Genomic DNA, 57,671 nt, shown 5'->3' with positions numbered 1-57,671 from the left:
AGCGAGGCGGTGGAGCGGGTGTGCCAGCGGCGGCGCCAGGAGTCGGTGTAGTAGGTGTCGGAGAAGAGCAGTTCGCGCAGATCGTGGAGATAGCCGCCGTGGCCGTTGGTGATCTCGCCGAACGCCCCGTCGTGGGCCAGTTTCAGCATGGCCAGCTCATTGCGGCCATAGCTGCAGTTCTCGGCGAGCAGCAGATGGCGGCGGGTGCGTTCGGAGGTGTCGACCAGGTCCCACAGTTCGCGCAGTTCGGTGGCGATGGGCAGTTCGACGATCGCGTGCCTGCCACTGAGCAGGGCGGCCCGGCCCTGTTCGTGGTGGAACTCCCAGGGGGTGGCGATATAGACGAGGTCGATGTCGTCGCGGCGCAGCATCTTCGCGTAGGCGTCGGCGGAGCCGCCGTACTCCGCGGGGCGCGGGGCACCCTTGGCGACCAGCCGGTCGGCGGCGCGGGTGGCACGGTCGGCGCGGATGTCGCAGACGGCGGTGACGGTACAGCCGGGTACCGCGGCCCAGCCCAGGACCATGCCGGAGCCCCGGTTGCCGAGGCCGATCACGGCGACCCGGACGGTGCGGTGGACATCGAAGGGGACGCCGGTCATCGACCTCTGGCCGGGTCTGCGGCCGGGGGCTTGTCCGGTCGCCGCGACGGCGTGGGCGGCGCCGCCCACTCCGGCCGCGAGGGCGCCGCCCGCGACGGCACCGCCCAGCAGCAACCGGCGGGAGACAGGGGGGAGTTGGGACATGACGGCACGCTCCTCGGTGAGGGGGCTGCATCGGTGAGTGGCCTGCATCACTGTCGATGCTCGACTGTGCCGCTCTTGCCAGTTACATGTCAATACGTGTTCGAAACAATGCGGTTCCGAGCACTAGCGAGCATGGGGAGGTCTCCGTATCGGTGTCGGTGGCGCCTGTGGGCGGGTTTCTGCCACGCGGGGAGGTGGCGGCTTGCGGTCAACCGGGGGGCCGTGGGGGGCCGCTCGCCGTTGCTCGGGGGCGCTTCGGGGGCTGCTCGCCGTTGCTCGGGGGCGCCACGGGGGGGCCGCTCCCCGTCACCCGGGGACGTCACGCGGGGCCGGGTCCCGGGCACGCGGGCAGGTGGTCGCCCGGTTGTCCGGGGGCGCGGCTCGGGGCCGGGTACGGCGCGTGCGGCCAGGCGGTCGTCCGGCTGCCCGGGGGCGCGGTTCGGCACCGGCTACCGCGTACGGGCCCAGGCGGTCGCCCCGGTCGTCCGAGGGACACCGCCCGGAGCCGGGTCCCGCACACGCGACCAAGCGCCCCCCCCCCGGCTGCCCGGGGGCGCCACACAGGGCCAGGTCCCACACACGGGCCCAAACCAGTCACCCCAGCCGTCCAAGGGGCACCGTCCGCGCGCTCACCCGGCCGTGCCGTCCCGGCCGCGTCGTCCCCCGGGCGGGACGCCGGGCGTGCTGAGGTGGGGGCCATGACCACCATCGCCATCATCGGGGCCGGGCCCGGACTCGGCGCGGCCGTCGCCCGGCGCTTCGGCCGCGAGGGTTTCGCCACGGCCCTCGTCGCCCGCGACCGCAGACGCACCGACGCCCTCGCCACCGCCCTGGGCCACGAGGGCGTCACCGCGCGCGGCTTCGCCGCCGACGTCCGTGATCCACTGGCCCTGGCCACCGCGCTGGAGTCCGCCGCCGACGCGCTGGGCCCGATCGAGATCCTCCAGTACAGCCCGGTCCCGCAGCGGGAGTTCATGCTCCCGGTCCTGGAGACCGGCGCCGACGATCTCACCGGCCCGATCGAGTTCTCCGTGTACGGCCCGGTCACCGCCGTCCGCGCGGTGGTCCCCGGCATGCGCGAACTGGGGCGCGGCACCATCGTCTTCGTCAACGGCGGCACGGCCGTGGTCCCGCACCCCGAACGGGCCGGCACCTCCATCGCCTTCGCCGCGCAGAGCGCCTACGGTCATCTGCTGCACGACACGCTGGCACCCGAAGGCATCCATGTCACCCAGCTGGTCATCCCCGGCGCGATCGTCCCCGGCCATCCCCGCAGGGACCCGGCGGTGCTGGCCGACACCCTGTGGTCCCTGCACCGGGAGCGGCACGGGTTCCGGCACTTCGCGGACGACCTGGAGGCATGACCCGATAGGCGAGCCGCAGCCGCGCTGGTGACCGACCGGCACCCGCCGGGGAGCACGCCGCGCCTCAGTCGAGCATCGCCGTGGCCTCCACCTCCACCAGATGCTCGGGCACATCCAGCGCGGCGACGCCGATGAGCGTCCCCGGCGGGACCGGTGCCCCGCCCAGCCGCTCCGCCGCCCGCCCGACACCGGCCAGGAACCCCGGCATCTTGTCCGGCGTCCAGTCGACGACGTACACCGTCAGCTTCGCCACGTCCGCGAACGTACCGCCGACGGCGGCCAGCGCGGTGGCGACATTGAGGTAGCACCGCTCGACCTGCGCGGCGAGATCGCCCTCCCCGACCGTCTTCCCGTCCGCGTCCCAGGCGACCTGGCCGGCGACATGCACCAGCCGTGATCCGGTGGCGACGGACACCTGCCGGTAGGCGTCGATCTCGGGCAGTCCCGCCGGGTTCACCAAGGTGATGGCCATACCGCGCTCCTCGCTCCAGTGCTCTCTTGTGGATACTCGGAAACCATAGGAGAGTGACCCCCGACGTGGAAGAACGCACTTTTCGGTGACTGAGGAACCAGATGGTGAGCAAGCAGTTCGAGGGCTCGGCGGCCGACGCCGATCTCACCCGCGCGGACTCGCTGGCGCGGGAGGTCTTCTCCGATGTCGCCGGCGCGTGGGCGCTGCTCATCGTCGAGACCCTCGGTGGACGGACCCTGCGCTTCGGTGAACTGCGCAAGGAGATCGAGGGCATCAGCCAGGGGACGCTCACCCAGCATCTGCGGATGCTGGAGCGCAACGGGCTGGTCCAGCGGGCGGTGTACCCGACGGTGCCGCCACGCGTCGAGTACACCCTGACCGCGCCGGGGCTGGCGCTGCGGCACACGGTGAGCGGGATGTGCGACTGGACGCAGGAGTTCCTCGGGCATGTCGAGGAGTCCCGGCGCCGGTTCGGGGACCACGCGGAGACCTGACCGGGCGACAGGAGGGCGAACGGCGGGCGAACGGGGGGCGCCCGGGGCCGACCGGGGGGGGGCGGACCAACCTCGGCCGCGCCCAGCGCCCCCTGCTTCGCCCGCGCCCCCCTGCTTCACCCGCGCCGCGCTACGCCCGACCCCCCTGCTGCCACCGCCGTGCCGTGAGCGGCACCGGGCCACCGCCTCCGGCGAACCGGTCGGCGACCGGCCGGAGGACGGCCCACGCGGTGTCCGGCGGCGCGCTCACCGCCGCGAGCACGCCCGTCGTCCGGGCCGCCTCGTCGTCGACGAGCAGGGCGAAGAAGTCGATGCGGTCATCGCCGAGTTCATCGACGACATCCCCGGGGTCGCGAGGCTGGTCCGGCCAGACGCCGGTGACCAGCGCGACCGAGGTCTTGGTCGGACGGGCCCGCACCACAACGACCCTGGAAACGGTGATGTTCTCGTAAAGCCCGGCCCGCCAGTACGGCTCCTCGTGCCCGAACCGCTCCGCCTCGGCCCGCCCGGCGAGATCGACCACATGGACGCTGCCGGTGTGCTCCTCCCCGTCGGCGGTGAGGGTCGGGCCGCGCAGCACGAGCCGGTCGGCGTAGCGATCCATGTACGACCAGTGACTTTCGGCCAGTTCGAGCAGTCGCTCCTCGACCCCGGGCCGGTCCTGTGTGTGCACGTAGTAGGGCATGTGGCGACCGTATCCAACCCCGCCCGGACCGGGGGTGTTCGGGTCGCCGAGCGCGTCTCGCGGACCCCGCCCCACCGCTCCCCGCCAAGAACTGATCTTGCCCGGACCAAGGGCGATTCAAGACTCGGTCACGGAAAGATCTTCGTTGGCCATGATTCAGCAACGTGAACTTTGGCGCGTGTCAACGGGCCTACGTTCTTCAGCGTGAACAGTGATGGCACTCCCCACATAGCCGACCCTTCCCACGCACGGCCCGCCGGTCCGGTCTCCGGCGGTCCCGCCCGGCGCACCCTGCTCCGTACGGCGCTCACCGGCGCCGCCGCCCTCGGGGCGGGACTCGCGGTCGCCGCCCCCGCCTCCGCCGGCTCCTCCCGCTCCTCCGGCGGCGGCACCCGTCCGCGCCCCAGCACCCCCGGTCAGGCGCTCGATGCGCTGGCCTCGGGCAATCGGCGCTGGCGCACCTTCCGGGAGCAGCACCCGGACGAATCACTCACCGTCCGCCAGGAACTGGTGTCCGGTCAGCATCCTTTCGCCCTGGTCCTGGGCTGTATCGACTCCCGGGTTCCGCCGGAGCTGGTCTTCGACCAGGGCCTCGGCGATCTGATGACCGTCCGCAGCGGCGGCGAGGTGCTCGACGAGGCCGTGCTCGGCAGCGTCGCCTACGGTGTGCTCGAACTCGGCATCCCACTGGTGATGGTGCTCGGTCACCAGTCGTGCGGGGCGGTCCGCGCGGCGGTCGAGGTCGACGAGAGCGGCGAGCGGCTCCCGGCGCACATCCAGTATCTGGCCGACCAGATCAAGCCCGCGATCGACCGCACCGAGGAGGGGGACGCCCGGGTCGACGCGACGATAGACGCCAACATCCGCCTCGTCACCTCGCGCCTGGCCACGGAGCCCGACCTCGCGGCCAAGGTGACCAGCGGAAAGCTGGCCATCGTGGGCGCCCGCTACGAACTCGACACCTACCGCGTCCACCGGCTCGTCTAGCCGACGCGCACTCACCCCCAGGACGGCCACCGAGGACTCAGGGCCCGGCCCCCGGAGCGGTCCAGGGACATGGACGCCACGCGTCACGCGTCCGAAGTACGACACCGGCCCGGTGCGCGACCCTTCGTCGCCCACCGGGCCGGTGGTCTGTACGGGGCCGGACGACGACCCCGGCACCCCCGCTCAGCCCACCCCCCGCTCAGCCCACCCCCCGATGCCGCCCCACCGCCTCCCGTACCGCCGGGACCACCTCCTCCGCCCACCTCCGGTGCTGGGCCGGGTCGTCGTCCTGGGCGCCGAAGACAAAGGTGTCCATGCCGTGGTCCACGGCCAGCGAGGTCAGGTCCTCCACCCACATCGCGGGCGGCCCGGCGAACGGACCCGTGCGGGGGCCGTCGGTGATGGACCCGAAGACGTTGTAGAGACGGCGGATGTCCCGGGGATCGCGGCCCGCCTCGGCCGCGCCCTCGTCGATCCGGCGCTGCATGTCCGGGATCGTGTCGGGGGTGGCGTAGGGCGCGGAGGGGCACCAGCCGTCGGCCTTGCGCCCGAGGACCCCGAGCAGCCGGGGCCCTCGGACGCCGAGCCAGATGCCCATGGGGTGGACCGGCGCGGGGCCCGGGTGCACACCCGCCAGTCGGTAGTGGCGGCCCTCGTAGCGCAGGGAGCGTTCGCCGGACCACATCAGGCGGATGATGTCGACCGCCTCGTCCAGGGCGCCGGCGGCCTCGCCGGGGGTGCGGGCGGGCCCGCCCATCGCGGTGACGGCGTCGCGGAACCCGCCCGCGCCCAGGCCGAGTTCGAACCGTCCCTCGGAGAGCACATCGAGGCTCGCGGCGGCCTTGGCGAGCACGGCGGGCGGGCGCAGCGGCAGATTGGCCACGTCCGGGAAGACCCGGATCCGCTCGGTCCGTCCCAGGATCACCGCCATCAGGGCGAAGGTGTCCAGGAAACGGCGCTGGTAGGGGTGGTCCTGGATGCCGATGAAGTCGAGCCCGGCCGCCCCGTCGGCGTACCGGGCCAGCGCGATGATGTCCGCCACCCGCTCGGCCTCGGGGGTGGGAAAGATCCCGAACTCCACGGGACGCCCGTAATCAGTCATACCGGCGAGGGTAGTTCCGGCCGGAACGGAGCGGCGAGCGGCGGGGGGCCGTTCGGTGGGACGACCGGGGCAGCCGCCCGCCGGCCATCGACGGCGACCACGCACACGGGTCCGGCGCACGGCCGACGCACGACCCACGGCAATGCCCGCCACAGCCGCACCCCAACCATCAGCGGCAACCACGCACACGGACCGGCGACCGACCGACACACCACCCACGCGATCACCACCACGGCCCCACCCCAACCACCACCGGCAACCACCCACACAAACCCGGCAACCGACCAGCGCACGGCACCCGCGCAGCTCCCCGCGCACCACGCCGACCGCCCGCCGATACCCCCGCGGCGCGGCCACCGCGCACCCCCTCCCCCGGCCCCGCCCCACTCCCCCGCCGCCCTCTTCCGCCCAGCACTGCCGGAGGCGATGTCACCGACGGTCACACCTAGGCCATTTGGTCGAAGCCTCGTCGTTACGTGATGTCTACGCTGAGGTGTCATAGCCAACCGCGCAGCCAGTCACGGGGACTGGCCGTACCGTCCGCACCGGGCCACCGGGCGGTGCCGCGGCCGGGATCAGCCGACCGAGGTGAGTGACGTGCACAGGATGATGACGTGGAGGGACGTCGAGTGGCTCTCTGAAGCCGCCGACGATCCGGCGGAATGCCGGGCGGCCTGGGCGAACGACCCCAGGCTGCCGTACCCGCTGGCCACCGGCCGCTGCTTCGACGTGGTGACGGTGGATCAGCGGCTGGGTATCGAGGCGTTCGACCTGTTGCGCCGCCGCGGGCTGCCGCTGGGGCCGACGGTGCTGGACCGGTCCGCGCGCCGGGTGGGCTTTCTGCTGCGTCCGCGGGGGGCGCGGGACTTCACCCACTGTGCCGCCCAGGAGCCGGGGCAGACGCCGCCGCACCGCACCCTGGGCCTCGGCTCGGTGGTCGTGGTGCCCGGCCCGATGCCGCTGCCCGGCGACCGCTACGCCTGGCTGAACGCGCCGGAACCGCGCCCCTGGGCGCATCCGCTCGGCCCGGCGGCCCTGGCCACCACGCTGATCTCCGCCGCGGAGACCCTGGCCCGGCTGGACCGGTACGGCGAGGCGCACGGCCCCGCCGACCCGGTGCGGCACGACCGGGCGACGAGTCAGGTGGCCTGAGGGTGACCTGACACCACCCGCACCGCGAGGTGCGCCCCTGGACTCCGGTCGGTCGTGTTTGCCGCCTGATTCCCCCGACCTGACCGGACCCGGCCCCGCACTCCGTCGCTTCCCCCAGCGGCGGCGTGCGGGGCCTTCGGCCGTGGTGGGGGTGTCAGTGGACGGGGGCCGCCGCCGGGGTGGCGGCGCGGTGGGCGAGGAGGGAGGCACGTATCTCCCCGGCCCGTACCGCGGTGGTGGACAGCAGGGTCGAGGTCAGCCCGTGGGTGTGCTCGGTGCCGCCCTGGAGGTAGAGCGCGGCGGTGACGCCCGGGAGGGTCTCCACCCGGTGGTCGCGGCCGACCCGCAGGGCGTCCTCGTCGTCGCGCAGGCACAGCTTGCCGATCTCGCCGAGCCGGTCGGCGACGCCCTGCGGCTGGTAGCCGGTGGCGTAGACGAGGAGATCGGCGTCCAGCACCTCGTGCTCACCGGTCGGCAGGAACTCCACAGTGAGCTTGACGTCGGTGTCGCCTGCGGTGACCTCGCGCAGCCGGGAGACATTCATCATCCGCAGCCGCCGGCGGCCCTGGACCTGCTCCTGGTACATGGTGCGGGAGAGCGCCTCGATCAGTTCCATGTCGACGACGGAGTAGTTGGTGCTGCGGTGGTAGTCGTGCAGGGAGCGCTTGACCTCGCGGGACGCCTCGTAGAACAGGTCGACGGCCTCCGGGTCGAAGATCCGGTTGGCGAACGGGCTGTCGTCGGCGGGGGTGTAGCCGTACTTGGCGAAGACGGAGCAGACCTCGGCGTCGGGGAAGCTGCGGTGCAGATAGTCGACGGCCTCGGCGGCGCTCTGTCCGGCGCCGAGCACCACGGCCCGGCGCACGGGGCTGCCGGAGCGCTGGAGTTCGCCGACCCGGGTGAGCAGTTCGCTGGTGTGCCAGACGCGGTCGGAGCGCTCGGCGTCGGGCGGCAGATGCGGTTCCAGGCCGGTGGCGACGCACAGGGCGCGGGTGCGGCGGACGACGGGCGCGGCGCCGGGGTCGCGGGGGTCGCGGCTGGTGACGTCGAACCAGCGGATCTCGCCGTCCTCGGTGACCGGCCGCACCGAGGTCACCTCGGCGGAGTACTGGACGAGGCCGGTGAGGCGGGCGGCGGCCCACTCGAAGTAGTCGTGGAACTCGATGCGCAGGGGGAACAGGGTCTTCAGGTTGAGGAAGTCGACCAGCCGCCCCCGGTCGCGCAGGTAGCACAGAAAGCTGAAGTCGCTGGTCGGGTCGCGCATGGTGACCAGGTCCTTCAGGAACGACACCTGCATGGTGGCGTCGTCGATCAGCATGCCCCGGTGCCAGCCGAACGCGGGCTGCTTCTCCAGGAAGCCCACGCGCAGGGGCTCGTGGTCGAGGCTCGCGGCCGGCTCCTGGAGCGCTATCGCCAGCGCCAGATTGGACGGGCCGAAGCCGATGCCCAGCACGTCGTAGATGGAATCCGTACCGCTCCGCAGCACCGCCACAGGGTTTTCGCCTCCCGTATAGGGGGTCACCGCGCCCACGGCATGCGAGCGCGGATCCCAAACAGGCACATGCTAGATAAGGTTAGCCTTACCTAGCAATGCCTTCCGGGGTGGAGGAGTCCGCCCCTTCGTGGTGCCGGCCCATCGGGATCACCATCGGCGTCCGGCTCACCGGGTCCTCGCCGACCACGCTGCGCAGGCCGAAGACCTCCTCGACCATGGCCGCGGTGACCACGTCAGCGGGGTCGCCCTGCCCGGCGATCCGGCCCTGCTTCATGGCCACGATGTGATCCGCGTAACGGCACGCCTGGTTGAGGTCGTGCAGCACCATGACGACCGTGCGCCCCTGATGCCGGTTCAGATCGGTGATCAGATCCAGGACATCGATCTGATGCGCGAGATCGAGATACGTCGTCGGCTCGTCCAGCAGCATCACGGGGGTGCCCTGGGCGACCGCCATGGCGATCCAGGCGCGTTGGCGCTGGCCGCCGGAGAGTTCGTCCACGGCACGGTGGGCGAGGTCGGTGAGGGCGGTGGCGCGCAGCGCCTCGTGCACGGCCTCCTCGTCGGCCGCGGACCACTGCCGCCACCAGGTCTGGTGCGGTGAACGGCCGCGCCCCACCAGGTCGATGACGGTGAGCCCCTCGGGCGCCACCGGCGTCTGCGGCAGGATCCCGAGCCGCTGGGCGAGTTCCCGGGTGGGGATCGAGCGCACGGACCGCCCGTCCAGGTGCACGGCCCCGGAGCGGGGCGTCAGCAGCCGGGCCAGGGCGCGCAGCAGGGTCGACTTGCCGCAGGCGTTGGCGCCGACGATCGCGGTGATCCTCCCGCTGGGTATGACGAGGTCGAGGCCGTCCACGACGATCCGGTCGTCGTAGGCCAGCCGCAGCGCCTCGGCCCGCAGTTCGGGTCCGGGGCGCTGCCCGTCGCCGGTGGGCGCGGGGTCCGCCGTCTTGCGCAGATCCTGGCCGCCGGTCGGGCCCTGGGTGGTCGATGACACGTCTTCAGCCTCCTGAACCCGCGCGGTTGGCGCGGACGAGCAGCCACAGCAGTACGGGGGCGCCGAGCACGCCCGTGACGATCCCGACCGGCAGTTCCGTGTCCGGGACGATCTCGCGGGCGATCAGGTCGGACACCAGCACCATCAGCGCGCCGGTCAGCCCGGCCGCCACCGGCGGGGGTACGGCGGTGCCGGAGAGCCGCTGGGCGACCTGCGGGGCGGCGAGCGCCACGAACGCGACCGGCCCCGCGGCCGCCGTACCGAAGGCGACCAGACCGACGGCGATGAGCAGCACCGCGACCCGGACGGTCTGCACCCGGGTGCCCAGGCCCCGGGCCACGTCGTCGCCGAGTTGCAGGGTGCGGAGCTGGTGGCCGAGCAGCAGGGCGGCCGGGACCAGCACGGCCAGGGTGAGCGCGAGCGGGGTGATCTGCTCCCAGGTGCGGCCGTTGAGGTTGCCGACCAGCCAGCCGAGCGACGCCTGCGCCTGGAAGCGCTGGCCGCGGGCCATCAGATAGTCGGTGCAACTGGTGCAGATCCAGGCGATCCCGACCCCGACCAGCACGATCCGGTAGCCGGTGGTGCCGCGTTTCCAGGCGAGGACGTAGACCAGCGCGGCGGCGGTGAACGCGCCGAGCAGGCCGAGGCCCTGGGTGCCGAGGCCGCCGTCCCAGCCGAGGACGATCCCGGCCACCACGGCGGTACCGGCGCCCTGGGTGATGCCCATCATGTCGGGGCTGGCCAGCGGGTTGAGGGTCATGGTCTGGAGCAGCGCGCCGGAGACCCCGAACGCGATCCCGACCAGCAGCCCGGCGAGGGCGCGGGGCAGCCGCAGTTCACGGACGATCAGCGCGGTGCCGGGGTCGCCCCCGCCGAACAGGGCGGTCACGACATCACCGAGCGGGAGCGCGATGTCCCCGATGGACACGACCAGGCAGAACGCGAGGAAGGTGAGCGCGGCCAGCGCCAGGCACACGGCGGCCATCCGGGGCCGCAGCACACCGGAGACGGGCGGGAAGGGCAGCCGGAAGGCGACCCGCGCGGCGCTGCGGCGGGGCCGGAGCGGGGCGGTGGCCGCGGTGTCCTGGGGGCCCGGCGCGGGCCCGAGGTCGGTCTTCATGGGGTCACCGCTTCGCGGGGTCGGGCCGGCAGGGGCGACGGACGCGCGCCACGTGCCGGGATGGGTCGCGGCTCCGTGGTCCGGTCCGGCATCACTGTCGGGTCCGGCATCGCGGTCCGGTCCGGCATCGCGGTCCGGTCCGGCATCACGGTCCGGTCCGGCATCACGGTCGGGTCCGGCATCGTGGTCCTTCTCACAGCTCCGCCAATCGCCGCCGCCGGACCATCGCGATGAAGAACGGGCCGCCGATGAAGGCGACCAGAACGCCGGCCTGGATCTCGGTCGGCCGGGCCAGCAGCCGGCCCACGATGTCGGCGGCGAGCAGCAGACAGGGCGCGAGGACCGCCGACAGCGGCAGCAGCCAGCGGTGGTCGGGGCCGATCCCGGCGTACTGGCACAGCACCCGGGCGATGTGCGGGACGACCAGGCCGACGAAGACCACCGGGCCGATGACGGCCACCGCCCCGCCGGTCAGCAGGGTGACGGCGACCACCCCCCGGATCCGTACCCGCCCGATGTCCAGGCCGAGCGACTTGGCCACGTCGTCGCCGAGGGCGAGCCGGTTGAGGGCGGGGGCGCAGCTCAGGGCGAGCAGCGCGCCCGCGCACAGGAACGGCAGGACGCGGATCAGCACTTCCTCGTTCTGGTTGGCCAGCGAGCCCGCCGACCAGAACCGGTAGCGGTTCAGGGCGTCGGGGTCGGTGAGGGCGATGGCGCTGGTCAGCGAGAACAGCAGGGAGGTCATCGCGACGCCCGCGAGGGCCAGTTTGACCGGCGTCGACCCCGAGCGACCGAGGCCGCCCAGCAGATAGACCAGCACGCTCGCGACCATCGCCCCGGCGAACGCGAACCAGATGTAGCCGTACAGGGAGCTGATGCCGAGGACCCCGACCGAGAGCACCACGGCGAAGGCGGCGCCCGCGCTGACGCCGAGGATGCCCGGGTCGGCCAGCGGATTGCGGGTGAGGGCCTGCATCAGTGCCCCGGAGAGGCCGAGGGCGGCGCCGGTGGCGAGGCCGAGCAGGGTGCGCGGCAGCCGGACGTTCCAGATGACGGTGTCGACGCGGGCACTGGGCGCGTCACCGAGGAGGGTGTGCCAGACCTGCCCGAGGGGCACGCTGAGCGCGCCGAACGCCATGGACACCGCGCACAGCGCGAGCAGCGCCACGCCGGTGGAGGCGAGCAGGAGTACTGCGCGGGGGCCTTTCGCCGCCCGGACCGCTGAGGTCCCCACGTGAACTTCCTTTGATGAGGCTTACCTTAACTGTAGGGGGAGAACTGCTGGACGAGAACTCTAGGACCTGCCGGTCCGTACCCCTACCCGTCCCCCATCCGTCCCCCGCCGTGCCCCCGCCCGGGGCCGCCCCGGCTCGGGGCACCCTGGGCATTAGGTAACCCTTACCTTAGTATGTCGCCGACCCCCGGCCCAGGGCCGGGAACGATCTGCTGGGGAGGCACGCGCCCGTGTGCGGTTCCGAGGATGTACTGACCTACTGGCGGCGGTTGCTCACCCCGCCCCCGCCGGAGCTGTCGCTCCCGGCGGACCGGCCCCATCCGCCGGAGCCCGCGCCGGAACGGGAGTTGCGTACCCTCACCGGACTGCCCCCGGCGACCGACGCGCAGCTGCTCACCGCCTTCCTGGCGCTGCTGCACCACTACAGCGGCGCCACCGACCTCACCGTCGGCCATGACGGGCTGCCGCTGCGGGTCTCGCTGGACCATGAACCCACCTTCGCCGAACTGGCGCTGCGGGCGACCGGTGCGTGGGAGGACGCGTGCGGCCACCGGGTGCCGGTGGAGCTGCTGGTGGACGAGTTGCGCCCGGCGCCCACCCGGGGCGGCGGTCTCTTCTTCCACACCGCCCTCTCCACCCCCGGCCGACCGCTGGGCGAGCTGCCCGGCCCGGTGGATCTGCATCTGGACGTGGCGGACGGCACCGCCCGGCTCGGCTACGCCCCCGCCGTGCTGGACGCGGCGAGCGCGGACCGCCTCCTCGCCCACTACCGCACCCTGCTGGCCGACGCGGTGGCCCGCCCCGACACACCCGTCGCCCGGCTGACCCTGATGTCGGAGGACGAGTACCGGCGGGTCGTCGTCGACTGGAACGACACCGGCCATGGCGTTCCCGCCCGCACCTGGCCCGCGTTCTTCGCCGACCAGGTCCGCGCCCGCCCGGACGAGATCGCCCTGGTCTTCGAGGACGAGGAGCTGACCTACGCCCAACTGGACGAGCGGGCCAGCCGGCTGGCGCACGCCCTGCTCGCGCGCGGCGCCGGTCCCGAGCGGATCGTGGCGCTGGCGCTGCCCCGGTCCGTCGATCTGATCGTCGCCGAGGTCGCGGTCCTGAAGTCGGGCGCGGCCTATCTCCCGGTCGACCACGACTACCCGGCGGACCGGATCGCCTACATGCTGGGCGACGCCCGCCCGGTCTGCCTGGTCACCACCGCCGTCACCGCCCGTGAACTGCCGGACCAGGACGGTCCCCCGGTGCTGGAGCTGGACTCCCCCGCCGTGGCCGCCGAACTGGCCGCCCGCCCGGCGCACGATCCGACCGACGCCGACCGGGGCACCCCGCTCGATGTCCTCAACGCCGCCTATGTGATCTACACCTCGGGGTCCACCGGCCGCCCCAAGGGCGTCGTCCTCGCCCACACCGGGGTGGCGAAGCTGCTGGCCACCCAGAGCGAGCGGTTCGGGATCGGCCCGCACAGCCGGGTGCTGCAATTCGCCTCGCCCAGCTTCGACGTGGCGTTCTGGGACCTGTGCCTCGGGCTGCTCTCCGGCGGGCGGCTGGTCGTCGTCCCGTCCGAGCGCCGGGTGCCCGGGGCGCCGCTGGCCGACTACGCCCACGCGCACGGCATCACCTTCATGATCCTGCCGCCCGCCCTGCTCGCCGCGCTCCCGGAGGACGTGGTCCTGCCCCCGGCGGCCACCCTGCTGGCCGGAACCGAGCGGGTGTCGCCGGAACTGGTGGGGCGGTACGCGCGCGGGCGGATGATGTTCAACGCCTACGGGCCCACCGAGGCCACCACCAACTCCACGCTCGGCCTGTGCGACCCGGACACCCCGCCCGGCACGATCGTCCCGATCGGCGTCGCCGACCCCGGCACCCGCGCCTATGTCCTGGACGCCCGGCTGCGGCCGGTTCCCACCGGGGTCACCGGCGAGCTGTATCTCGGCGGCGCCGGGCTGGCCCGGGGCTACCTCGGGCGCCCCGGTCTGACCGCCGAGCGGTTCGTCGCCGATCCGTTCGGCGCCCCCGGCGAACGCCTGTACCGCACCGGCGACCTGGTGCGCCGCCGCTCCGACGGGCGGATGGAGTTCCTGGGCCGCGCGGACACCCAGCTCAAGATCCGCGGCTTCCGTATCGAGCCCGGCGAGATCGAGTCGGTGCTGCGCGGCCACCCGGCCGTCGACCAGGTCACCGTCGTGGCCCGCGAGGACCGCCCCGGCGACCGCCGTCTCGCCGCCTATGTCGTCCCCGCCCTGGACGCGGCCCCCGAGGACACCGAGACCGACACCGCGACCGGCGTCGACGGCTGGAAGGAGCTCCACGAACTCCTCTACAGCGCCGCCGGTTCCGACAGTTTCCGGGAGAACTTCGCGGGCTGGAACAGCATGTACGACGGGACGCCCATCCCCGTCGAGGAGATGCGGGAGTGGCGGGCGGCGACCGTCGAGCGGATCCGGGAGAGCGGCCCGGTGCGCCGGGTGCTGGAGATCGGCGTCGGCAGCGGGCTGATCCTGTCCCGGCTGGCCCCGGACTGCGAGACCTACTGGGGCACCGATCTCTCCGAGCGGGCCGTCGCCGCGCTGCGCGCCCAGGTCGACGCCGATCCGGCCCTCGCGGGCCGGGTGGAGCTGAGCGCCCGGCCCGCCGACGACACCGAGGGCCTGCCCAGCGGGTTCTTCGACACGGTCGTCATCAACTCCGTCGCCCAGTACTTCCCGAGCGCCGACTATCTGCGGGACGTCCTCGGCAAGGCGGCCGGGCTGCTCGCCCCCGGCGGGCGGATCTTCCTCGGCGATCTGCGCAATCTCCGGCTGCTGCGCACCCTGCGCGCCGCCGTCGAGACCCGCCGCGCGGGGGACACCGGCACCGGGGACGACGAGAAGAACGCGCTGCGGGCGGCCGTGGAGCGCACGGTCCGCTGGGAGGGCGAACTCCTCCTCGACCCCGACTTCTTCGCCTCCCTCGACGGCTTCGCCACCGACATCCGGCTCAAGCGGGCCGTCCACCACAACGAACTCAGCCGCTACCGCTACGACGTGGTGCTCCGGCCGGGCACACCGGGCACCGCCGAGGAGGCCCGCGAGGTCCACTGGTCCGGCCGCGACGACCTCGCCGCCCTGCTCGCCGAACGCCCCCGGCGGCTGCGCGTCACCGGCGTCCCCAACGCCCGGCTCACCGACGACCTCGCCGATCTGTGGCGGCTGGAGGGCAGCGGCCATGAGGCGGCGGCCCCCGGCGCCGACCCCGAGGACCTCCACGCCCTCGCCGCCGATCACGGCTATGCGGCGGCCCTGACCTGGACCGGCGGCGCCGACGACGGCTCCTTCGACGCCCTGCTCGCCCTGGACGGGGAGCCGGTGGGCGCGTACCGCCCCTCGGGGGGCTTCCCCGGGGCCAACCGTCCGGCGCCGTTCCGGGACCCGGCGGCCCTGATGCGGACCCTGCGCGGCTACGCGTCCGAGTGGCTGCCCGAGTACATGGTCCCGTCGGCGTTCGTGCCGCTGCACACCCTGCCGGTCACCCCCAGCGGCAAGATCGACGCCCGTGCGCTGCCGCTGCCCGACTACGCGGCGCTCAGCTCCGGCCGCCCGCCGCGCACCGGCCGGGAGCGGCTGCTGTGCGCGCTGTACGCCGAGGTGCTGCGGCTGGAGTCGGTGACCGCCGAGGACGACTTCCTGGCGCTGGGCGGCGACAGCATCAGCGCCATCCAGCTCCTCATCCGGGCCCGGGAGTCGGGGCTGCGGCTGACCGTCCGGGATGTGTTCCGGCACCGCACGGTGGAGGCCCTCGCCCTCGCGGCGGTCGACCGGGCCGAGGTCCCCGAGGACGCCCCGCAGGAACCTTTGCTCACCGTCGGCGCGGACGAACTCGCCGAGATCCAGGGCGACCGCCCGCTCGCCGTCGCCGAACTGCTCCCGCTCACCCCGCTCCAGCAGGGCTTCTACTTCCACGCCCTGACCGGCTCCGACGCCTATGTCGTCCAGCAGGTGCTGGAGCTGGCGGGCCCGGTGGACGGTCCGGCGCTGCGCCGGGCGGCCCAGCGGCTGCTGGACCGGCACGCGCCCCTGCGCGCCGCCTTCCGCGCCCGCCCCGACGGCACCCCCGTCCAGATCATCACCGAGGGCGCCGAACTCCCCTGGCGGGAGATCGATCTCGGCGCCGAGGACGACGCCGTACGGCCCTCGCTCGGCGAGACGGTCGCCGCCGAGGAGCGGGCGGCCGGGTTCGACCTGGGCACTCCCCCGCTGCTGCGCTGCGCCCTGGTCCGGCTGGACGGCGGGCACAGCCGACTGATTCTGACGTTCCATCACATCGTGGCGGACGGCTGGTCGCTGCCGGTGCTGCACCGCGAGCTGATGGCCGCCTACGGCACCGAGGCGCCCCTCCTGCCGGAGGTGGCCCCCTACCGGGAGTTCCTGCGGCGCCTCGCCGGTCAGGACAAGGACGCGGCGCACACGGCCTGGCGCGAGGCGCTCGCGGGGCTCGACGAGCCGACCCGGCTGGTGGACACTCCGGCCGCGGGCACCGCCGTGCGCCCGGCGCAGGTCCGGGTGGAGCTGGACGAGGAGATCACCGCGCGGCTCGCCGAGCGGGCCCGGGAGCACGGCGTCACCCTCGGCACGGTCGTCCAGACCGCCTGGGGGCTGCTGCTCGGCCGGCTGACCGGCCGCGAGGACGTGGTCTTCGGGACGACGGTGTCCGGGCGGGACGGCGAGGTGGACGGCATCGACCGGATGGTGGGGCTGTTCATCAACACCCTGCCGACCCGGTTCCGCTGGTCGCCGCGCGCCCCGCTGGGCGAACTGCTCACCCGGCTCCAGGAGGAGCAGGCCCGGCTGCTGGACCACCAGCACCTCGGGCTCGCCGAGATCCAGCGGCTGGCCGGGCACGCGGGCCGGGGCGAACTCTTCGACACCCTGGTGGTGTTCGAGAACTACCCGTCCGCGGCCGAGCTGCGGGACGCCTCGGGCACGGTCCGGATCACCGGGGACGCCTTCCACGACACCGTGCACTATCCGCTGGCCCTGGTGGTCAAGCCGGGCCGTCGGCTCGATCTGCGGCTGAAGCACCACACGGACCGCGTCGACGGCGACAGCGTCCGCGCGCTCGGCGGGCGGCTGGCCCGGCTGCTGGAGGCCCTGGCCGCCGACCCGTCCCGCACCGCCGCCTCGCTCGATCTGCTCACCCCCGACGAGGCGCTGACCGCCCATCCGTCCGGCGCGGAGCACCCGGTCCCGGCGACCACCCTCGCCGACGCCTTCACCGCTCAGGCCGCCCGCACGCCGGACGCCACGGCCGTGGTGTTCGCCGGTGAGCGGCTGACCTACGCCGAGCTCGACGGCCGGGCCCGCGGGCTGGCCGCCCGGCTGCGGGCCCGGGGCGCCGGTCCCGGCATCTTCGTGGGCGTGGCCGTGCCGCGCTCGGCGGAGCTGATGGTGGCGCTGCTCGGGGTGCTGAAGGCGGGCGCCGCCTATCTGCCGCTCGACCTGGACTACCCGGCCGACCGGGTACGGCACATGCTCACCGACTCCGGCGCCCGGACCGTGATCACCCTCACCGGAACCGCCGGACGCCTGCCCGAGGCCCCCGGCACGCATGTGCTGCTGCTGGACGCCGACGAGGAGAAGCCGAACGGGCTGACAGCGGACACCGGGACCGCCCCCGCACCGGTTCCGGCGTCCGCGCGCCCCGACGACCCCGCCTATCTCATCTACACCTCCGGCTCCACCGGCCTGCCCAAGGGCGTGGTCGTCACCCATCAGGCGATCGTCAACCGGCTGGCCTGGATGCAGGGGGCGTACGGGCTGGGCGCGGACGACCGGGTGCTCCAGAAGACCCCGTCCAGCTTCGACGTCTCGGTCTGGGAGTTCTTCTGGCCGCTGCTGGAGGGCGCCGCCGTGGTGCTCGCCCGGCCGGACGGCCACCGCGACCCGGCGTATCTGGCGGACCTCGTCCGGGCCGAGTCGATCACCACCCTGCACTTCGTGCCGTCGATGCTGGAGGCGTTCCTCCAGTCCGCCGAAGTGATGGCGGACCCCCGCTGGGCGGGCTCGCTGCGTCGGGTGTTCAGCAGCGGCGAGGCGCTGCCGACGGCCGCCGCGCACCGCTGGCGGGAGCTGACCGGCGTATCGCTGCACAATCTGTACGGGCCGACCGAGGCGGCCGTCGATGTCACCTTCCATCCGTACGACGGGGACACCGGGGTGTCGGTGCCGATCGGGCGGCCGGTGTGGAACACCGGGCTGCGGGTGCTGGACTCCTGCCTGCGGCCGGTGCCGGACGGGGTGCCCGGCGAGCTGTATCTGACCGGGGTGCAGCTGGCCCGGGGCTATCACGCCCGGCCCGCGCTGACCGCCGAACGCTTCACCGCCGACCCGTACGGGCCGCCCGGCACCCGGATGTACCGCACCGGGGACCTGGTGCGCCGCCGGGCCGACGGGGTGGTGGAGTATCTGGGCCGCACCGACCGGCAGGTGAAGCTGCGCGGCAACCGGATCGAGCCCGGCGAGATCGAGGCCGCCCTGACCGGCCTGGAGCAGGTCGCCCAGGCGGCGGTGACGGTACGGGACGACACGCTGGTGGCGTATGTGGTGCTCGCCGGGCCCGCCGAGGTGGCGGAGCTGCGGGACGCGCTGGCGGGGCGGCTGCCCGCGCCGATGGTGCCGGGCGCCTGGGTGGTGCTGGACGCGTTCCCGCTCACCCCGAGCGGCAAGCTGGACCGCACCGCGCTGCCCGCACCGCAGGCGGTCCGGGCCGCCGCCCGCGCCCCCGAATCCCCGCGCGAGCGGGTCCTCACCGAGATCTTCGGCGCCGTGCTGAAGCTGCCGGACCTCGGCGCCGACGACGACTTCTTCCTGCTCGGCGGCGACAGCATCAGCTCCATCGCGGTGTCCAGCCGGGCCCGCCGGGCGGGACTCGCGATCGCTCCGCGCGATGTCTTCGAGCACCGCACCCCCGCCGCGCTCGCCCTGGCGGCGGCCGACGCGACCGAGAGCGCCGCCACCGCCCCCGAGTTCACCCTCACCGACGCCGAACGCGCCCAGGTGGAGCGGCTGGCGCCCGGCCGGGTCGAGGACGTGTGGCCGCTGGCCCCGCTCCAGGAGGGCCTGTTCTTCCACGCCGCCTACGACGACAGCGCGCTCGACGTCTACACGGTCCATGAGTCCTTCGACTTCGCCGAGCCGGTCGACACCGCCCGGCTGCTGGCCGCCACCCGGGCCCTGCTGGCGCGGCACCCGAGCCTGCGCGCCGGGTTCACCAGCGACGGACTGCGCCAGCCGGTGCAGTTCATCGTGTCCGGCGCCGAAGTCCCGCTGACCGAGGTCGATCTGTCCGGCCTGGCCCCCGCCGAGCAGGACCGGCGGCTGACGGAGCTGCTGGCCGAGGAGCGCTCGCGCCGCTTCGACCTGTCCCGCCCGCTGCTCTTCCGGATGCTGCTGGTGCGGCTCGGCGCCGGGCGCGGCGACCGCCTCGTCATCGGCCGCCATCTGATCCTGTGGGACGGCTGGTCGGCCTGGCTGTTCCTGGACGAACTGTTCGCGCTGTACGAGAGCGGCGGCGACCCGGCGGGGCTCCCCGCGCCCGGCGCCTACCGGGACTATCTGAGCTGGCTGGGGCGCCAGGACGACGCCGAGGCCACCCGCGCCTGGCGGGCCGCGCTGAACGGGTTCGAGGAGCCCACCCTGCTGGCGCCCGGCCTGTCCGACCGGGGCCTCGAACCGGTGATCCCGGTCCAGCTGGACGCGGTGCTGGAGCCGGAGACGGCCGGGCGGCTGAAGGAGACCGCGCGGCACCACGGGCTCACCCTGAACACCGTGCTGAACGCGGCCTGGGGCCTGGTGCTGGCGGGCGCGACCGGGCGCACCGACATCGCGTTCGGCACCACCGTCGCGGGCCGCCCCAGCGAGGTGCCGGACGTGGAGAGCGTCATCGGCATGTTCCTCAACACCGTCCCGGCGCGGATCGCGTTCGACCCGCGCGAACCGGTCCTCGACCTGCTGAGGCGGGTCCAGGGCGAACGCCTCGCGGTGATGCCGTACGAGTATCTGGGGCTCGGGGTGCTCCAGGCGGAGTCCGGGCACCGGCGGCTGTTCGACACGCTGTTCGTGCTGCGCAACGCCGACAGCGACGAACGCCTCGCCGAGCTGCGGGAGCGGCACGGGGCGAGCGCGGTGGCCAATGTGGACGCCACGCACTATCCGGCGAACCTGGTGGTGACCCCGGGCGAGCGGGTCCGGGTCACCCTGGCCTACCGGCCGGACCTGCTGGACGGGCCGTCGGCGCGGGCGCTGCTGGACCGGTTCGTGCTGCTGGTGGGGCGGCTGGTCGCCGATCCGTCGGCGCCGGTCGGCTCGCTGGACGCGCTGCTGCCCGCCGAGGCCGCCGCGCTGGCCGCCGAGGACGCCGGGCAGCGGCAGCCGGTCCCCCGGGAGACCGTCGCCGATCTGCTGGCCGCCCAGGCGGCGCGCACACCGGAGGCGACGGCGCTGGTGTGCGGGGCGCGGACGGTGACGTACGCCGAACTCGACGCGGCCTGCGACCGGCTGGCGCGGCTGCTGATCGGGCGCGGGGCCGGGCCGGAGCGGGTGGTGGCGCTGGGGCTGCCCCGCTCGATCGACACGGTGGTGGCGCTGTTCGCGGTGCTGCGCACCGGGGCCGCGTATCTGCCGCTGGAGCTGGACCATCCGGCGGAGCGGCTGTCGTCGATGCTGGCCGACGCCCGTCCGCTGCTCCTGCTGTCCACGACCGCCGTCGCCGCGACCCTCACCGGCGACACCCCGGAGGTCCTCCTGGACGACCCGGCGACGGCCGCCGAACTGGCCGCCCTCCCGGCGGACCCGGTGACGGTGGACTTCAGCCTGGACCACCCGGCGTACGTGATCTACACCTCGGGCTCCACGGGCCGTCCCAAGGGCGTCGTCACCCCGTACCGGGGTCTGACGAACATGCAGCTGAACCATCAGAAGGAGATCTTCGCCCCGGCGATCGCGGCGGCGGGCGGACGGCGGCTGCGGATCGCGCACACCGTGTCCTTCGCGTTCGACATGTCGTGGGAGGAACTGCTGTGGCTGGTCGAGGGCCACGAGGTGCACATCTGTGACGAGGAGCTGCGCCGGGACGCGACCGCGCTGGTGGCGTACTGCGAGGAGCACCGCGTCGACGTGGTGAACGTGACCCCGACCTACGCCCATCTCCTCATCGAGGAAGGGCTGCTGGAGGGGCACCGGCCGCCGCTGGTGCTGCTGGGCGGCGAGGCCGTCACCGAGACGGTGTGGAACACCCTGCGGGACACGGAGGGGACGTACGGCTACAACCTGTACGGGCCGACCGAGTACACGATCAACACCCTCGGCGGCGGCACCCACGACAGTGACACCCCGACCGTGGGCCGGCCCATCCGGGCGACCCGGGCCCGGATCCTGGACGCCTGGCTGCGGCCGGTGCCGGACGGGGTGGCGGGTGAGCTGTACATCGCGGGCGTCGGGCTGGCCCGGGGCTATCTGGACCGGCCGGGGCTGACCGCCGAGCGGTTCGTCGCCGACCCCTACGGGCTGCCCGGCGAGCGGGTGTACCGCACCGGCGATCTGGTGCGGCGGCGCCCGGACGGCAATCTGGACTTCCTGGGCCGCACCGACGACCAGGTCAAGATCCGGGGCTACCGGGTCGAGCTGGGCGAGATCGAGACCGCGCTCGCCCAGCACCCGGAGGTGTCCCAGGCGGCGGTGCTGGCCCGCGACGACACCGGCGCGCCCGGCACCCGGCGGCTGGTCGGCTATGTCGTCCCGGCGGAACGGGACGCCGAGACGGTCCGGGCGGCGGAGGAGGAGCAGATCGGCGAGTGGCGGGACATCTACTCCGCCGAGTACGCCGAGATCGGCACCGCCCTGTTCACCGAGGACTTCGCGGGCTGGGACAGCTCCTACGACGGTGAGCCGATCCCGCTGGAGGGCATGCGGGAGTGGCGGGAGGCGACCGTCGCCCGGATCCGGGAGCTGAGTCCGCGCCGGATGCTGGAGATCGGTGTCGGCTCCGGTCTGCTGCTGTCGCGGCTGGCGCCGGACGCCGAGGAGTACTGGGCGACCGACTTCGCCGCCCCGGTGATCGCCAAGCTCAGCGCCGAGATCCAGCGGGACCCGGAGCTGGCGGCCAAGGTGGAGCTGCGCTGCCGCCCCGCCGAGGTGACCGACGGACTGCCCGCCGGGCACTTCGACACCATCGTCATCAACTCCGTGATCCAGTACTTCCCGAGCCTGGACCATCTGCGCACGGTGATCCGGGGCGCCCTCGCGCTGCTCGCGCCCGGCGGTGCCCTCTTCCTCGGCGATGTCCGGGATCTGCGCCAGGCCCGGATCTTCCAGACCGGCATCCAGCGGGCCCGCGCGGGCGACGGCGGCACCGACCGGGCGGCGCTCGGCCGGGCGGTGGAGCGGGGTCTCGCCCTGGAGAAGGAACTCCTGGTCGACCCGGACTGGTTCACCACCCTCGGGGTCGGTGTCGAGCTGCGCACCAAGGCGGCCCGCCACCACAACGAGCTGAGCCGCTACCGCTACGACGTGGTCCTGTACGAGGGCACCGCCGCCGCCGACCTGGCCGGGGCGCCCGAACTGCCCTGGGGCGCCGATCTGTCCGCGGCCCTCGCGGACGGCGGCCCGGTGCGGGTGACCCGGATCCCGGACGCCCGCGTCACCGCCGACCTCGCCGCGACCCGCGCCCTGGACTCCGGCCCGGTGCCGGGGACGGGCGTGGAGCCGGACGACGTACGGGAGCTGGGGGCCGGGCACGGGTGCCGGGTGCTGACGACCTGGTCGCAGGAGCCCGGGTTCTTCGACGCCGTGTTCGTCCCGGCGTCGCTCACCGGCCGGACGTCGGGCCTGTACCGGGCGCGGGCCGGGCGCGGCGACGAGGAGCCGTACGCCAGCACGCCGACGGCGACGCGGGGTGCGGGGGCGCTGATCCGGCGGCTGCGGGAGGACCTCGGGCAGCGGCTGCCGGGCTATATGGTCCCGGCCGCGTTCGTGGTGCTGGACCGGCTGCCGATGAACGACAACGGCAAGCTGGACGCGCGGGCCCTGCCGGACGCGGAGCCCGCGGTGGCCCTGTCCCAGGGGCGCGGGCCGCGCACACCGGTGGAGGAGGTGCTGTGCCGGCTCTTCGCGGAGGTGCTGGGGCTGCCCCGGACCGGCGCGGAGGACAACTTCTTCGATCTGGGCGGTCATTCGCTGCTGGCGACCCGGCTGATCAGCCGGGCCCGCACCGAGCTGGGCGCCGAGCTGGCGATCCGGGATCTGTTCGAGGCGCCGACGCCGGAGGCGCTGGCCTCCCGGGCGGAGGCGGGCCGCCCGGCGCGTCCGGTGCTGGCGACGGCGGACCGGCGGCCCGAGCGGGTGCCGCTGTCGGCGGCGCAACGGCGGCTGTGGCTGGTGGAGCGGATCACCGGCGACGACAGCGCCTACAACTTCCCGCTGGTCGTGCGGTTGCGCGGGCAGCTCGACCTGGCCGCGCTGCGGGCGGCGCTCGCCGATGTGACGGACCGTCATGAGGTGCTGCGGACCCGGTTCCTGGAGGAGGACGGGGAGCCGTACCAGTGGATCGCGGGACCCGGCGAGGTGGCCCCGGTGGTCACGGTCGGTGACTGCGTGGAGGAGGAGCTGGCGGGGCGGATCGCGGAGATCCAGCGCCGTCCGTTCGATCTGCGGGCCGAGATCCCGCTGCGCGCCGAGGTGCTGCGGCTCGGCGCGGAGGACCAGGTGGTGGGGCTGATGCTGCATCACATCACCACCGACGAATGGTCCGACCGGCCCTTCCTCACCGACCTGGGCACCGCCTACGCGGCCCGGACGGCGGGGCGGGCCCCGGCGTGGGAGCCGCTGCCGGTGCAGTACGCCGACTACACGCTGTGGCAGCGGAAGCTGCTGGAGGGGATCGGCGCGGAGCAGCTCGCCCACTGGAGCGAGGCGCTGCGGGGGCTACCGGAGGAGCTGGTGCTCCCGGCGGACCGGCCGCGCCCCGAGCGGCCGACCGGGCGGGGCGGCAAGGTCCGGCTGGAGCTGGACGCGGCGACGGCGGCCGGGCTGCGCGAGCTGTCCTCGGCGACCGGCACCAGCATGTTCATGCTGTTCCAGGCGGCCACGGCGGCACTGCTGCACCGGCTGGGCGCGGGGGACGACATTCCGCTGGGCTCCCCCATCGCGGGGCGTACGGACAGCGCGCTGGACGAGCTGATCGGCTTCTTCGTCAACACGCTGGTGCTGCGCACCGATGTGTCGGGGGCGCCGACCTTCCGGGGGCTGCTGGGCCGGGTGCGGGAGACGGCGCTGGAGGCGTTCGAGCGGCAGGATCTGCCGTTCGACCAGGTGGTGGAGGCGGTCAATCCGCCCCGGGTGGCGGGCCGCAACCCGCTGTTCCAGGTGATGCTGGGCTACCACTGGCGGCCGGACGGCGATCCCGAGGTGCTGGGTCTTGCGACCGAGTGGTTCGAGATGGACACCGGGTCGGCCAAATTCGATCTGCATGTCACCTTCGTGGACGAGCCCGGCCGGGACCGGCTGGCGCTGCTCCTGGAGTACGCGGCCGACCTGTACGACGAGGCGACGGCCGAGCGCCTCGCGGGGCGGCTGGCGCGGCTGCTGCCGCAGGTGGTGGCCGACCCGGACCGTCCGGTGCGGGAGCTGGACGTCCTGGAGGCGGACGAGCGGACGGCGGTGCTGACCGGCTGGAACGACACCGCGCACCCCGTCCCGGCGGCCACCCTGCCCGAGCTGTTCGCCGCGCAGGCGGCCCGGACGCCGGACGCGCTCGCCCTGGTCTTCGAGGACGAACGGCTGACGTACGCCGAGCTGGACGCGCGGGTGGCGCACACCGCGCGCGTACTGGCCGGGCGGGGGGTGCGGGCCGAGCGGACGGTGGCGGTGGCGCTGCCGCGCTCGGTGGACCTCGTCGTCGCGCTGCTGGCCGTGCACCGGGCGGGCGGCGCCTATCTGCCGCTGGACCCGGGTCTGCCCGAGGAGCGGCGGGCGCTGATGGTGGCGGACGCGGACGCGGTGTGCGTGCTGGCGGACGGACTGCCGCAGGGCCCCGAGGGCGCGCTGCCGTCGTCGTACGACCCGCTGAGTGCCGCCTATGTGCTGTACACCTCGGGGTCGACGGGCCGTCCGAAGGGGGTGGCCGTGCCGCACGCGGGGATCGCGAACCGGCTGCTGTGGATGCAGGACGCCTATGGGCTGACGGCGGACGACCGGGTGCTCCAGAAGACTCCGGCCGGGTTCGATGTGTCGGTGTGGGAGTTCTTCTGGCCGCTGATCACCGGGGCGGCCCTGGTGGTGGCCCGGCCGGACGGGCACCGGGACCCGGCCTATCTCGCCGGGCTGATCCGGGAGCAGGGGGTGACGACCGCGCACTTCGTGCCGTCGATGCTCCAGGTGTTCCTGGAGGAGCCGGCGGCGGCCGGGTGCGCGGGGCTGCGCCGGGTGCTGTGCAGCGGTGAGGCGCTGCCGCTGCCGGTGGTCCGCCGCTTCCACGCGGTGCTTCCGGCCGCGCTGCACAATCTGTACGGGCCGACCGAGGCGTCCGTCGATGTGACGGCGGCCGAGGTGGCGCCCGGCGCCGACCGGGTGGTCATCGGGCGCCCGGTGTGGAACACCCGGGTGCTGGTGCTGGACGCGGCGCTGCGGCCGGTGCCGCCGGGCGTCGCCGGGGAGCTGTATCTCGCGGGTGTGCAGCTGGCGCGCGGCTATGTCGGGATGCCGGCGCTGACCGCCGAGCGGTTCGTCGCCGACCCCTACGGGCCGCCCGGCACCCGTATGTACCGCACGGGCGACCTGGCGCGCTGGACGGCCGACGGCTCGCTGGACTTCCTGGGCCGCACCGACGACCAGGTCAAGATCCGGGGCATGCGGGTCGAGCCCGGCGAGAGTGCCGCCGCCCTCGACCGGCATACGTCCGTCGGGCAGGCGGTGGTGATCGCCCGGGAGGAGCGGCTGGTCGGGTATGTCGTCCCGGCCTCAGGCGCGGTCGTCGACCCGGTGGCGCTGCGCCGGTTCGCCGCCGAGCTGCTGCCCGAGCATCTGGTCCCGGCGGCCGTCGTGGTCCTGGACGCGCTGCCGCTGACCCCCAACGGCAAGCTGGACCGCCGCGCGCTGCCCGTCCCCGCGTTCACCGGCACCTCGTCGCAGGGTGCCCGGACCGCGCGCGAGGAGGTGCTGTGCGCCCTGTTCGCCCAGGTGCTGGGCGTCGAACAGGTCGGGGTGGACGACGACTTCTTCGCGTTCGGCGGGCATTCGCTGCTGGCGGTGCGGCTGGTGGCGGGGGTGCGGGCGGCGTTCGGCACGGAGGTGTCGCTGGGGACCGTGTTCGACGCGCCGACCGTGGCCCGGCTCGCCGAACGCCTCGGCGAGGGTGGCGGCGCGGCGCGTCCGGCGCTGTCGGTGCGGGAGCGGCCCGCGTCGCTGCCGCTGTCCTCGGCCCAGCGGCGCCTGTGGGTCCTCTACCAGGTGGAGGGCCCGAGTCCGACGTACAACATCCCCTCGGCCTGGCGGCTGACGGGTGAGCTGGACGTGGCGGCGCTGCGGGCGGCCGTCCGGGATGTGGTGGCGCGGCACGAGACGCTGCGGACGGTGTTCCCGGACGAGGGCGGACGGCCCCGCCAGCGGGTGCTGGCGCCGGACGCGGTGCCGTTCACGGTGACGGACGTGGCCCCCGGGGAGCTGGAGGAACGGCTGCGGGAGGCGGGGGCGTACGGGTTCGCGCTGGAGCGGGAGGCGCCGCTGCGGGTGGAGGTGTTCCGGTCCGGTGAACGGGACTGGACGCTGCTGCTCCTGCTGCACCACATCGCGGGCGACGAGTGGTCGCAGGCCCCGCTCAACCGGGACCTGGCGCTCGCCTACGAGGCCCGGACGGCGGGGCGGGCCCCGGCGTGGGAGCCGCTGCCGGTGCAGTACGCCGACTACACGCTCTGGCAGCGGGAGGTGCTCGGCGACGAGCGCGACCCGGACAGTCTGGCGGCCCGTCAGCTCGCCCACTGGCGCGGGACGCTGGCCGGGCTGCCCGAGGAACTCGCGCTGCCGGTGGACCGGCCGCGCCCGCTGGAGGCGACCTACCGGGGCGGTGCGGCGGATCTGTCGCTGGACGCGGATCTCGCGGCGGCGCTGGAGAGGCTGGCCCGGGACAACGGCGTCACGGTGTTCATGGTGCTCCAGAGCGCGGTGGCGACCCTGCTGACCCGGCTCGGCGCGGGCACCGACATCCCGATCGGCAGCCCGATCTCGGGCCGTACGGACGCGGCGCTGGACGAGCTGGTCGGCTTCTTCCTGAACACCCTGGTGCTGCGGACCGACACCTCGGGCGAGCCCACGTTCCGGGAGCTGCTGGCCCGGGTGCGGGCGGCCGATCTGGCGGCCTTCGACCATCAGGAGATGCCGTTCGAGCGGCTGGTGGAGGTGCTGAACCCGGCGCGGTCGCTGGCCCGGCATCCGCTGTTCCAGGTGATGGTGGTGCATCTGGCCGCCGGTGAGGAGGAGCCCGCGCTGCCGGGGCTGGCGGCGCGGCGCGACGAGGTGGCGCAGCAGACCGCCAAGTTCGATCTGTCCTTCGACTTCGTGGCGCGGGCCGACGGCGGCGGGGTGGACGGGGTGCTGGAGTACAGCGCCGATCTGTTCGACCCGGCGACCGCCGCCTCGTTCGCGGAGCGGCTGCGGCGGATCCTGCGGGCGGTGACCGCCGATCCGGAGGTGCGGCTCGGCCGGATCGATCTGCTGTCCGGCGCGGAGCGGCGGGAGCTGACCGGCGGCTGGGGTGCCCGGCCCGCGCTCGGCGCCCCGGCGACCGTACCGGCGCTGTTCGAGGAGCGGGTGCGGCTGCACCCGGAGCTGCCGGCGGTGGCGTCGGACGGGCTGGAGCTGACCTTCGGGGAGCTGGAGGCGGAGGCCAACCGGCTGGCGCGGGTGCTGGTGGAGCACGGGGCGGGCCCGGAGCGGTTCGTGGCGCTGGCGCTGCCGCGCACCGCGCGGTTCCTGGTGGCCGTGCTCGCGGTGCACAAGGCGGGCGCCGGTTATCTGCCGCTGGACCCGGACGCGCCCGCCGAGCGCACGGCGCAGGTCCTCGCCGACGCGGCCCCGGTCCTCACCCTGACGACCGCCGGTCTGGCCGGGAGCCTGCCGTCCGGGGCACCTCTGCTGGTCCTCGACTCCCCGGCGACGGCCGACGAGATCGCCGCCCAGGACGCCGGGGCGGTCACGGACGCCGACCGGATCGCGGCGCTGACCCCGCGTCACCCGGCGTATGTCATCTATACCTCGGGCTCCACCGGACGCCCCAAGGGTGTGGTGATCACCCATGAGACGCTGACGAACCTGTTCCACAGCCATCGCGAGACCCTCTACACCCCGGCGGTGGAGGCGGCCGGGCGGCGGCATCTGCGGGCCGGGCACGCCTGGTCGTTCTTCTTCGACGCGTCCTGGCAGCCGCAGCTGTGGCTGCTGGACGGGCACTGTGTGCACATCGTGTCGGAGGAGGTCCGCCGGGACGCCGAACTCCTCGCGGCGGCCGTCCGCACCCACCGCTTCGACTTCCTGGAGGTCACCCCGTCACTGTTCGCGCAGATGGCGGACGCCGGGCTGCTGGACGGCACCGACTGCCCGCTGACCGTGGTCGGCGTCGGCGGCGAGGCCGTGCCGCTCGCGCTGTGGCGGCGCCTGTCCGGGCTGCGCGCCACCGAGGCGTTCAATCTGTACGGGCCGACCGAGTCCACCGTGGACGCGCTGGTCGCCCGGGTCCGGGACAGTGACCGCCCGCTGGTGGGCCGCCCGGTGGCCGGTACCCGGGCCTATGTCCTGGACGGGCTGCTCCAGCCGGTGCCGCCCGGCGTCACCGGGGAGCTGTATCTCGCCGGGGGCGGGCTCGCCCGGGGCTATCTGGGCGCGCCGGGCCAGACGGCGGAGCGGTTCGTGGCCGACCCGTTCGGGGCGCCGGGCTCCCGGCTCTACCGCACGGGCGACCTGGCCCGCTGGAGCGCCGACGGCCGGATCGACTACCTGGGCCGGGCCGACGACCAGGTCAAGATCCGCGGGTTCCGGATCGAGCCCGCCGAGATCGAGTCGGCGCTCACCGGCCATCCCGGGGTCGCCCAGGCCCTGGTCACGGTCCATGAGGACGGGCCGCGCAGGCGACTCGTCGCGTATGTCGTCCCCGTGCCGGGCGCGGTGCCGGACCCGGCGGGGGTACGGGCGCAGGTCGGCGGGCTGCTGCCGGACCACATGGTCCCGGCGGCGGTGGTGACGCTGGACCGGTTCCCGCAGCTCGCCAACGGCAAGCTGGACCGGGCCGCGCTCCCCGCACCGGACTTCGCGGCCCTCTCCTCGGGCCGGGAGCCCGCCACCGGGCCGGAGCGGACCCTGTGCGCGGTGTTCGCCGAGGTCCTCGGGCTGGACCGGATCGGGGTGGACGACGACTTCTTCGTGCTGGGCGGCGACAGCATCGTGGCGATGCAACTGGTGGGCCGGGCCCGGACGGCGGGCCTGCGGATCACCCCGCGCCAGGTCTTCCGGCACCGTACGGTGGCCGCGCTCGCGGCGGTCGCCGAGTCCGCGGACGCGGCGGCGGCCCGTCCCGCCGACGACGGCACGGGCACGGTCCCGTTCACCCCGGTGATGCACTGGCTGCGCGAACTGGGCGGGCCCTTCGCCTCGTACCACCAGTCGGCGCTGGTGCGGACCCCGGCCGCGCTGGATCTCGCCGGGCTGACGGCGGTGCTCCAGGCGCTGGCCGACCGGCACGATCTGCTGCGGGCCACCCTGGTCCGCCCGGCCGACGGCACCGACTGGTCGCTCCAGGTGCCGCAGGTGGGGGAGGTCGACGCGGGCGGCTGGATCGAGCGCGTGGACGCCCGGGGGCTGGACGCCGGGGCCCTCGCCGGGCTGGTCGGGGAACGGGCGCGGGCGGCGCGGGCGTTGCTGGACCCGGACGCCGGGGTGATGGTCCGGGCGGTGTGGTTCGACGCGGGGGACGCCCCCGGGCGGCTGCTGCTGATGGCCCATCACCTGGTGGTGGACGGGGTGTCGTGGCGGGTGCTGCTGCCGGATCTGGCGACGGCCTGGCGGGAGGTGTCGGCCGGGCGGCCGGTACGGCTCGCGCCCGTGGAGACCTCGTTCGCCCGCTGGGCGCGGCTGCTGGGCGAACTGGCCCGGGACCCGGCGCGGGAGGCCGAACTGCCGGTGTGGCGGTCCGTCCTGGCGCACGGCGAGCCGTTCCCGCTGCTGCGGGCCCCGGACCCGGACCGCGACACCGCCGCCACCGTCCGGGAGGTCGCCCTCAGGCTGCCGGCCCGGGTGACCGGGCCGCTGCTGTCGTCCGTACCGGCCGCGTTCGGCGCCGACGTCAACGATGTGCTGCTCGCCGGTCTCGCCCTGGCCTTCGCCGACTGGCGGCGGCGCCACGGGCACCCGGGCAGCTCCGTGCTGGTCGACCTGGAGGGCCACGGCCGCGAGGAGGAACTCGGCGGCGACAGCGTCGATCTCTCCCGTACGGTCGGCTGGTTCACCAGCGTCTACCCGGTCCGGCTCGACCCCGGGCCGCTCGATCTGGCCGACGCCTTCGCCGGGGGCGAGGGAGCCGAGGAGGCGGTCGCCCGGGTCCGCGCCCATCTGGCGGAGCTGCCCGCGAACGGGGTCGGGCACGGACTGCTGCGCCATCTCAACCCGGCCACCCGCGAGGTGCTGGCCGCCCCGGAGCCGCCCCGGATCGAGTTCAACTACCTGGGCCGGTTCGGCATCCCCGAGGAGACCGACTGGTCGTACGCGCCCGAGGAGGACGCGGCCGACATCGGCGCCGAGGGCACCATGCGCCAGGGCCACGCCCTGGAGATCAATGTGGTGACCGAGGACCGCGCGGACGGCCCGGTGCTGGCCGCCCACTGGTCCTACGCGTCCGGCCTGCTGACCGAGGAGACGGTACGGGACCTGGCCGGGACCTGGTTCCGCGCGCTGGAGGCCCTGGCCGCCCGAGCCGGACGGCACGGCACCCGGCCCTGACCCTGCCCCTGACCCCGCGAGTATCCCCCTGAGGAAAGGAACGAGGAACGACATGAGCAACCCGTTCGACGACCCCGAGGGCACCTATCTGGTGCTGGTGAACGACGAGGACCAGCACAGTCTGTGGCCGGACTTCGTGACGGTCCCGGCCGGCTGGCGCACGGTCCACGGCCCGGACTCCCGGCCGTCCTGCGTCGCCTATGTGGAGGCGCACTGGACCGATATGCGCCCGCGCAGCCTCGCGGAGTCCATGAACGCCTGACGGCACACGAGAGGGGGGCGGCCACCGTGGCCGCCCCCCTCTTCCGGTTTCCGTGGGCCCGTCAGGACGCGGGCTGCTCCACCGGGGTGTCCGTCTTCCCGTCGACGGCCGCCGCGAGCTGCGGCACCAGCCGCTCGATGACATACGGCAGGCTCAGCACGGTGCCCATGGACAGCGCGTTGCCGTAGTCGCTGGACTCGGAGACGAAGACCTCACGGCCCTGCGTCACCACGTTCAGGTCCTTGTAGGAGGCGTCCTTGTGCAGGGTGTCGGCGTCCTTGGTGACATCGGTGACCTGCCAGACCACGGCGTCCTGGTCGAGCAGATCGGTGCGCTCCTTGCTGATGTTGGCGCCGAACTGGTCGCCGATCACCGTGTCCAGGTCCTCGGGCAGGCTGAAGCCGAGGTCACCGAGGAGATGCGAGCGCGGGTCCTGGCTGCCGAACACGAACATGCCCTCGTACGGGGTGGCCACCACGGCGGTCGCGCCCTGGAACTCCGGGTTCTCGTCGGCGGCCGTCTTGATGGCGTCCTCGGTGGACTTGACGACCGCCGCCGCCTCGTCGGAGGCGCCGAGCGCCGTGCCGATGATCTCGGTCTGCTCCTGCCAGGAGACGCCGTAGTCGTTGTACTGCTTCGGCTGGGCGACGACCGGCGCGAACTTCGACAGCGCCTCGTACTGCTCCTCGGTGAGTCCGCCGTACACCGCGAGAATGAGGTCGGGCTTGAGGGCGGCGATCTTCTCCACCTGCGGGCCGGTGCCGGTGTCGGTGAGGACGGTCGGCGTCTCGGCCGAGCCGATCTTGTCGGCGGCCCAGGGGCCGACGGCGCCGTCGTAGCCGCCGAGCCACTCGGTGGCGCCGACCGGGACCTTGCCGAGGGCGAGGACGGAGTCCTGGTCGGTGAGGCCGACGGTGACGATCCGCTCGGGCTCGGCGTCGATGGTGGTGCTGCCGTACTTGTGGTCGAGGGTGACCGGGAACGCGCCGGAGGAGCCGCTGCTCTCCGTGCCGGACGCCGCCGAGTCGGATCCTGAGTCGTCGTCACCGCTGCCGCACGCGGCGGTGGCGAACAGAAGGGTGGCTGAGGCGAGCGCGGCGGCGAGCCGCGGCGCCCTGCGGGAGCGGAACATCTGCGGTCCTTCGGTTTCGGGTTCCTGTGGAGCGAGGGTGGTGATGCGGGTCTGTGGGGGGGGTCCAAGAATGCGGGGGGAGGCTCTAGGGGTGCGGGGCGCGGGTGTCCGACCAGGCGTTCCACAGCGCGGCATAGCGTCCGCCGGCCGCGCGCAGCGCGTCGTGGGTGCCGGTCTCGACGATCCGGCCGCCGTCCATGACGACCACCCGGTCCGCGGCGGCGGCCTGGCTGAGCCGGTGCGCGACGATCAGCGCGGTACGGCCGTCGACGGCGCGGGCGACGCCCTTCTCCAGGGCGCGGGCCCCGGCGCTGCCCGCCTCGGCGGTGGCCTCGTCCAGGATCACCAGGGGCGGGTCGGCGAGGACCAGGCGGGCGAGGGCGAGGGCCTGGGTCTGGGCGCCGCTGAGCCGGTGGCCGCCTTCGCCGACGACCGTGTCCAGACCGTCGGGCAGGGCGTCGGCCCAGCCGAGGGCCTCCACCCGGTCGAGGGCGGCGCGCAGTTCGTCGTCGGTGGCATCGGGTCTGGCGAGCCGCAGATCGTCGGCGAGGGGGCCCGCGAAGACATGGGTCTCCTGGGTGATCAGGGCGAGGGTGCCGGTGGCGCCCAGTTCGGTGGGCGGGACACCGCCGACCAGGACCGTGCCGGAGGTGGGCGGCTGGATACCGGCGACCAGGCGGGCCAGGGTGGTCTTGCCCGCGCCGCTGGCGCCGACCAGGGCGACCCGCTCGCCGTGCCGGATCGTCAGCTCGATGTCGTGCAGCACCGGGTGGCCGGGCCGGTAGGCGTGGCCGAGGCCGCGGACGGTGACATCGACGCCGCCGGGCCGTACGGCGCCTTCCGCGCCGGGGTCGGCGGGCAGATCGGTGACACCGACCAGGCGGGCGAGTCCCGCGGTCGCCGACTGGGCGTCGTCCAGCAGCGCGAGGGCGGCGTTGACCGGCCCGAACAGGCTGTGGAAGTACAGGGCGGCGGCGGTGGCCGTACCGATGGAGGCGCTGCCGTCGCGGACCAGCCAGTAGCCGGTGAGCAGGACGGCGGCGAGGCCGATGTACTCGGCGATGTGCAGTCGGCTGTAGAAGCCGAGGACCAGATTGACCCCGCGCATGGTGAGGTCCACCACGGACCGGGACCGTTCGGCGACCCGCTCGGTGTGCTCGTCCTCCATCCGCAGGGCCCGCAGGGTGGAGCTGCCCGCGACGGTGTCCAGGAGCTGCTGCTGCTGGGCGCCCGCGGCGACGCGCTGCGCGGCGTACAGCGGGACGGCCCGGCGGACGTACCAGCGGGCGGTGGCCGCCTGGACGGGGACGGCGAGCAGCGCGGCCAGCAGGAACCGCCAGTCGAGCAGGGCCATCGCGCCGAGGGTGAGGACGATGGTGAGCAGTGAGCGGGCCAGCTCGGGCAGGGCGTTGCGGACGGCCTCGGCGATCAGCGAGACATCGGCGGTGACCCGGGCGGTGAGGTCCCCGGCACCGGCCTTCTCGACCCGCTCCAGGGGCAGCGCGAGGGCGCGTTCCACGAACCGTTCGCGCAGCCGGGCCAGGGCGCTCTCGCCGAGCCGGGACAGCAGCGACAGCCCGTATCCGGCGCTGAGGCCCTGGGCGACGGCGACGGCGACCAGCAGCGCGGCGGTCACGGTGACGGCGTCGGCGGTGCCCCCGTCGGCGGCCAGGTCGACGATCCGGCCGAGCAGCGGCTGCACCAGCAGCCCGATGGCGGTGGAGCCGGTCATCACGGCCAGTGCGAGCAGGGCGAAGCCGCGCTGGGGGCGCAGCAGTTCGGCCAGGGCGGCGCGGGTGCGGGCGCCGGTGGCGGTGGGGAGCAGTTCGGGGGGTTGGGTCATGCCAGCACCGCCGTCCGGTAGGTCCCGGACTCGCGGACGAGCCCTTCGTGGGTGCCGTCGGCGGTGACCGTGCCGCCGTCGAGGAGGACGACCCGGTCGGTGACGGCGAGCAGGGCGGGGCTGTTGGTCACCAGCACGGTGGTGCGGCCCCTGCGGACGTCCTTGATGCCGTCGGCGATGCGGGCCTCCGTCACGGCGTCCACGGCCGTGGCCGGTTCATGGACGACCAGGACGGGCGGGTCGGCGGCGAGGGCGCGGGCCAGGGCGACCCGCTGGCGCTGGCCGCCGGACAGGGACCGGCCGCGTGAGGTGACCGGGGTGTGCAGTCCGTCGGGCAGGGCGCGGACCACCTCGTCGGTGCCGGACGCGAGGAGCGCGGCCTCGGGGACGGCACTCCGGTCGGGCAGCGCGGCGGTGACGTTCTCCAGCACGGTCCCCTCGAAGAGATCGGCGTCGTGCTCGGCGACCAGGATCGCGGCGCGCACCTCGGCGAGGGCGAGCGCGGTCAGGGCGGTGCCGTCGAGTTCGACGGTGCCGATGTCGGGGTCGGCGCGGCGGCCCAGGCAGCGCAGCAGGGCGGTGGCGTGGGCGGGGTCGGTGGCGACGACGCCGAGGAGTTCACCGGGCGCGATGTCGAGGTCGACGCCGTGGACGCCGTCGTAGGACAGCCCGCGCAGGCGCAGTGCCCCGGTCGTGGCGTCCGGGGCCGGGGCGTGGGCCGGGTCGGTGACGGCCGGCTCGGTGTCCAGTACGGCGGCGATGCGGGCGGCGGAGGCGCGGCCCTGGGCGAGTTCGGCGTTGACCCAGGAGAACTCGGAGAGCGGGCCGATGAGGAAGAGGGCGAGGGCGACGCAGGAGACGAGTTCGCCGAGGCCGATGTCACCGGCGGCGGCGAGGCGTCCGCCGACCAGGGCGACGATCGCGATGAAGGTGCCGGTGAGCAGGGTGACGACACCGTGCTGCCAGGCTTCGGCGCGGGCGGCGCGCAGGGTGGCGGCCAGCGAGTCGCCGCTGACCCCGCGGTAGCGGGCGACGGCGGCGGGTTCGGCGCCGATGCCCTTGAGGACGCGCAGTCCGGCCACCAGGTCGGCGGCCACCCCGGAGGCGCGGGCGGCGCGGTCCTGTTCGGTCTCGCTGCGCCGCTCCAGGGGCTTGCTGAGCAGATGCCCGAGCCAGAGCAGCAGCGGGGTGCCGAGCAGGACGAGCAGTCCGAGGGTGAGGGAGACCCGCAGCAGGGCGACGGCGGCGACCACCAGTCCGGCGGTGGCGGCGAGGGCGACGATCAGGGCCATGGCGACGGCGCCGACCCGGCGGGCGTCCTCGGTGGCGGTGTTGGAGAGTTCCCCGGGCAACCGGCCCTCGTCGGCACCGCCTTCGGGGGCCAGCACCCGGCCGATCAGCTCGGTGCGCAGCAGATGCGCGGCGGTGACGGAGGCGCGTTCACCGGCGCGGGCGCTGAACCGGAAGCTGTAGGAGAGGCCGACGTAGACGAGGGCCAGCAGGCCGAGCCAGAGCAGGAGTCCGGGGACGTCGCCGTCCACGACCCCGCGTTCGATGGCGAGTCCGATGACCACGGGCACCAGCGCCTCACCGGTCTGGTGGCCCATGCCCAGCACCGCGCCCCGGACGACATCGCGGCGCTGTCCGCCGATCGCCCGTCGCAGCAGTTTTCGGCCCCGTGGGTCCGCTCTTCGCACGCATCCCCCCGGACCGTGTTCCGCTGCGCGGCCACTCGCCGCGCAAAGACTTAGGTAAGGCTAACTACATCTGCGAGTGTCGGCCACCCCCTCCGGACCGACGGAGGGTTGCCCTTTGATCACGGTTCGGACCGGGGGCCGGTCCACTCCCCCTCGCCCGCCCGTCGACAAATGCGTAACCCAGAGGTTACGCTTCTTGCCATGGACGACCTGTCCGGCGCCGCCGAGGCCATCGCCGACCCCGTTCGCCGGGAGATCCTGGTGATGCTGCGGCACACGCCCCTGACGGCCGGTGAGATCGCCGCCCGGTTCACGATCACGCGCCCGGCGGTCAGCCGTCATCTGCGCGTCCTGCGTGAGAGCGGCCTGGTCCGCGACGAGCGGCTGGGGCGGCACCGCCGCTACTCCCTGGTGCCGTCCGGGCTCCTGGCGCTGGCGGGCTGGCTCACCCAGTTCGACGGCGGGCGCCCCGACTGGCGGCAGCGGCTGGACGCGCTGGACACCGAGGTCCACCGCACCCGCCGGGACCGCCGCGCCGACGAGAACGCGGCCCTCACCGGATCCACCACCGAACCCATCGAGGACAAGGACACCGCATGACCACCCCCGAACCCACCGGACGGCTGGAGCGCACGCCCGACGGACACGATCTGATCCTCTCCCGCACCTACCGCGCCCCGCTCGCCGATGTCTGGGCGAGCGTCACCGAGCCGGAGCGCACGGCCCGCTGGTTCGGCCCCTGGCGCGGCGAGCCGGGCCCCGGCCGCACGATCGAGGTACGGATGACCTTCGAGGACGAGGCCGACTGGTCCCCGATCCGGATCGACGCCTGCGAACCCCCGCACCGCCTCGCGGTCTCGACGACCGACGACGCCGGGGCCTGGTTCCTGGAGCTGCGGCTCACCGAGTCCGCGGGCACCACCGAACTCCAGCTGGTCCAGCACCTCACCGACACCGGCGTCCTCAGCTCGACCGGACCGGGCTGGGAGTACTACCTCGACCAGCTCACCGCCGCCCGCGAGGACGGCCCCCTGCCCGACTTCGCCGACTACTACCCCGCGCAGAAGGCGTACTACGAGGCCCTCGCCCACCCCTGACGGCCACGGCCCGAAAACCGGGGGCACCACGGCCCCGGAGCCTTCTACACTCCCCCGCATGACGTACTTCTTCCCCCTCCGCTAGCGCCCGTCGGCGATACGAGGAGTCCCCGTCGCCGGCGACGCGGGGCAGCGGAGCGCTGTCCCGGGCGCTGATGTGGAAGAAGCCCACCCCTCATGCACACGCCTCTTGTGGCGCGGTGTGTCCGCGGACTGGAGTCCGCGGTCGCAGCCGAGGTCCTGCGGTCCCCCGGCACGGCCGTCACCGGCCTGCACCACCGCGAAGTCCGCTTTCTCACCGCCGGATCCGTGCCGTCCCCGCGCACAGCGGACGATGTGTTCCTGTGCGCGGCCCGGTGCGCCGACCCCGGCCCGGCCCGCGACGCACTCACCGCCCTCACCGACCTCGTCACCCGCACCGACCTCGCGGCCCTGCTGCCCCTGCGCCCCACCCCCACCGCCCCCACCGGCGTCGATGTCTCGGCGTCCTTCCTCGGCCGACGCGCCTTCAACCGCTACGACGCCGAGGACACCGTCGGCCGGGCCCTCGCCCGGCGGATGGAGGTGCCGTACCACTCCCGGCGTTCGGGCGTCCCGGCGCCGCCGGGGCACTGGGGCTGGCGGCTCACCCTGGACGGCACCTCGGCCACGCTGATGCTGCGCGGCGGGGACCGACCGCTGCACCGCAGGGACTACAAACGGCTCACCGTCCCCGGCACCCTGCATCCACCGGTGGCCGCGGCGATGGCCGCGCTGGCCGAACCACCGCCGGGCGCGCTGGTGGTGGACCCGTGCTGCGGGGCCGGGACCCTCCTCGCGGAGAGCGCGCTGCGCGAACCAGCCGCCCGTCACCGGGGCTTCGATCTGTCCGGGCGGGCACTGGAGGCGGCCCGCGCCAACACCGCGGGCCTGCCGGTCGCGGTGGAGCGGGGGGACGCGGCCCGGCTGCCGCTGGCGGACGGCAGTGTGGACCGGGTGCTGTGCAATCCGCCGTGGGGCGGTCAGGTCCCGGCCCGGGGCGGACTCGCCGGGGCGCCGGAGCGCTGGTGGCGGGAGCTGCGCCGGGTGCTCACCCCGGACGGCACGGCGGTGGTGCTGCTGCCGGGGGCGGGGGAAGTGGCCTCGGCGCTGGGCGCGGGCCTGACCCCGGCGCATGTCCAGCGGATCCGGGTGTCCGGCGCCGAGGCGTTCATGGTGCGGCTGACCCCGGTCAGCTCTCCTTCTGCTCGCCCCAGCCGTGCCAGCGCTCGACCTCGATCCAGGCGCTGAAGCGGGGGCTGACCCGGTCCGGGTAGGGCTTGCCCACATAGTGGGTGGCGAGCCGGTCGATGTCGGTGAGCCCCTCGTCGGCGTAGATCTCGGTGACCCGGCCGATCAGGGTGACATGGGTGTACCAGTTGTCGCCGTCGAGGACGGTCAGGGTCACCCGGGGGTCGTTGCGCAGATGACTGAGGCGGACCCGGGTCCCGTCCAGGCTGATCAGGATCCGGCCGTCCTCCCAGAGGTACCAGGTCGCCGTGGAGACCGGCGTGCCGTCCTTGCGGAGGGTGGCCATCACAGCGGGGTTGGCGCGGGCCAGCATGTCCTGGGCGGCCTGCGGCAGGGGAGGTCGGGACACGGGGGTTCCTCCGGACTCGTTAATCCTTCGACACGGACGATCACCCATGCTCACATGGCGGGATCTGCCCCGCGCGCCCGACCCACGAGGAGCCGCACCGTATGAGCCCCGCCGAACCACCGCTCACCGTCCCGCCCGCGCTGGCCCGTTCCTACGCCGGCGCCTTCGGTGAGGAGGGCAGGGCGTGGCTGGCCGGGCTGCCGGAGCTGGTCGCCGGGTCGCTGGCCCGCTGGGACCTGCGCCGCGACGGCGACCCGGGCTCGGGCGAGGCATCGCTGGTACTGCCGGTACGGCGCCCGGACGGCACACCCGCGATGCTCAAGCTCCAGTTGCCCCGGGCCGAGTCGGCGGCGGCGATCCTCGGGCTGCGCGCCTGGGACGGCGCCGGGATCGTCCGTCTCCTCGACCACGACCCGGTGTCGAGCACGATGCTGCTGGAGCGGCTGGACGCGGACCGCTCCCTCGCCGCCGTCGAGGACGACGACACCGCGCTGGGCATCCTGGCCGGACTCCAGGCCCGGCTGGTCGCCCGGCCCGCGCCCGCCGGACTGCCCGGCCTCGGCGCCGTCGCCGCCGCGATGCTGGAGGAGACCCCGCGCGCGGCCCGTGAGCTGTCCGACCCGGCCGACCGGCGGCGGCTCACCGACTGGGCGGCGGCCGTCGCCGAACTCGCCGACCGGCCCGGCGACCGGCTGCTCCACTGGGACCTGCACTACGAGAACGTCCTCGCCGCCGGGCGTGAGCCCTGGCTCGCCATCGACCCCGAACCCCTCGCGGGCGACCCCGGGTTCGATCTGTGGCCGGCGCTGGACAGCCGCTGGGCCGAGGTCGTCGCCCCCGATCCGCACCGGGTCCTGCGGCGCCGCTTCGACCTGCTCACCGAGGCACTTGACCTGGACCGCGCCCGCGCCACGGGCTGGACACTGGGCCGCCTCCTCCAGAACGCCCTGTGGGACATCGCCGACGGCGAACGCGCCCTCGCCCCGGAGGCGATCACCGTGGCGGAGGCATTGCGCCACCGCTGACACCGCCCTGCCCCGGCGGGGATCACGGAGGAAATGTCTGCGCCACGACTGCCCGTCCCCGTCACATCACCGCGATCCCCAACGGCCGCTCCCCCGCCTCGACCCGCCGCGTGCCGCCCGACTCCAGGTCGACGACCGTCAGACCGTCCCAGTAGCCGTCCCGGGTGAAACCGCCGGTGACATACGCGGTCCGCCCGTCGCCCGTGACGGTCACGTTCTCGTGCGGTCCCTCCAGCGGGATCACCCGTTCCGCGCCGCCCGGTGCGCGCACGGTGAGCGAGGGACCCTCGTCGGTGGCCGGGTCGATCGGTCCCGTGCCGACCACCAGCAGGGTGCCGTCGGCGGTGAGGGCGGCGCCGTGCTGATGGGTGTTCGCGGTCATCGGCTCGACCGACGACCGCCCGGTCGCCGGGTCCACGACGACCAGCCGCTCGCCCTCGAACGGCAGCAGCAGCCGTCCGTCCGAGGGCCGTACGGCGGTGTAGTGCGGTTTGAGCCAGGAGCCGAGGCCGCCCTCGGTGCCGTAGGGCGCGACCTCGATGCGCCGGGTGCCGGAGCCGTCGGCGGCGACGACCGTGACATCGAAGGAGTCGTGGTTGGTGGCGTACACCTCGGAGCCGTCGCGGGAGACATCCACGTCGAAGGGACGGCGGCCGACCCCGGCGGTGGCGGTGACCTTGAGGGTCGCGGTGTCGATCGTCTCCAGGGTGCCGGGCCCGCCGGGGACGTTGACCCCGACGTAGGCCCGGCCGCCGTCCGGGGCGAGGGCGATGCCCATGCCGCCGCCCCGGTACTCGCCATGGGTGGCGGCCCCCAGACCGCCGGTCCGGTACGGGACGAGGGCGAGGCGCTCGCGGGTGGCGGTGTCGACCACGGCGACGCCCTCGGCGGTGGCCACCCAGGCCCGCCCGTCCGCCCCGACGGCCACCCCGTAGGGCGCGGTCCCGACCCGGACCGAGCCGACGGCGCCCCGGTCCGGGTCGACGAAGGTGACGGTGTCGGCGCCGAAGTCGGTGACCAGGAGGGTGCCGTCGGCGGTCGGCGCACTGCCGGAGGCTGCGGCCGGTGACGGGCGCGGGGAGTCCGGTCCGCTCCCCGCCGAGCAGCCCACCGCCAGTGTCAGGGCGGCGAGGGCGCCGAGGGATGCCCGGCGGAGGGTCATCGCGCGGCCCGGAGCAGCCCGGCGATCTCGGTGAAGCCCCGGCGCTCGGCGTGTTCGAGCGGGGTGACACCGTCGCCGTCCGGCAGGTCGGGGGTGGCCCCGGCGGCGAGCAGCAGTCCGACAATCTCCTGATGGGCGGGCCCGCCGTCGCCGAGGATGACCGCCTCCAGCAGCGCGGTCCAGCCGAGCCGGTTGACATGGTCGACGGCGATACCGGTCTCGCTCAGCAGGGCGCGGACATAGCCGACATGGCCGCGCTCGCTGGCCGGGATCAGGGAGATGCCGCCGAACCGGTTGCGCAGGGTGAGATCGGGACCGGCCGGGAGCAGCGCGCGCATCATCCGGACGCTGCCGGTGACGCCGGTGACCAGCCAGGCGCTGTCGTCGCGGTCGTCCTGGGCGTCCGGGTCGGCCCCGGCCGCGACCAACACCTCGGCGGCGGGGACATGGTCGGCGAGCGAGGCGAGCAGCAGCGGGGTACGGCGGTGCTCGTCACGCGCCTCGACATCGGCTCCGGCGGCGAGGGCCGCGCGCACGGCGTCGGTGTCGCCCGAGGCGGCGGCTTCCAGCAGGGCACGGTCGGCGGGGGACATGGGGATGGCGCTCCTCTTCCGGCGGTTCAGATGGCGCAGCGGCACGGCTGGTCCGTCCTCATCCTCGTACGCGGTTCCTGGGGACGCCGGACGGGGTACCGGCCGACGCCTCTCCCCATCCTCGGCCCGCCGCGCGGCCCGCCCGGTCGCCGTACCGGCTGGGCCGGGGGGACGGGACGGGTGACGGCGGGGTCGTCCGTCCGGACGATGCGGGAGCGGGCCGGGGCTGTCACTCCCCGTCCGGCGGATCGGCCGGGACGGAGGGCGGGGCCTGGTCGTACCGGGACGCCGGGGGCCGCACCGTACGCGCGGACGCCCGGCCGGAGCGGATCGTCGTCAGTGAGCACACCGCAGCCGCGCTGTATCGCGTGCACAGGCGTCTTCGGCCGGAGCGGGCCCGTCCTGGTCGGCAACGTGTTCCCGGCGGTGGCGGCCGACCGGCCGGCTGACCGCCCGGTCGATGGAGGAACGGTTCAGCTACGCCGGTCCCGGAACGGCCGGCGCGGTTCCTCCCGGGAACAGGTGGAACGGACAGCGGCGTAAGGAAACTGGACAGAAGTGCGCGGGGCCGTCCACATCCCCCGAGCGGACGGCGCCCGCGGTCTCCGGGGTGTTACTCCCCGAGCCGCCGGGCGAGTTCACCCGCGGCGGCGGTGACCTCGGGGTCCTTGTCCGCCAGCAGCGGCCTCAGCAGCTCGCGCCGGGCGTGGACCGCCTGCCGGGCGGCACGCTCCCACACCACATGCTTCTCCTGGTGGTTGAGGAACTTGGGGTAGGCGGCGGCCGTGGTCTCCCACTGGCGGGCCGCGGCGACGGCGCCGAGCAGCTCGATCAGCTGCGGCCGGACCCTGACATGCGGAAGCCGGGCCAGATCCCAGAGGTACGGGACGACGGCGGCGGTGGCCTGGTGCACCACGAACCCGAACTGGCAGATCCGGTCGCGCAGTTCGGCGAGCGCCCTCTCGGCGGTGTCCCGGCTGCCCCAGGCGATCCGGTTGAGCAGCCTCGGCACGGCGGTGGCGCTGCCGGTGGCGTCCTGGATCAGCTGCCAGGGCACCTCGCCGAGGGAGCCGAGCGGGTCGGGCCGGGTGGCTCCGGCGGTCGGCGGTTCGTGCTCTGCGCGCTCGGAGTTCGGCTGGTGCGTCGAAGCGGTGCGCATGGCGTCGGGCCTTTCCGCAGCGGTCAGTTCGGTCGAGGGGGGAGGACCGGTGGGCCGGCCTGCCGGAAGCCTGATCCGGGCTCAGGGGCGGTCCGTGATCTTCCTGACGCGTTGTCATGATCCGGCGTCTCCAAGGGGGTTGACGCCGCGGCTATTATCCACACTGTCAGCCCGAGCGTGCAATTGCACGAGAAATTGCGCGAGTTTTTGGGTAGGACGCGAATCATGGACAGCGAGGAGACCGCCGTGCCGTCAGTGCCGAACGGAGTCCGGGCAAGCTCCCTGGACGTTCACTGGATCAAGAGCCACCACAGCGCCGCCGAGGGCAACTGTGTCGAGGTCGCGCCGCTGATCGACGGAAGTGTCGCGATGCGCAACTCGCGCTTCCCCGACGGGCCCGCACTCGTCTACACCCCGGCCGAGGTCGCCGCGTTCCTGGCCGGGGCCAAGGACGGGGAGTTCGACCATCTGACCGGGAATGTGACCTGAAATCGCCGCCGGAGGGCGAGGCTCCCCGGCGGCACGAGACGGTTCGCGGTCCGGGCGCTCCCCATCCTGCGGGATCCGCCCGGATCCGGCCGCACCCATGGCGATCACGTCAACTCACCTGATTCTGGCGGCATATGCGGGCCAGGGATCAACGAAATGCGATAGTGTCGCATTCCCTTCTGCTGTCTGCCGGGAGCCAGGATGTCCGCCGACGCACCGCGCGTATCCCGCCTCCAGCCCTATCTGGACCGTGCCGAGCCCGCCCCGACCCTGCTGAAGATGCTCGTCGGTGTGCAGCTCGCGGGGCTCCGCGAGGACCAGCAGCTGAGCCAGGAGCAGGCGGCGCGCAAGCTGGGCTTCAGCCCGGCCAAACTCTCCCGGATCGAGGCGGGCAAGGGCCGCAAACCACCCACCGAGACCGATCTGCGCGCCCTGCTCGATCTGTACCGGGTCGAGGAGTACGAGACCTCGGTGATGATCGAGCTGCTCCGCCGGGCGGGCCAGCCCGGCTGGTGGCAGCGCTACGACAAGCGGCTGATGCCGGAGTGGTTCGACCGGCTGGTCGGCCTCCAGGAGGCCGCCGCCTCGATCCGCACGTTCGAGATCCAGTATGTGCCGGGCCTGCTCCAGACCCCCGGCTACACCGAGGCGGTCGTCCGGCGCGGTCTGCCGGTCGCGCCCGAGAACGAGGTCCGCCGCCGGATCGAGCTGCGCACCCGGCGGTGCAGGTTGCTGGACCGCGCGGACCCGCCTCAGCTCTGGGCGGTGCTGGACGAATCGGTACTGCTGCGCGTGCTCGGCGACCGGACGGTGATGCGCCACCAGCTCCAGCATCTGATCGAGATGGCCAGACGCCCGCATGTCACCGTGCAGGTGGTCCCGCTGGATGTCACCAACGCCTCGGCGCCGGTCATCCCGATCACCTTTCTGCGCTTCGACGGCCTGGATCTGCCGGATGTGGTCTATCTGGAGCACATCAAGAGCGCGAACTTCCTGGAGGACCGGGACGAGACGGAGGAGTACCGCCTCACCCTGGACCGGCTCGCCGACGACGCGCTCACCCCGCGCGAGTCACTGGCCCTGCTGCGGACCACGATGGAGCAGCGCTACCCGGAGCAGTGAGCGGCGGACCCCGGCACACGCCCGCCGGCCCCTCCCACCCGGGACGGACCGGCGGCAAAGCAGAGGGGCCTGTCAGGCGACGCGGCCGACCCCGCCGTACTCGATCCACTCATGGGTGAGCTGGCGGGGGGCGACCTCGGAGTCGGGGCGCCAGGTGGAGACCTCGACCAGGCCGGGCTCCAGGATGTCCAGGCCCTCGAAGAGGTGATCGACGTCCTTCGGCTCGCGGACCCGGCCCCAGTGTCCCTGGGTGGCCTGGTTCATGAAGTCGGTGACGAAGGCACGGACCTCGGGGTCCTCGCTGACGAGCTGGCACATCACCAGATAGCTGCCGGGCGCGAGCCGCTCCTTGAAGCGGTCGACGACCGCCTGCGGGCCCTCGGTGTCGCTGTCCGGGATGCAGTGGAAGACCGAGTTGAACAGCACGGCGACCGGCTGGTCGAAGTCGATCAGGCGCCGGGTGTCGTCGTGCGCGAGTATCTCGGTGGTGCGGCGCATGTCGGCGTGGATCACGGCCGTGCGCTCGTCCTGCTCCAGCAGGGCGCGGCCGTGCACCAGGACCATCGGGTCGTTGTCGACGTACACCACGTGCGAGGTGGGGTCGAAGCGCTGGGCGACCTGGTGGACGTTGTCCTGGGTGGGCAGACCGGAGCCGTGGTCGAGGAACTGGCGGATGCCGTGGTCCTCGGCGAGCACCTTGACGACCCGCTGGAGGAAGCGGCGGTTGTTGACGGCGAGCCGGCGGGTACTGGGAACGACCTTGTCCAGTTCCTCGCAGGCCGCGCGGTCGGCCGCGTAGTTGTCCTTCCCGCCGATGTAGTAGTCGTACATACGGGCGGCGGTCGGAACGTTGGCGTCGATCTCCGTGGACAGCTGCTTACCCGTGCTCATCGATCCCCCAGCTCCGTACCCGCGCCAAACCCTCTGGCCTCACTGGCTGTACATCCTAAGGACCTGGTTGTCACCCGGGCCAGCCCGTGCGCCAAGATCACGACAGGGTTTTTGGCCGAACGCGCGTTCTCGCGTCGAGCGTCAAGTCTCAGGAGCGGTACCGCAGTTGGCTGCGGCGAGGGTCACCGGGGGCAGACCCGCAGGTCACCGGGGTCGCCCGGGACTGACACAGGGCGATAAGGGTAGGCTAACCTTCACCGCGTGAGTACTGGTGAAGAGCGACCCGGCCTGCGCGGTCATGAGCTGTCGGCCACCGCCGTGACGGTGGCGTACGACGGTGTCGATGTCGTGCACGACGCGGCCCTCAGCCTGCGGCCCGGCCAGGTGACCGCGCTGGTGGGTCCCAACGGCAGCGGCAAGTCGACACTGCTGCGCACCCTCGCCCGGCTGCAACGGCCCCGCCGGGCCGAGGTCGTCATCGACGGGGACATCGACGGCCTGGCGCTGTCGCCGCGCGCCTTCTCCCGGCATGTCGCCCTGCTCACCCAGTCCCGGCCCACACCCGGCGGGCTGACCGTGCGGGACGTGGTCGAGTTCGGCCGCTATCCCTACCGGGGCCGCTGGGGCGGCGCCGACCCCGGCGGCCGGGCGGCGGTGGACCGCGCGCTGGCCCTGACCGGGGTCACCGAGCTGGCCGGGCGCGGCGCCGAGCATCTGTCCGGCGGCCAGCTCCAGCGGGTCTGGCTGGCCGGCTGTCTCGCCCAGGAGACCGGCGTGCTGCTGCTGGACGAGCCCACCACCTATCTCGACCTGCGCTATCAGGTCGAACTCCTCGACCTGGTACGGGAGTTGGCGGACGACCACGGCATCGCCGTCGGTGTCGTGCTGCACGACCTGGACCAGGCGGCGGCCCTGGCCGACCGCATCGTCCTGCTGGCCGGCGGCCGGATCGTCGCCGACGGATTCCCCGAGGACGTCCTGACCCCCGAGCGCCTCACCGAGGTCTACGGCATCCGGATCGAGGTCGACCCCGATCCCCTCACCGGCCGGCTGCGCACCCGCGCGATCGGCCGCCACCACACCCGAAGCACCCGAAGCGAAAGGCTCCGCACCACCTCATGAGACGCCCCACCCTCCTCACCGTCTGTGCCGTCGCCGCCGGGGCCCTGGCCCTGTCCGCCTGCGGCACCACCGAGCCCGCCGCCGACGCCACCACCGAGCCGAGCGGCTCCGCCCTCACCCTCACCGACGCCTCCGGCACCGAGGTGAAGCTCGACGGTCCGGCGAAGAAGGTCGTCGGCACCGAGTGGAACGTGGTCGAGCACCTGGTCAGCCTGGGCGTGGACCCGGTCGGCGTGGCCGATGTCAAGGGCTATCAGCTCTGGGACAGCTCGGTGCCGCTGACGAACGAGCCCACCGAGATCGGCACCCGGGGCGAGCCCAGCATGGACACCATCGCCTCGCTCAAGCCGGACCTCATCGTCACCACCACCGATCTCCCGGACGCCGCCGTCAAGCAGCTCCGCGAGGTCGCCCCGGTGCTCAAGGTGCAGTCCGCCGACAGCGCCGACCAGCTCGGCCAGATGGACAAGAACCTCGATCTGATCGCCGAGGCCACCGGCACCACCGACGAGGCCGAGCAGGTCAAGAAGGACTTCGAGGCCAAGGTCGCCGAGGGCAAGCAGGCCCTCGCCGACGCCGGACTGGGCGGCTCCGGGATCGCCTTCGCCGACGGCTATGTCGCCTCCAACCAGGTCTCCCTGCGCCCCTACACCGGCACCTCGCTGATCGGGACCGTCAATGAGCGGCTCGGGCTGAAGAACGCCTGGACCGTCGAGGGCGACAAGGACTACGGGCTCGGCACCACCGATGTCGAGGGCCTGACCGACCTCGGCGACGACGTCCAGTTCGCCTACATAGGCAACGAGGGCGACGCGGCCAGCGACCCCTTCGCCAATGAGCTGAAGGACAACGCGGTGTGGACGTCGCTGCCGTTCGTGAAGAACGGGGACGCGCACCGGCTGCCCGACGGCATCTGGATGTTCGGCGGCCATGAGTCGATGGCGGCGTACGTCGACGGTGTCGTCGACGCGCTGACCAAGTAACGCGATGGCGGTCACCGCACCCCCTCCCGCCGCCGCGACGGCGGCGACCGCGGTGTCCCGGGTCACCGCCGCCGCGGTGACGGCCGCTCTGGTGCTGCTGGTGGCGGCCCTGGCCGTCGTCGACATCACCCAGGGCACGGCCGCCGTCGGTGCGGGCGAGGTGGTCAAGGCGCTCACCGGGCGGGCCGAACCCGGTGACGCGTCGGTGGTCATCGAGTCCCGGCTGCCGAGGATGGCCGCCGGGATCCTGGTCGGGGTCGCGCTCGGCATGGCCGGTGCCGCGCTCCAGGCCGTGAGCCGCAATGTGCTCGCCGCGCCGGACACCCTCGCGGTCAACGCGGGCTCCTACGCGGCGCTCGGTGTCGCCGCCGTCACCGGGCTGTCCCTGCCGATGCTGGCGTCCTCCGGGATCGCCTTCGCGGGCGGGCTCGCCGCGGCGGCCGTGGTGCTGGCGCTGTCCGGACTGGGCGCCGGAACGGTCCGGCTGGTGCTGGCCGGTACCGCGCTGGCCCTCGGGCTGACCTCGGTCACCGAGGGACTGCTGCTGCTGTTCCCCCAGGAGACCGAGGGCCTGTTCCAGTGGAACCAGGGCAGCATCGCGCAGAACGGCTTCGACGGTGTGCTCCAGATGGCGCCGCTGGTGCTGGCCGGTCTGGTGGGGCTGCTGCTGACGGCCCGCCGGATGGACGCCCTCTCCCTCGGCGACGACGCGGCCCGCGGGCTCGGCGTGCCGGTGCGCGCCACCCGGATCACGGTGGTCGTGCTCGGGGTGCTGCTGTCCGCCGCCTCGGTCACCCTGGCCGGGCCGATCGGGTTCGTCGGCCTCTGCGCCCCGGCCCTGGTCCGCGGGCTCGCCCGCCGGGTGCGGGGGTTCACCCGGACCCGGACGATGATCCCGGTCGCCGGGCTGGTCGGCGCCGCCCTGGTGCTCGGCGCGGATGTGGTGCTGCGCGCGCTGGTGGGCGGGGACACCTCGGTGGCCGTGCCGACCGGGGTGGTCACCAGTCTGATCGGTGCCGTGTTCCTGGTCGTGATGGCCGCGCGGACCCGGGACACGGCGGGCGCGGCGGCCCAGGACCGGCTGCGGATCCGCAGCCGCCGGGTCTTCGTGACCGTGATGGCGGTCCTGGTGGTGGCCGTCGTCGGGGTGACGGTCGCGGGCGTACTGCTCGGGGACAGCAAGCTGCTGCTCGGCGATGTCGTCAACTGGGCGCAGGGCCGGGCCGGGCAGACCGTGTCGTTCGTGCTGGACACCCGGGTGCCCCGGGTGCTGGCGGCGCTGGGCGCGGGCGCGGCGCTCGCCCTGGCGGGCACGCTGGTGCAGGCGGTCACCCGCAATCCGCTGGCCGAACCGGCGGTGCTCGGCGTGTCCGGGGGTGCCGCGCTGGGCGCGGTGCTGCTGGTGACGACCGTCCCGGCGGCCGGTACCTGGGGGATCGCCGGGGCCGCGTTCGCCGGGTCGTCGGCGTCCGCGCTGGTGGTGTTCGGGCTGGCGGCGCGGGGCGGGTTCCAGCAGAACCGGCTGGTGCTGGTGGGTATCGGTGTGGCGGCCGGTACGACGGCCCTGATCAGCCTGGTCATCGTGCTCACCGATCCGTTCAACGCGGCCAAGGCGCTGACCTGGCTGTCGGGTTCGACATACGGGCGGACGATGCCGGATGTGCTGCCGATCGCCGGGGTGCTGCTGGCGGGGGTGGCGGTCGCGGTGGCCCGGCGCAGGGAGCTGGACCTGGTATCGCTGGACGAGGACACGCCCCGGCTGCTGGGGCTGAACCTGTCCCGGGGGCGGCTCGGGTTCCTGGTGCTGAGCGTGCTGCTGAGCGCCGCCGCGGTGGCCGCGGCCGGCACCATCGCGTTCGTCGGTCTGGTGGCCCCGCACGCGGCCCGTGCCCTGGTGGGGCGGGCGCACGCCCGGGTGGTGCCGGTCGCGGTGCTGCTCGGCGCGGTACTGGTGTGCACGGCGGATCTGCTGGGCCGTACGGTGATCGCCCCGGCCCAGCTCGGGGCGGGGATGATGACGGCGGTGATCGGTACGCCGTACTTCCTGTATCTCCTGGTCCGCAGCCGTTGAGTACCCGGCTCCCGGCGTCCTGAGTATCCGTGCTCAGGGCGCCGGGTGGCGCGTGGGCGAGACTGGGGACGGGCGAAGGTCGCCGTTGTCGAGGAGGTCGTTGTGCTGAGCCGTGCCGCCGCCGTAGTGGCACCCGCGCTGGGTCGTCTGACGGTGACCCGGGACGGGGTGACCGCGATCCCGGCCGGGTCGCTGTTCGTGGCCAACCATGACTCGATGGCCGACCCGGTGGTGGTGCTGGCGGCGCTGCGGCGGCTCGGGGTGGAACCGGCCGTGATGGCGACGGCGGGGCTGTGGCGGGTACCGGTGCTGGGCGGGGCGCTGACGCGCGGGGGCCATATCCCGGTGCACCGGCGTTCGGTGCGGGCGGCGCAGGCGCTGGACCTCGCGGCTGAGGCGCTGGCCGCGGGGCGGCATGTGCTGATCTACGGCGAGGGCGGACTGCCGGACCGGCTGGACCCGGCGCCGGGCCCTCCGGAACGGTTCCGTACGGGCGCGGCGCGGCTCGCGGCGCGGTCGGGGGCGCTGGTGGTGCCGGTGGGGCACGCGGGCGCCCGGCGGATCTCCTCCGGCTCGACGGCCAAGCAGTTGGCGGGAGCCGTCAGTTCGCCGCTGCGGCGGCCCCGGTTCCATGTGCATGTGGGGCTGCCGCTGAGGCTGCCCACGGAGACGGAGCGGGCCACCCTCGCGGCGCACGTCGCGGTGAGCGGGGCATGGGAGCGGGCGGTCTCGGCGGTGGGCCCGATGCCGGGTAACCCGGCGTGAGACCCCCCGGGGGGCTCCGCCCCCCGGACCCCCAACCTATGCCCACCCAGCCACCCGTTTCCGGTCGGCTGAGAGGCACAGGCCGAAACGCCTCCCCACCCGCCCCCCTCAGATACTGAACCGCTCCTTCCGCAGCAGCGGACGCACCTTGCTGTGGAAGCCCCCGGTGCGGAACGGCCCCTGGAGCAGTCCCGGGCTCAGCCGCTGGGCCAGCGCGGCGGCGATCATGCCCTGGTCCAGGGCGAGGACGAAGTCGCTCACCCGGCCGGTCGCGGTGTCCACCGAGTCGCGGAAGCCGTAGCGGTCGTCGTAGGCGCCGAAGTCGGCGTCCAGGGCCCGGAGGTTGGCGAGGGCCTCGCGCTCGGCCTGGGGCAGGGCGAGGAAGGAGGCGTGCGGGGTGACGACTCCGTGCGGGTGGTAGCCGTCCTCCTGCATGCCGATGGCGTCGACGCCGTACTCGCGGTAGCCGCCCTCGGGGATGTTCGACGGGGAGAAGCCCCAGTAGCCGTAGCCCTGCTCGGTCAGGCCGTGTTCGATCTGGCTGCGGACATAGCGGCGGTGGGTGAGGCCCCAGGAGTGCGGGGACCAGGTGGGTTCCGGGACGAACAGGGGCACCATGAGCGCCTCGAACATGGAGCCGCCCCAGGTGGGGACCAGTTTGCGGCCCTGGTGGGTGTAGTGGCCCTGCCAGACGCGGACACCGTCGATGGTGCGGTAGGCGCCGCCGGGTGCCTGTTCCTGGCCCATGCCGGGGAGCAGGGTGCGGAACATGTGCCAGTAGTGCTCGCCGGGGAGGGAGCCGTCGGCGATGCCGAGGTAACTGGCCATGCGGGGTTCGGTGTTGAGGGCGCCGTAGTGGTGGCCGGTGGGTTCGCCCTTGCCGGGGCGGTCGGGCCAGTAGCCGCCGCGCAGCTGGCCGGGTCCGGCGACCGGGTCGGCGGGGTCGTAGGGGGTGTAGTAGTACGACCAGTCGGCGTCTTCGAGGAGCTTCGCGACGCGCGGGCGCAGGGCCGGGGCCGCCTCGGCGGCGATCATCAGGCCGGTGACCAGCCAGGCGTTGTCGACGGAGGAGAGGAAGGGGCGGACGGTGGCGCCGGTCTCGGGCCAGGTGGTGAGGACCGAGCCGTCATAGGAGTCGTACCAGTTGAACCAGAAGCCGTGGGCACGTTCCAGCTTCTCGATCGCGGTGACGGCGCGGGTCAGTCTCTGGTGCATGACCCGCTCGGAGGTGAGACCGAGTCCGGCGGCGGCGACCGTGGTCCACAGTCCGCAGCCGATGTTGGTCGGGGAGGTCTGCGGGGAGGGGACGGGGGTGCCCGCGCCGCTGACGTCGATCTTGTCGGCGGCCAGGCCGAAGTCGGTGGTCATGGCGAGCAGCGAGCGGTGGGTGGCGGCGAACCAGGTCCGCAGGTCCTTCTCGTCGCGCCCGGGTCGGGAGGCGGCGGGGCGCGGGGCGGCCTGGGCGGTGAGCGGGGTGGCGGCACCGAGGGCGGTGGCCCCGGCGGCGGTGGTGGCGAGGAACGTACGGCGCTTCATTGCGTGGTCGGCTCCTGTCATGGGAGGGGCGCGGCTCGCCCCTCGGCGGCTCGGTGATACCGGCGATCTGGGGTGATCCCGGTGATCTGGGTGATCTCGGTGAAGGGGACGGGAGCCGGTGGGGTCAGGTCCACCGGCTCCCGGGTCTGTGACGGGTGCCCGTGACCCGGGTGGGCGCGGGGCCCGGGTGGGCGCGGGGCCCGGGTGGGCGCGGGGCCCGGGTGGGTCAGGCGGTCGTGCGGGGCAGCTCGCGGGTGCGGCCCAGGTTGCCGAGCCAGACCGCCGACGGCTTCGCAGTGCGGGCGAAGGTGACCGGGTCGACGGAGATCAGGCCGAAGGTGGGCTTGAAGGAGCCCCACTCATAGTTGTCGAGGGCGCTCCAGGCCAGATAGCCCTGGATGTTGAGGCCGTCCTCGATGCCCTCGGCGACCGCGCTCAGGGCGCCGGTGTAGTAGTCGACGCGGCGGCTGTCGTCGGCGGTGGCGATGCCGTTCTCGGTGACGATCAGGGCCACGTCCGGGCCGATGATCTCGGCGGTGTGGCGCAGGGCGTGGCCGACGGCGGCCGGGTAGTACTCCCACTGGGTGAGGGTGCGCTCGACGTCCTCGGGTGCCGGGACCGGGCCGTCGGCACCGATCTTGGTCCGGGTGTAGGACTGGACGCCGATCCAGTCGTCGCCGCGGGCGGCCTCGATGAAGATGTCCTCGCGGGGGCGGCTGTAGGCGGCGGTGGCCTCCTCGGCGCCGGGCAGGGCCTGGTAGACCTGGTTGGCGATGGTCCAGCCGACCTGGGCGGCGGGGGCGACGGCCCGGACGACCTCGACGGCCGCGTGGTGGGCGGCGATGACGACCTGGCTGGTGTCCTCGTCGGGGGTGGGCAGTCCGGCGGGCGGGAAGCCCTGCTCGCCGCTCTTGGCGAGTCCGGCCATCACGGCGATCATATTGGGCTCGTTGATGGTGCAGACGTGCCCGACGCCCTCGGCGATGATCGGCGCGCAGCGCTCGACGTACCGGGCGAAGAGTTCCACGGCGCCGTCGGCGAGCCAGCCGCCGCGGTCCTCGAACCAGCGGGGCACGGTGAAGTGGTGCAGGGTGACCATCGGGCGCAGACCGCGGGCGAGGGCGCCGTCGACCATGCGCCGGTAGTGGGCGATCTCGGCGCCCGAGAAGGTGCCCTCGACGGGCTCGATGCGGGCCCATTCGACACTGAACCGGTAGTCGGTGAAGCCGAGTCCGGCGAGCAGGTCCATGTCCTGCTCCCAGCGGTGGTAGCTGTCGCAGGCGTCGAGGCTCGGTTCGGCGATCTTCGCCGCCGGGTCGTGCTCCTTGCGCCACCAGTCACTGTTGACGTTGTTCCCCTCGATCTGGTGGGCGGCGGTGGAGGCCCCCCACAGGAAGGTGGCGGGGAAGGCGGTCGTGGTGTGCGTCATCGTCCGATCTCTCTGGTGGTGGTGAGGTGCCCGTACGGGGCGGGTGGGGGGCGGGGGCGGCCTACTTGAGACCGGCGGTGGCGATGCCCTGGGTGAAGTGGCGCTGGAGCACGATGAAGACCAGCAGGACGGGCAGGACGACCAGCAGGGAGCCGGCCATGAGCATGCCGTTGCCGCCGGCCACCGTCCGGTTGGGATCGTTGGCGAAGGTCGCCAGGGCGACCGGGAGGGTGTACTTCTCCGGGTCGTTGGTGGCGATCAGCGGCCAGACGAAGTTGTTCCAGGAGCCGAGGAAAGTGAAGATCGTCAGGGTGGCGAGCGCGGGCCGGACCAGGGGCAGCACGATCCGGAAGAAGATGTACCACTCGCCGGCGCCGTCGATGCGGGCCGCCTCCAGCAGTTCATCGGGGATGGACTGCATGAACTGCCGCATCAGGAACACCCCGAAGGCCCCGGCGGCGAACGGCAGGATGAGACCGGCGTAGGTGTCGATCAGGCCGAGCCGGGTCATCAGCACATACAGCGGCAGGATGAGCAGATTGCCGGGGACCATCAGCGCGGCGAGCACCACACCGAAGATCGGCGAGCGCCCCCTGAACTGGAGCTTGGCCAGCGCGTAGCCGAGCATCGAGCAGAACAGCAGATTACAGAAGGTCACCAGGACGGCGACGATCAGCGAGTTCATGAAGTAGCGCGGCATGTCGAGCTGGTCGAGCAGGGCGCTGAAGTTGCTCAGCGTCCAGTCGGTGGGCAGCCAGACGGGCGGGTCGGCGGTCAGGTCCTCGCGGGTCTTGAAGGCGGACAGCGCCATCCACAGGAAGGGCGCGGCCATCACCAGCAGACCGAGCGAGGCGACGATGTACAGCAGCGGCCCACGGACCCGGCCGGGACGGCGGCGACGCGGGGCCGGTGCCTTCTCCGGGGCGGCGGAGGGCGTCGGGGCGGGGGCCGTCGGGGCGCTCATCGGGTGTTGTCCTTCAGCAGTCGGAGCTGGAGCACCGTGATCCCCATGATCACCACGAAGAGCACGTACGCCATGGCACTCGCATAGCCCATGTGGAAGAAGTTGAAGCCCTGCTGGTACATGTGCAGGGAGACGGTCAGGGTGGAGTCGGAGGGGCCGCCCTGGGTCATCACGAACGGTTCCTCGAAGACATTGAGGTAGCCGATGGTGGTGATGACGGTGGTGTAGAGGAGGGTCGGGCGCAGCAGCGGGACGGTGATGCGGCGCAGTTCCTGCCAGCCGCTCGCGCCGTCGAGGCGGGCGGCCTCGCGGACCTCGGTGGGGATGGCCTGGAGCCCGGCGATGAACAGCACCATCACGGTGCCGAGGTTGCGCCAGACGGCCATGGCGATCAGCGAGGGCATGGCCCAGGTCTCGGAGCCCAGGAAGTCCGGGGCCTTGAGACCGAACTCGGCGGCGAGACCGGCGATCAGCCCGTCCGCCGGGTCCAGGACGAACCGCCAGACGACGGCGACGGCGACGATCGCGGTGACCACGGGGGCGTAGAACCCGACCCGGAAGAAGGTGCGGGCGCGGTCGATGCCGTTGTTCAGCAAGACCGCCACCAGCAGTCCGAGCAGCACGGTGAGGGGCACACCGACGACGACGAAGTACGCGGTGTTGAAGAGCGCCTTGATGAACTTGTCGTCGCCGAACAGATCGACGTAGTTGTCGAGGCCGACGAACTCGGCGTCCAGCGGGCGGGTCACATTGCGGGCCCCGAAGTCCGTGAAGCTCATCAGGAGCGTCGCGATGATCGGGAACGCCATGAACACCGCGAACAGCACCAGGAACGGCGTGGAGAACAGCCAGCCGTGGAGGGTGTGGCGGTTCAGCGGGCCCCGCCGCCCCCGGGGCGGGCGCCCGGAGCCGGTGCGGCGACCGCGCCGGGTGCCGCGCCGGTTCTTCTCGGGGGCCGCCCGGTCGGCGGCCGGTCCGGTCACGAGGGACATGTGCGTGTGCTCTCTTCGTTCGGCCTCGGCGTGCGCGTACTCGTCGTCCGTGCCCCGGACCTACTCGGCCAGGCCCTCGATCTCGGTCTGCGCCTTGTCCAGCGCGTCCTGGGCGGAGGACTTGCCCTGGGTGACGGCCTCGATGGCGGTGTCGACCTTGGAGGTGATCTCCGTCCAGCGGGGCAGCGACGGGTTGGCGCGGGCGGTCTCCATCTGCTCCCGCCAGACCTTCAGCGCCGGGTCGGTGGCGAGATCGCCGGACTCCCAGGCGGCCCGGTTGGCGGGCAGGTCCTTGGTGCGCTCGTACCAGTCGGCCTGGCCCTTGGCGTCGGTGAGGTAGGTGACGAACTCCTTGGCGGCGGCCTTGCGCTCGCTGTCCGCGGAGATGGCGAGGCTGGAGCCGCCGGCCATGGAGACGGACGCCTCGTCGGCGGGGACCGGGGCGACCGCCCACTTGCCCTTGATGTCGGGGTAGTTGTCGTCCAGCAGGCTCATGATCCAGGGGCCGCCGAAGAACATCGGGACGGTGCCGGTGTTGAAGTCCTTGGTGACGTCGTAGCCGGGCGGCACGGACTTGCGGCTGAGGCCCTTGTCGAAGTAACTGCCGTAGTTCTCCAGCGCCTTGACGGACTCGGCGCTGTTGATGACCGGCTTCCCGGCGTCGTCCAGGATGGCACCGCCCGCGGAGTACAGGAACGGGTAGAAGCTCTGGACGGTGTCCAGGCCGCGCGGCTGGATGGACAGGCCCCACTCGGTGTCGGCCTTGTCCTGGAGCGCGGAGGCGGCGGCGGACATCTCGGCCATGGTCTTCGGGGGGCCGCTCAGCCCGGCCTGCTCGGCGAGGTCGGTGCGGTAGAAGAGGACACGGGTGTCGACGTACCAGGGCACGCCGTAGACCTCGCCGTCGTACTCGGACTGCGCCCAGGCCGCCGGGAAGAAGTCGTCCTCCTTGACGGTCCCGGTGTCGACGGGTTCGAGGACGCCCATGTCCGCGAACTCACCGAGGTAGCTGCCGCCCATCTGCATCACATCGGGGAGCTTGCCGGCCGCCGCGGCGGCGACCAGCTTCTGGTGGGCGACGTCCCAGCCGACGGGGGTCACCTTGACGGTGATGTTCGCGTTCGCCTTCTCGTACTCCTTGGCGACATCGACGAGCTTCTCGCCCTCGGTCCCCATCGCCCAGACCGTGAGGGTCTGCTCGGCGTCGGCGGCGGTGTCCGCGCCACCGGAGCCGCCACAGGCGGTGAGGGTGAGCGCGGACGCCACGGTCAGGGCGATCGCGGGTGCGGCGGCGCGGTGCATGGACGGCTCCTCCTTGAGCGGGGTGTTGCTTCCGGGGTCGGCGATCCGGCGATCCCGCCGATGATTCCGACTCCGGATGTATGCGCTTCCTGTAAGCGCATACATCACTCTGTGGGACGCTTTCCGGCCGTGACAAGAGGGGTTTTGGTCACACTCCCGTAACGGCCATGTCATCCCAGCGGGGCAGTGCTCCGCCTGTTCGCCCGGGTCCGGGGGGATTCGTACCGAGGTGGGCGCTTCAGCCAACGTAGGCGGTGCGGGGGGTGGGGTGAAGGGGATGTGACGGATCACGCGCTGGTGGGAGGGGGTGGGGAGTGGGGTGGGATGGGGTGAGGAAGGGGGTGGGGGTGGGGGGTGGTGGGGGTGATCTAGGGTCGGGAGGGTGTCGTCGTTCGATCATGAGTTTCCGTTCGATCCGTCCTATGGCTTCCGCCTTCCCGAGTTGCTCCAGGTGACTCCCCCGCCCGCGCCGGACGACTTCGGCGCCTTCTGGCGGGCCCGGCGGGCCGCGGCGGCGCAGGTGCCCCCGCGCACCCGGGTCGGGCCGCTCGTCGAGGAGCGCGAGGACGCGCGGATCTACGAGGTGTCCTACGCGTCCGTCTCCGGGCGCTGCGGCGGCTGGCTCGTGCTGCCCGCCGCCGGGGAGCCCGTACGGCACGGCTTTGTGATCGGGCACGGGTACGGCGGGCGGGACGGGGTCGCCGACGTGCTTCCGCTGCCGCTGCCGGGGTCGGCCGCGCTGCTGCCGTGTGTGACGGGGATGCCGGTACGGGGGTTGCGGGCGGGGGTGCCGTCGAGTGCGGAGCGGCATGTGCTGCATGGCATCGAGGACCGGGACACCTATGTCATCGGGGACTGTGTGGCTGATCTGTGGGGGGCCGCGTCCGCGTTGACCGAGGTGGTGCCGGAGGTGGGTGGGGTGGGGCGGCTGGGGTATGTCGGGGAGAGTTTCGGTGGGGGGCTGGGGGCGCTGGCGATTCCGTGGGACGAGCGGTTCGGGGCGGCGGAGCTGATCGTGCCGACGTTCGGGCATCATCCGTTGCGGGTGACGCTGCGCTGTGCGGGGAGTGGGGAGGCGGTGCGGGGGGTGTGGCGGGGGCGGCCGGAGGTCGGGGAGGTGTTGAGGTACTTCGATGCGGCGGTGGCCGCGGGGTTTGTGTCTGTGCCTGTGCTGTGCGCTTCCGCGCTGTTCGATCCTGTGGTGCCGCCGCCGGGGCAGTTCGCTGTGTACAACGGGTTGGGTGGGGTGCGGGAGTTGTTTGTGTTGTCGGTGGGGCATTTTGGGGGTGGGGAGGGGGAAAGGGAGAGGGAGCGGTTGGTGGGGGTTGCGGGGGAGTTTTTTGGGCGGTGGGTGGGGTGAGGTTGGGGGGTGGGGTGCGGGTTGTGGGGGGTTTGTTGCGCAGTTCCCCGCGCCCCTGGGGGGTGGGGGTGGGTGGCGGTTGGGGGGTGGGTGCGGGTTGTGGGGGGTGCTCGCGCAGTTCCCCGCGCCCCTGAGAGGTGGGTGGTGGGTGACGGTTGGAGGGTGGGTGCCGGTTGTGGGGGGTGCTCGC

Annotated in this window: 38 protein-coding genes (1 of these 38 running past the window's edge); 17 read left to right on the top strand and 21 right to left on the bottom strand. The window is 73.6% G+C overall.

The features are described 5' to 3' along the window. A protein-coding gene (locus ABZX40_RS08010; protein WP_355731158.1) for a Gfo/Idh/MocA family oxidoreductase crosses the window boundary here: on the bottom strand, window positions 1-743 show its 5' portion. Its footprint begins 679 nt before the window's first position; 743 of the gene's 1,422 nt are visible here — the first part of the coding sequence; the start codon lies at window positions 741-743; its stop codon lies off the left edge, out of view. A 698-nt stretch (window positions 744-1,441) separates the two neighbouring features. Here ABZX40_RS08010 and ABZX40_RS08005 point away from each other — a divergent pair. After that, entirely contained in the window at window positions 1,442-2,107 is a 666-nt protein-coding gene (locus ABZX40_RS08005) for an SDR family NAD(P)-dependent oxidoreductase (protein WP_355731156.1), read from the top strand. 64 nt (window positions 2,108-2,171) lie between these two features. Here ABZX40_RS08005 and ABZX40_RS08000 read toward each other — a convergent pair whose 3' ends face one another. Further along, the gene (locus ABZX40_RS08000; RefSeq protein ID WP_355731155.1) at window positions 2,172-2,579 is read right to left on the bottom strand and encodes a RidA family protein; all 408 of its coding nucleotides are present in this window, start codon (window positions 2,577-2,579) and stop codon (window positions 2,172-2,174) included. Between the two features lie 101 nt (window positions 2,580-2,680). Here ABZX40_RS08000 and ABZX40_RS07995 point away from each other — a divergent pair, with 101 nt between their 5' ends. Further along, window positions 2,681-3,073 (top strand): helix-turn-helix domain-containing protein, encoded by a 393-nt coding sequence (locus ABZX40_RS07995; RefSeq protein WP_355731153.1) that lies wholly within the window; start codon window positions 2,681-2,683, stop codon window positions 3,071-3,073. A 130-nt stretch (window positions 3,074-3,203) separates the two neighbouring features. On the opposite strand, the gene ABZX40_RS07990 is transcribed toward ABZX40_RS07995, so the two are convergent. Further along, window positions 3,204-3,758, bottom strand: a complete 555-nt coding sequence (locus ABZX40_RS07990; protein WP_355731151.1) for a YciI family protein — start codon at window positions 3,756-3,758, stop codon at window positions 3,204-3,206. Window positions 3,759-3,986: 228 nt separating this feature from the next. On the opposite strand from ABZX40_RS07990, the gene ABZX40_RS07985 reads away from it, so the two are divergent. After that, window positions 3,987-4,745, top strand: a complete 759-nt coding sequence (locus ABZX40_RS07985; protein WP_355731502.1) for a carbonic anhydrase — start codon at window positions 3,987-3,989, stop codon at window positions 4,743-4,745. A gap of 199 nt (window positions 4,746-4,944) precedes the next feature. On the opposite strand, the gene ABZX40_RS07980 is transcribed toward ABZX40_RS07985, so the two are convergent. Beyond that, window positions 4,945-5,847, bottom strand: coding sequence for an LLM class flavin-dependent oxidoreductase (locus ABZX40_RS07980; RefSeq protein WP_355731149.1), 903 nt, complete (start codon window positions 5,845-5,847; stop codon window positions 4,945-4,947). 588 nt (window positions 5,848-6,435) lie between these two features. Here ABZX40_RS07980 and ABZX40_RS07975 point away from each other — a divergent pair. Further along, window positions 6,436-6,999: a bifunctional DNA primase/polymerase gene (locus ABZX40_RS07975; protein WP_355731147.1), complete on the top strand. Its 564-nt coding sequence runs from the start codon at window positions 6,436-6,438 to the stop codon at window positions 6,997-6,999. 154 nt (window positions 7,000-7,153) lie between these two features. Here the strand turns inward: ABZX40_RS07975 and ABZX40_RS07970 are convergent, their stop codons facing one another. The 4 genes from ABZX40_RS07970 to ABZX40_RS07955 all read right to left on the bottom strand — a co-directional run bounded on the left by ABZX40_RS07970 (window position 7,154) and on the right by ABZX40_RS07955 (window position 11,845). Continuing rightward, complete coding sequence (locus ABZX40_RS07970; protein ID WP_355731145.1) at window positions 7,154-8,491, bottom strand: lysine N(6)-hydroxylase/L-ornithine N(5)-oxygenase family protein; 1,338 nt, start codon at window positions 8,489-8,491, stop codon at window positions 7,154-7,156. A gap of 88 nt (window positions 8,492-8,579) precedes the next feature. Next, window positions 8,580-9,452, bottom strand: a complete 873-nt coding sequence (locus ABZX40_RS07965; protein ID WP_355731500.1) for an ABC transporter ATP-binding protein — start codon at window positions 9,450-9,452, stop codon at window positions 8,580-8,582. Window positions 9,453-9,495: 43 nt separating this feature from the next. Further along, the gene (locus tag ABZX40_RS07960) at window positions 9,496-10,611 is read right to left on the bottom strand and encodes an iron ABC transporter permease (RefSeq protein WP_355731144.1); all 1,116 of its coding nucleotides are present in this window, start codon (window positions 10,609-10,611) and stop codon (window positions 9,496-9,498) included. A gap of 193 nt (window positions 10,612-10,804) precedes the next feature. Beyond that, entirely contained in the window at window positions 10,805-11,845 is a 1,041-nt protein-coding gene (locus tag ABZX40_RS07955) for an iron chelate uptake ABC transporter family permease subunit (protein ID WP_355731143.1), read from the bottom strand. 230 nt (window positions 11,846-12,075) lie between these two features. On the opposite strand from ABZX40_RS07955, the gene ABZX40_RS07950 reads away from it, so the two are divergent. Beyond that, window positions 12,076-30,867, top strand: a complete 18,792-nt coding sequence (locus ABZX40_RS07950) for an amino acid adenylation domain-containing protein (RefSeq protein ID WP_355731141.1) — start codon at window positions 12,076-12,078, stop codon at window positions 30,865-30,867. A gap of 52 nt (window positions 30,868-30,919) precedes the next feature. Next, complete coding sequence (locus ABZX40_RS07945) at window positions 30,920-31,129, top strand: MbtH family protein (protein WP_355731139.1); 210 nt, start codon at window positions 30,920-30,922, stop codon at window positions 31,127-31,129. A 61-nt stretch (window positions 31,130-31,190) separates the two neighbouring features. On the opposite strand, the gene ABZX40_RS07940 is transcribed toward ABZX40_RS07945, so the two are convergent. The 3 genes from ABZX40_RS07940 to ABZX40_RS07930 form a co-directional block, all read right to left on the bottom strand. Then, window positions 31,191-32,261: an iron-siderophore ABC transporter substrate-binding protein gene (locus ABZX40_RS07940; protein ID WP_355731138.1), complete on the bottom strand. Its 1,071-nt coding sequence runs from the start codon at window positions 32,259-32,261 to the stop codon at window positions 31,191-31,193. Window positions 32,262-32,346: 85 nt separating this feature from the next. After that, the gene (locus ABZX40_RS07935; protein ID WP_355731136.1) at window positions 32,347-34,104 is read right to left on the bottom strand and encodes an ABC transporter ATP-binding protein; all 1,758 of its coding nucleotides are present in this window, start codon (window positions 34,102-34,104) and stop codon (window positions 32,347-32,349) included. Continuing rightward, complete coding sequence (locus tag ABZX40_RS07930) at window positions 34,101-35,801, bottom strand: ABC transporter ATP-binding protein (RefSeq protein WP_355731135.1); 1,701 nt, start codon at window positions 35,799-35,801, stop codon at window positions 34,101-34,103. The genes ABZX40_RS07935 and ABZX40_RS07930 overlap by 4 nt, the downstream gene beginning before the upstream one ends. 201 nt (window positions 35,802-36,002) lie before the next feature. On the opposite strand from ABZX40_RS07930, the gene ABZX40_RS07925 reads away from it, so the two are divergent. The 3 genes from ABZX40_RS07925 (at window position 36,003) to ABZX40_RS07915 (ending at window position 38,167) form a co-directional block, all read left to right on the top strand. Then, window positions 36,003-36,401: a metalloregulator ArsR/SmtB family transcription factor gene (locus tag ABZX40_RS07925; RefSeq protein ID WP_355731133.1), complete on the top strand. Its 399-nt coding sequence runs from the start codon at window positions 36,003-36,005 to the stop codon at window positions 36,399-36,401. After that, window positions 36,398-36,898 carry an SRPBCC family protein gene (locus ABZX40_RS07920; protein WP_355731131.1) on the top strand — a complete coding sequence of 167 codons (501 nt, stop codon included), beginning with the start codon at window positions 36,398-36,400 and terminating at the stop codon, window positions 36,896-36,898. The genes ABZX40_RS07925 and ABZX40_RS07920 overlap by 4 nt, the downstream gene beginning before the upstream one ends. A 177-nt stretch (window positions 36,899-37,075) precedes the next feature. After that, window positions 37,076-38,167 (top strand): methyltransferase domain-containing protein, encoded by a 1,092-nt coding sequence (locus tag ABZX40_RS07915; RefSeq protein ID WP_355731130.1) that lies wholly within the window; start codon window positions 37,076-37,078, stop codon window positions 38,165-38,167. Here the strand turns inward: ABZX40_RS07915 and ABZX40_RS07910 are convergent. Then, window positions 38,109-38,516: a PPOX class F420-dependent oxidoreductase gene (locus tag ABZX40_RS07910; RefSeq protein ID WP_355731128.1), complete on the bottom strand. Its 408-nt coding sequence runs from the start codon at window positions 38,514-38,516 to the stop codon at window positions 38,109-38,111. The genes ABZX40_RS07915 and ABZX40_RS07910 overlap by 59 nt on opposite strands. A 101-nt stretch (window positions 38,517-38,617) precedes the next feature. On the opposite strand from ABZX40_RS07910, the gene ABZX40_RS07905 reads away from it, so the two are divergent. Continuing rightward, window positions 38,618-39,541, top strand: a complete 924-nt coding sequence (locus tag ABZX40_RS07905) for an aminoglycoside phosphotransferase family protein (protein ID WP_355731127.1) — start codon at window positions 38,618-38,620, stop codon at window positions 39,539-39,541. Between the two features lie 61 nt (window positions 39,542-39,602). On the opposite strand, the gene ABZX40_RS07900 is transcribed toward ABZX40_RS07905, so the two are convergent. From ABZX40_RS07900 to ABZX40_RS07890, 3 genes are all read right to left on the bottom strand, one after another. Then, window positions 39,603-40,703, bottom strand: a complete 1,101-nt coding sequence (locus ABZX40_RS07900; RefSeq protein WP_355731125.1) for a YncE family protein — start codon at window positions 40,701-40,703, stop codon at window positions 39,603-39,605. Further along, on the bottom strand, window positions 40,700-41,296 hold the full coding sequence (locus tag ABZX40_RS07895; RefSeq protein WP_355731123.1) for an ankyrin repeat domain-containing protein: 597 nt from the start codon (window positions 41,294-41,296) through the stop codon (window positions 40,700-40,702). The genes ABZX40_RS07900 and ABZX40_RS07895 overlap by 4 nt, the downstream gene beginning before the upstream one ends. A 613-nt stretch (window positions 41,297-41,909) precedes the next feature. Next, on the bottom strand, window positions 41,910-42,455 hold the full coding sequence (locus ABZX40_RS07890; protein ID WP_355731121.1) for a hypothetical protein: 546 nt from the start codon (window positions 42,453-42,455) through the stop codon (window positions 41,910-41,912). Between the two features lie 246 nt (window positions 42,456-42,701). On the opposite strand from ABZX40_RS07890, the gene ABZX40_RS07885 reads away from it, so the two are divergent. Next, window positions 42,702-42,944 carry a DUF397 domain-containing protein gene (locus tag ABZX40_RS07885; RefSeq protein ID WP_355731499.1) on the top strand — a complete coding sequence of 81 codons (243 nt, stop codon included), beginning with the start codon at window positions 42,702-42,704 and terminating at the stop codon, window positions 42,942-42,944. Between the two features lie 201 nt (window positions 42,945-43,145). Then, complete coding sequence (locus tag ABZX40_RS07880; protein ID WP_355731120.1) at window positions 43,146-44,066, top strand: helix-turn-helix transcriptional regulator; 921 nt, start codon at window positions 43,146-43,148, stop codon at window positions 44,064-44,066. A 72-nt stretch (window positions 44,067-44,138) separates the two neighbouring features. On the opposite strand, the gene ABZX40_RS07875 is transcribed toward ABZX40_RS07880, so the two are convergent. Next, on the bottom strand, window positions 44,139-44,957 hold the full coding sequence (locus ABZX40_RS07875) for an SAM-dependent methyltransferase (protein WP_355731118.1): 819 nt from the start codon (window positions 44,955-44,957) through the stop codon (window positions 44,139-44,141). Window positions 44,958-45,218: 261 nt separating this feature from the next. On the opposite strand from ABZX40_RS07875, the gene ABZX40_RS07870 reads away from it, so the two are divergent. The 4 genes from ABZX40_RS07870 to ABZX40_RS07855 all read left to right on the top strand — a co-directional run bounded on the left by ABZX40_RS07870 (window position 45,219) and on the right by ABZX40_RS07855 (window position 49,898). Further along, entirely contained in the window at window positions 45,219-46,079 is an 861-nt protein-coding gene (locus ABZX40_RS07870; protein WP_355731116.1) for an ABC transporter ATP-binding protein, read from the top strand. Beyond that, window positions 46,076-47,062 (top strand): iron-siderophore ABC transporter substrate-binding protein, encoded by a 987-nt coding sequence (locus tag ABZX40_RS07865; RefSeq protein WP_355731114.1) that lies wholly within the window; start codon window positions 46,076-46,078, stop codon window positions 47,060-47,062. Before ABZX40_RS07870 ends, ABZX40_RS07865 begins: the two co-directional genes overlap by 4 nt. Before the next feature lie 4 nt (window positions 47,063-47,066). Then, window positions 47,067-49,133: an iron ABC transporter permease gene (locus ABZX40_RS07860; RefSeq protein WP_355731112.1), complete on the top strand. Its 2,067-nt coding sequence runs from the start codon at window positions 47,067-47,069 to the stop codon at window positions 49,131-49,133. A gap of 102 nt (window positions 49,134-49,235) precedes the next feature. Further along, window positions 49,236-49,898, top strand: coding sequence for a lysophospholipid acyltransferase family protein (locus ABZX40_RS07855; RefSeq protein ID WP_355731110.1), 663 nt, complete (start codon window positions 49,236-49,238; stop codon window positions 49,896-49,898). A 108-nt stretch (window positions 49,899-50,006) separates the two neighbouring features. On the opposite strand, the gene ABZX40_RS07850 is transcribed toward ABZX40_RS07855, so the two are convergent. The 5 genes from ABZX40_RS07850 to ABZX40_RS07830 all read right to left on the bottom strand — a co-directional run bounded on the left by ABZX40_RS07850 (window position 50,007) and on the right by ABZX40_RS07830 (window position 56,121). Further along, the gene (locus tag ABZX40_RS07850; RefSeq protein ID WP_355731109.1) at window positions 50,007-51,434 is read right to left on the bottom strand and encodes a glucoamylase family protein; all 1,428 of its coding nucleotides are present in this window, start codon (window positions 51,432-51,434) and stop codon (window positions 50,007-50,009) included. Between the two features lie 226 nt (window positions 51,435-51,660). Next, window positions 51,661-52,863, bottom strand: a complete 1,203-nt coding sequence (locus ABZX40_RS07845; RefSeq protein WP_355731107.1) for a family 1 glycosylhydrolase — start codon at window positions 52,861-52,863, stop codon at window positions 51,661-51,663. Window positions 52,864-52,924: 61 nt separating this feature from the next. Further along, window positions 52,925-53,827 (bottom strand): carbohydrate ABC transporter permease, encoded by a 903-nt coding sequence (locus ABZX40_RS07840; RefSeq protein ID WP_355731105.1) that lies wholly within the window; start codon window positions 53,825-53,827, stop codon window positions 52,925-52,927. Continuing rightward, a complete protein-coding gene (locus tag ABZX40_RS07835; protein WP_355731103.1) occupies window positions 53,824-54,819 on the bottom strand; it encodes a sugar ABC transporter permease in 996 nt (331 codons plus the stop codon). Before ABZX40_RS07835 ends, ABZX40_RS07840 begins: the two co-directional genes overlap by 4 nt. A gap of 60 nt (window positions 54,820-54,879) precedes the next feature. Further along, complete coding sequence (locus tag ABZX40_RS07830) at window positions 54,880-56,121, bottom strand: sugar ABC transporter substrate-binding protein (protein ID WP_355731101.1); 1,242 nt, start codon at window positions 56,119-56,121, stop codon at window positions 54,880-54,882. A 382-nt stretch (window positions 56,122-56,503) separates the two neighbouring features. Between ABZX40_RS07830 and ABZX40_RS07825 the strand changes: the two genes are divergently transcribed. After that, window positions 56,504-57,481: an acetylxylan esterase gene (locus tag ABZX40_RS07825; RefSeq protein ID WP_355731099.1), complete on the top strand. Its 978-nt coding sequence runs from the start codon at window positions 56,504-56,506 to the stop codon at window positions 57,479-57,481. The last annotated feature ends 190 nt before the right edge of the window (window positions 57,482-57,671 follow it).

This window comes from Streptomyces sp. NPDC004610 (assembly GCF_040609715.1).
Classification (GTDB): domain Bacteria; phylum Actinomycetota; class Actinomycetes; order Streptomycetales; family Streptomycetaceae; genus Streptomyces.
This window is presented reverse-complemented; position numbering and strand designations above follow the sequence as displayed.

Excerpts from the sequence above, each read along its gene's own strand:
- ABZX40_RS07940 (WP_355731138.1), bottom strand. The coding sequence starts at position 32,261 with ATGTTCCGCTCCCGCAGGGCGCCGCGGCTCGCCGCCGCGCTCGCCTCA.
- ABZX40_RS07890 (WP_355731121.1), bottom strand. The coding sequence starts at position 42,455 with ATGCGCACCGCTTCGACGCACCAGCCGAACTCCGAGCGCGCAGAGCAC.
- ABZX40_RS07900 (WP_355731125.1), bottom strand. The coding sequence starts at position 40,703 with ATGACCCTCCGCCGGGCATCCCTCGGCGCCCTCGCCGCCCTGACACTG.
- ABZX40_RS07980 (WP_355731149.1), bottom strand. The coding sequence starts at position 5,847 with ATGACTGATTACGGGCGTCCCGTGGAGTTCGGGATCTTTCCCACCCCC.
- ABZX40_RS07850 (WP_355731109.1), bottom strand. The coding sequence starts at position 51,434 with ATGAAGCGCCGTACGTTCCTCGCCACCACCGCCGCCGGGGCCACCGCC.
- ABZX40_RS07915 (WP_355731130.1), top strand. The coding sequence starts at position 37,076 with ATGCACACGCCTCTTGTGGCGCGGTGTGTCCGCGGACTGGAGTCCGCG.
- ABZX40_RS07920 (WP_355731131.1), top strand. The coding sequence starts at position 36,398 with ATGACCACCCCCGAACCCACCGGACGGCTGGAGCGCACGCCCGACGGA.
- ABZX40_RS08005 (WP_355731156.1), top strand. The coding sequence starts at position 1,442 with ATGACCACCATCGCCATCATCGGGGCCGGGCCCGGACTCGGCGCGGCC.
- ABZX40_RS07960 (WP_355731144.1), bottom strand. The coding sequence starts at position 10,611 with ATGAAGACCGACCTCGGGCCCGCGCCGGGCCCCCAGGACACCGCGGCC.
- ABZX40_RS07835 (WP_355731103.1), bottom strand. The coding sequence starts at position 54,819 with ATGTCCCTCGTGACCGGACCGGCCGCCGACCGGGCGGCCCCCGAGAAG.
- ABZX40_RS07845 (WP_355731107.1), bottom strand. The coding sequence starts at position 52,863 with ATGACGCACACCACGACCGCCTTCCCCGCCACCTTCCTGTGGGGGGCC.
- ABZX40_RS07830 (WP_355731101.1), bottom strand. The coding sequence starts at position 56,121 with ATGCACCGCGCCGCCGCACCCGCGATCGCCCTGACCGTGGCGTCCGCG.
- ABZX40_RS08000 (WP_355731155.1), bottom strand. The coding sequence starts at position 2,579 with ATGGCCATCACCTTGGTGAACCCGGCGGGACTGCCCGAGATCGACGCC.
- ABZX40_RS07865 (WP_355731114.1), top strand. The coding sequence starts at position 46,076 with ATGAGACGCCCCACCCTCCTCACCGTCTGTGCCGTCGCCGCCGGGGCC.
- ABZX40_RS07995 (WP_355731153.1), top strand. The coding sequence starts at position 2,681 with ATGGTGAGCAAGCAGTTCGAGGGCTCGGCGGCCGACGCCGATCTCACC.
- ABZX40_RS07925 (WP_355731133.1), top strand. The coding sequence starts at position 36,003 with ATGGACGACCTGTCCGGCGCCGCCGAGGCCATCGCCGACCCCGTTCGC.
- ABZX40_RS07945 (WP_355731139.1), top strand. The coding sequence starts at position 30,920 with ATGAGCAACCCGTTCGACGACCCCGAGGGCACCTATCTGGTGCTGGTG.
- ABZX40_RS07875 (WP_355731118.1), bottom strand. The coding sequence starts at position 44,957 with ATGAGCACGGGTAAGCAGCTGTCCACGGAGATCGACGCCAACGTTCCG.
- ABZX40_RS07880 (WP_355731120.1), top strand. The coding sequence starts at position 43,146 with ATGTCCGCCGACGCACCGCGCGTATCCCGCCTCCAGCCCTATCTGGAC.
- ABZX40_RS07840 (WP_355731105.1), bottom strand. The coding sequence starts at position 53,827 with ATGAGCGCCCCGACGGCCCCCGCCCCGACGCCCTCCGCCGCCCCGGAG.
- ABZX40_RS07905 (WP_355731127.1), top strand. The coding sequence starts at position 38,618 with ATGAGCCCCGCCGAACCACCGCTCACCGTCCCGCCCGCGCTGGCCCGT.
- ABZX40_RS07935 (WP_355731136.1), bottom strand. The coding sequence starts at position 34,104 with ATGACCCAACCCCCCGAACTGCTCCCCACCGCCACCGGCGCCCGCACC.
- ABZX40_RS07860 (WP_355731112.1), top strand. The coding sequence starts at position 47,067 with ATGGCGGTCACCGCACCCCCTCCCGCCGCCGCGACGGCGGCGACCGCG.
- ABZX40_RS07990 (WP_355731151.1), bottom strand. The coding sequence starts at position 3,758 with ATGCCCTACTACGTGCACACACAGGACCGGCCCGGGGTCGAGGAGCGA.
- ABZX40_RS07895 (WP_355731123.1), bottom strand. The coding sequence starts at position 41,296 with ATGTCCCCCGCCGACCGTGCCCTGCTGGAAGCCGCCGCCTCGGGCGAC.